36 protein-coding genes (1 of these 36 only partly in view) are annotated in these 57,671 nt (G+C 75.4%); 27 read left to right on the top strand and 9 right to left on the bottom strand.

Translation table 11 applies throughout. The annotated features are described in order from the left end of the window. The 12 genes from ACF1AG_RS33045 to ACF1AG_RS32990 all read left to right on the top strand — a co-directional run. Window positions 1-5,118, top strand: the 3' end of a protein-coding gene (locus tag ACF1AG_RS33045; protein ID WP_391810918.1) for an amino acid adenylation domain-containing protein. The gene continues 9,867 nt to the left of window position 1, outside the view; 5,118 of the gene's 14,985 nt are visible here — the last part of the coding sequence; the start codon falls outside the window, past its left edge; it ends in the stop codon at window positions 5,116-5,118. Then, window positions 5,115-12,314: a beta-ketoacyl synthase N-terminal-like domain-containing protein gene (locus tag ACF1AG_RS33040; protein ID WP_391810917.1), complete on the top strand. Its 7,200-nt coding sequence runs from the start codon at window positions 5,115-5,117 to the stop codon at window positions 12,312-12,314. The genes ACF1AG_RS33045 and ACF1AG_RS33040 overlap by 4 nt, the downstream gene beginning before the upstream one ends. Window positions 12,315-12,387: 73 nt before the next feature. Further along, the gene (locus tag ACF1AG_RS33035; protein WP_359605075.1) at window positions 12,388-12,639 is read left to right on the top strand and encodes a phosphopantetheine-binding protein; all 252 of its coding nucleotides are present in this window, start codon (window positions 12,388-12,390) and stop codon (window positions 12,637-12,639) included. Then, window positions 12,636-13,934, top strand: a complete 1,299-nt coding sequence (locus ACF1AG_RS33030) for a beta-ketoacyl synthase N-terminal-like domain-containing protein (protein WP_359605077.1) — start codon at window positions 12,636-12,638, stop codon at window positions 13,932-13,934. The genes ACF1AG_RS33035 and ACF1AG_RS33030 overlap by 4 nt, the downstream gene beginning before the upstream one ends. A gap of 26 nt (window positions 13,935-13,960) precedes the next feature. Beyond that, complete coding sequence (locus ACF1AG_RS33025; protein ID WP_359605079.1) at window positions 13,961-15,214, top strand: hydroxymethylglutaryl-CoA synthase; 1,254 nt, start codon at window positions 13,961-13,963, stop codon at window positions 15,212-15,214. Then, window positions 15,211-15,972 carry an enoyl-CoA hydratase/isomerase family protein gene (locus ACF1AG_RS33020; protein ID WP_387798850.1) on the top strand — a complete coding sequence of 254 codons (762 nt, stop codon included), beginning with the start codon at window positions 15,211-15,213 and terminating at the stop codon, window positions 15,970-15,972. Before ACF1AG_RS33025 ends, ACF1AG_RS33020 begins: the two co-directional genes overlap by 4 nt. Continuing rightward, window positions 15,969-16,745 carry a polyketide synthase gene (locus tag ACF1AG_RS33015; RefSeq protein WP_359605083.1) on the top strand — a complete coding sequence of 259 codons (777 nt, stop codon included), beginning with the start codon at window positions 15,969-15,971 and terminating at the stop codon, window positions 16,743-16,745. Before ACF1AG_RS33020 ends, ACF1AG_RS33015 begins: the two co-directional genes overlap by 4 nt. 40 nt (window positions 16,746-16,785) lie before the next feature. Then, window positions 16,786-22,734: an SDR family NAD(P)-dependent oxidoreductase gene (locus tag ACF1AG_RS33010; protein WP_391810916.1), complete on the top strand. Its 5,949-nt coding sequence runs from the start codon at window positions 16,786-16,788 to the stop codon at window positions 22,732-22,734. Between the two features lie 21 nt (window positions 22,735-22,755). Continuing rightward, window positions 22,756-30,837, top strand: coding sequence for an amino acid adenylation domain-containing protein (locus tag ACF1AG_RS33005; protein WP_391810915.1), 8,082 nt, complete (start codon window positions 22,756-22,758; stop codon window positions 30,835-30,837). 15 nt (window positions 30,838-30,852) lie between these two features. Beyond that, the gene (gene fabD / locus ACF1AG_RS33000) at window positions 30,853-31,743 is read left to right on the top strand and encodes an ACP S-malonyltransferase (protein ID WP_359607221.1); all 891 of its coding nucleotides are present in this window, start codon (window positions 30,853-30,855) and stop codon (window positions 31,741-31,743) included. Further along, a complete protein-coding gene (locus ACF1AG_RS32995; RefSeq protein ID WP_359752747.1) occupies window positions 31,740-32,588 on the top strand; it encodes a 4'-phosphopantetheinyl transferase superfamily protein in 849 nt (282 codons plus the stop codon). The genes fabD and ACF1AG_RS32995 overlap by 4 nt, the downstream gene beginning before the upstream one ends. A 22-nt stretch (window positions 32,589-32,610) precedes the next feature. After that, window positions 32,611-33,162 carry a flavin reductase family protein gene (locus ACF1AG_RS32990; RefSeq protein WP_387798858.1) on the top strand — a complete coding sequence of 184 codons (552 nt, stop codon included), beginning with the start codon at window positions 32,611-32,613 and terminating at the stop codon, window positions 33,160-33,162. Window positions 33,163-33,180: 18 nt separating this feature from the next. On the opposite strand, the gene ACF1AG_RS32985 is transcribed toward ACF1AG_RS32990, so the two are convergent. The 5 genes from ACF1AG_RS32985 to ACF1AG_RS32965 all read right to left on the bottom strand — a co-directional run bounded on the left by ACF1AG_RS32985 (window position 33,181) and on the right by ACF1AG_RS32965 (window position 37,649). Next, window positions 33,181-34,173 (bottom strand): AfsR/SARP family transcriptional regulator, encoded by a 993-nt coding sequence (locus tag ACF1AG_RS32985; protein ID WP_359607214.1) that lies wholly within the window; start codon window positions 34,171-34,173, stop codon window positions 33,181-33,183. Window positions 34,174-34,191: 18 nt separating this feature from the next. Then, on the bottom strand, window positions 34,192-35,346 hold the full coding sequence (gene solA / locus ACF1AG_RS32980; RefSeq protein WP_359607212.1) for an N-methyl-L-tryptophan oxidase: 1,155 nt from the start codon (window positions 35,344-35,346) through the stop codon (window positions 34,192-34,194). Then, the gene (locus tag ACF1AG_RS32975; RefSeq protein ID WP_359607210.1) at window positions 35,343-36,098 is read right to left on the bottom strand and encodes a thioesterase domain-containing protein; all 756 of its coding nucleotides are present in this window, start codon (window positions 36,096-36,098) and stop codon (window positions 35,343-35,345) included. The genes solA and ACF1AG_RS32975 overlap by 4 nt, the downstream gene beginning before the upstream one ends. Window positions 36,099-36,123: 25 nt before the next feature. Continuing rightward, a complete protein-coding gene (locus ACF1AG_RS32970) occupies window positions 36,124-37,200 on the bottom strand; it encodes an LLM class flavin-dependent oxidoreductase (RefSeq protein ID WP_359607208.1) in 1,077 nt (358 codons plus the stop codon). Window positions 37,201-37,346: 146 nt separating this feature from the next. Further along, on the bottom strand, window positions 37,347-37,649 hold the full coding sequence (locus tag ACF1AG_RS32965; protein ID WP_359607206.1) for a phosphopantetheine-binding protein: 303 nt from the start codon (window positions 37,647-37,649) through the stop codon (window positions 37,347-37,349). Window positions 37,650-37,952: 303 nt separating this feature from the next. Between ACF1AG_RS32965 and ACF1AG_RS32960 the strand changes: the two genes are divergently transcribed. From ACF1AG_RS32960 to ACF1AG_RS32945, 4 genes are all read left to right on the top strand, one after another. Further along, window positions 37,953-38,774 carry an AfsR/SARP family transcriptional regulator gene (locus tag ACF1AG_RS32960; RefSeq protein ID WP_359607204.1) on the top strand — a complete coding sequence of 274 codons (822 nt, stop codon included), beginning with the start codon at window positions 37,953-37,955 and terminating at the stop codon, window positions 38,772-38,774. A 128-nt stretch (window positions 38,775-38,902) separates the two neighbouring features. Beyond that, complete coding sequence (locus ACF1AG_RS32955) at window positions 38,903-39,169, top strand: acyl carrier protein (protein ID WP_359607202.1); 267 nt, start codon at window positions 38,903-38,905, stop codon at window positions 39,167-39,169. A 52-nt stretch (window positions 39,170-39,221) separates the two neighbouring features. After that, the gene (locus ACF1AG_RS32950) at window positions 39,222-40,475 is read left to right on the top strand and encodes an FAD-dependent monooxygenase (RefSeq protein ID WP_391810914.1); all 1,254 of its coding nucleotides are present in this window, start codon (window positions 39,222-39,224) and stop codon (window positions 40,473-40,475) included. Between the two features lie 137 nt (window positions 40,476-40,612). Further along, window positions 40,613-41,560, top strand: coding sequence for an MBL fold metallo-hydrolase (locus ACF1AG_RS32945; RefSeq protein WP_387798863.1), 948 nt, complete (start codon window positions 40,613-40,615; stop codon window positions 41,558-41,560). A gap of 91 nt (window positions 41,561-41,651) precedes the next feature. On the opposite strand, the gene ACF1AG_RS32940 is transcribed toward ACF1AG_RS32945, so the two are convergent. Next, on the bottom strand, window positions 41,652-42,110 hold the full coding sequence (locus ACF1AG_RS32940; protein ID WP_359605837.1) for a nuclear transport factor 2 family protein: 459 nt from the start codon (window positions 42,108-42,110) through the stop codon (window positions 41,652-41,654). A 101-nt stretch (window positions 42,111-42,211) separates the two neighbouring features. Further along, window positions 42,212-43,003, bottom strand: coding sequence for an SDR family NAD(P)-dependent oxidoreductase (locus tag ACF1AG_RS32935; protein ID WP_359605839.1), 792 nt, complete (start codon window positions 43,001-43,003; stop codon window positions 42,212-42,214). A gap of 178 nt (window positions 43,004-43,181) precedes the next feature. Between ACF1AG_RS32935 and ACF1AG_RS32930 the strand changes: the two genes are divergently transcribed. Next, window positions 43,182-44,249, top strand: coding sequence for a glucose-1-phosphate thymidylyltransferase (locus ACF1AG_RS32930; RefSeq protein WP_359605841.1), 1,068 nt, complete (start codon window positions 43,182-43,184; stop codon window positions 44,247-44,249). A gap of 15 nt (window positions 44,250-44,264) precedes the next feature. Then, window positions 44,265-44,924, top strand: coding sequence for a dTDP-4-dehydrorhamnose 3,5-epimerase (locus ACF1AG_RS32925; RefSeq protein ID WP_359605843.1), 660 nt, complete (start codon window positions 44,265-44,267; stop codon window positions 44,922-44,924). Between the two features lie 19 nt (window positions 44,925-44,943). Here the strand turns inward: ACF1AG_RS32925 and ACF1AG_RS32920 are convergent, their stop codons facing one another. Beyond that, a complete protein-coding gene (locus ACF1AG_RS32920; protein ID WP_359605845.1) occupies window positions 44,944-46,347 on the bottom strand; it encodes an NDP-hexose 2,3-dehydratase family protein in 1,404 nt (467 codons plus the stop codon). Window positions 46,348-46,631: 284 nt separating this feature from the next. On the opposite strand from ACF1AG_RS32920, the gene ACF1AG_RS32915 reads away from it, so the two are divergent. Next, window positions 46,632-47,678: a Gfo/Idh/MocA family protein gene (locus tag ACF1AG_RS32915; protein ID WP_387798889.1), complete on the top strand. Its 1,047-nt coding sequence runs from the start codon at window positions 46,632-46,634 to the stop codon at window positions 47,676-47,678. Here ACF1AG_RS32915 and rfbB read toward each other — a convergent pair. Beyond that, entirely contained in the window at window positions 47,570-48,559 is a 990-nt protein-coding gene (gene rfbB / locus ACF1AG_RS32910; RefSeq protein WP_359605849.1) for a dTDP-glucose 4,6-dehydratase, read from the bottom strand. The genes ACF1AG_RS32915 and rfbB overlap by 109 nt on opposite strands. A gap of 274 nt (window positions 48,560-48,833) precedes the next feature. Between rfbB and ACF1AG_RS32905 the strand changes: the two genes are divergently transcribed. From ACF1AG_RS32905 to ACF1AG_RS32870, 8 genes are all read left to right on the top strand, one after another. After that, window positions 48,834-51,824, top strand: a complete 2,991-nt coding sequence (locus ACF1AG_RS32905) for a DEAD/DEAH box helicase (RefSeq protein ID WP_391810913.1) — start codon at window positions 48,834-48,836, stop codon at window positions 51,822-51,824. After that, complete coding sequence (locus ACF1AG_RS32900) at window positions 51,821-53,116, top strand: hypothetical protein (protein WP_391810912.1); 1,296 nt, start codon at window positions 51,821-51,823, stop codon at window positions 53,114-53,116. The genes ACF1AG_RS32905 and ACF1AG_RS32900 overlap by 4 nt, the downstream gene beginning before the upstream one ends. 217 nt (window positions 53,117-53,333) lie before the next feature. Next, the gene (locus ACF1AG_RS32895) at window positions 53,334-53,597 is read left to right on the top strand and encodes an acyl carrier protein (RefSeq protein ID WP_359605855.1); all 264 of its coding nucleotides are present in this window, start codon (window positions 53,334-53,336) and stop codon (window positions 53,595-53,597) included. Window positions 53,598-53,599: 2 nt separating this feature from the next. Beyond that, on the top strand, window positions 53,600-54,628 hold the full coding sequence (locus tag ACF1AG_RS32890; RefSeq protein WP_391810911.1) for an anthranilate phosphoribosyltransferase: 1,029 nt from the start codon (window positions 53,600-53,602) through the stop codon (window positions 54,626-54,628). 56 nt (window positions 54,629-54,684) lie between these two features. Further along, a complete protein-coding gene (locus ACF1AG_RS32885; RefSeq protein ID WP_359605859.1) occupies window positions 54,685-55,059 on the top strand; it encodes an ectoine synthase in 375 nt (124 codons plus the stop codon). A gap of 141 nt (window positions 55,060-55,200) precedes the next feature. Further along, a complete protein-coding gene (locus ACF1AG_RS32880; RefSeq protein ID WP_359605861.1) occupies window positions 55,201-56,064 on the top strand; it encodes an NAD(P)H-binding protein in 864 nt (287 codons plus the stop codon). After that, a complete protein-coding gene (locus ACF1AG_RS32875) occupies window positions 56,061-57,107 on the top strand; it encodes a zinc-binding dehydrogenase (RefSeq protein WP_359752922.1) in 1,047 nt (348 codons plus the stop codon). The genes ACF1AG_RS32880 and ACF1AG_RS32875 overlap by 4 nt, the downstream gene beginning before the upstream one ends. Window positions 57,108-57,123: 16 nt before the next feature. Beyond that, window positions 57,124-57,573 carry an ester cyclase gene (locus ACF1AG_RS32870; RefSeq protein ID WP_387798874.1) on the top strand — a complete coding sequence of 150 codons (450 nt, stop codon included), beginning with the start codon at window positions 57,124-57,126 and terminating at the stop codon, window positions 57,571-57,573. Window positions 57,574-57,671: the final 98 nt, after the last annotated feature.

Genomic DNA, 57,671 nt, shown 5'->3' with positions numbered 1-57,671 from the left:
CTCGCGCACGGACCGCACGGACCGCACGACGTGCCGAAGGACACGGGAGTCCCCGTGCGCGGATACCGGCTGGACTGGCGGCCGGCCCCCGTCGGCGACCCCGAGCCCGGCCCGCCGCGCGGACCCCTGTGGGTGATCGGGGACAGCGCGTTCACCGCCCGCCTGCGGACGGACGCGGACGCGGTCCTCCCGCCCGACCGGGCCGCCGACGAGACCGCGCTCGCCGACACCGCCCGCGCCCACGGCGCCCCCGCGGCCGTCCTCGTCGACCTGACCGGCATCGGGCCGGCCCTCGGCGCGGACCCGCTGACCCTGCAGGAGACGGCGCGACGGTGGACGCCGTTCGCCGAGGACACCCTCGGCACGGTGTTCGGCGTGCTGCGGGCGCTCGTCCGCAGCCGTGCGCTGGACGGCGCCCGGGTGCTGCTGGTCACCGCCTGGCCCGCGGACGATCCCGATCCCGCGCCCACCGCCCACGCGCTGCACAGCCTGGTCCGCACCGTCACGGGCGAGACCGGCCGCTTCTCGGTGCGCCTCGCCGGCGTGGACACCGGCCGGGTCACCGCCGGTGAACTGCTCGCCGAGGCCGGCCGGGACGACGCGCACTGGGTGCGGCTCACCCCCCGCGGCCGGCACGCCGCGGTGCTGTACGCCGAACCGGCGGACGACGGCGGCGACGCGGGCCCCGCGCTCGACGGCGGCGGCAGCTACCTCGTCACCGGCGGACTGGGCGGGCTCGGCCGCCGCATCGCCGCCGACCTCCTCCGCCGCAGCCCGACGGCGGACGTGGTCCTGGTCGGTCGTTCGCCCGCCGACGAGGACGCCCTGCGGGAACTGCGCCGCGTCGCACCATCCGGCGCGACCGTGCACTACCGGCGCTGCGACGTCGCCGACGCCGCGCAGGTCGCCGCGCTCGCCGACTGGCTGGACGACGCCGGCATCCGGCTGGGCGGCGTCGTCCACACCGCGGGCGTGCTGCGCGACGGATTCCTGCGCGGCAAGAGCCTGCGGACCGTGGAGGAGGTGTGCCGGGGCAAGATGCTCGGTGCGCTCCACCTCGACGCCGCGCTCGCCGGGCACCCGCTGGACTTCTTCCTGCTGTGCTCCTCGCTGGCCGCTCTGGTCGGCAACCAGGGGCAGTCCGACTACGCCTTCGCCAACGGCTTCCTGGACGGCTTCGCCCGCAGGCGCGCCCGCTGGGCCGCTCTCGGACAGCGCCCCGGTCGCACCCTGTCGGCCGGCTGGCCGGTGCTGGCCGACGCCGGCATGACCCTCGAGGCCCACGCCCTGGACTACCTCGCCCAGACCTACGGTCTGCGTCCCGTCGCCACCCGTGACGCGGTGCGGGCCCTGTGGCCGCGCCTGGCCGCGGCCAGAAGCCCGGAGACGGCCTGCACCGCGCTCGTCGCGGGGGACACGGGCGTCTGGGAGCGGGCCACCGGCTCACCCGGGGCACGGCCTCCCGCCCTCCCGGGCCGGCCGGACGCCTCCCCGCCGCACGCCCCGGAGGAAGCAGACGGGGCGGACGCCGTGCGGTGGGTGGCGCAAAAGGTCGAGGAGACCACCGGAGTGCCCGCCGGGACGATCGACCCGGACGCCCCGCTCGACACGTACGGCATCGACTCGATCGCCTCGATGCGGCTGAGCCGGATCCTGGAGGACGACCTGGGCCGGGTGCCCCTGTCGGTTCTGCTCGACAGCAACAGCGTGCGGGACCTGACCCGCCGTCTGCGGCACGACCACGGCCCACGGCTCACGGCACTGGCCGGCGCCATGCCCGAGCCGTCCGTGTCCGAGCCGTCCGTGCCCGAGCCGTCCGTGCCCCGTGCCGCGGACGCGGCGCCCGGCCGGGTGCACGCCCCGGCGCCGTCCGGGGCCGCAGGCCCCGCGCCCGGCGCGGACGCCTCCCCGGCCGGATGCGTGCTGCCCGAGCGGCTCGTCGGGATGTGGGCCGCCGACCAGGCCGCGGCGCCCGAGGCGCCGTACAACGTGTCCCTGGCCTGGCGGCTGCCCGCCGGCACCGACCGCACCGCCCTGACGGCGGCGGTCGACGCCCTGGTGCGACGGCACCCCGTGCTCGGCTGCCGGGTGCGCCCGCTCGACGGCCGTCCCGCACTGGAGCCCGCGCCCGAGCCTCCCGCACTCGTCACCCGGACCGTGACGGACGCCGCCCTCGACGACGCGGTCCGCGACGAGGGGGACCGCAGGCTGCGCACCTCGGCCGAGCCGCTGCTGCGGGCGGTGTTGTGGGAGCCCGACAACGGCGGCGCCCCCGTACTCCAGCTGACCACGCACCACATGGTGGTCGACGGCAGGTCCGCGGACCTGCTCGGCCGTGACCTCGCGGCCCTGACCACGGGCGGGGAACTGCCGCCGGCCGTACCGTTCGCCACCGCCGTGCGCCGGGAACTGAGCCGCGCCGAGGACGACGCGCCCGAACGGGCCGAGGCCGAGCGGCGCTTCGCCGGACGGCTGGCCGACGGGCGGGCCACCGGCGTGCTGTTCCCGGGCGGCGGCGAACGCGCGGGCGCCGCCGGAGGCCACCGCGAGTACCGGCTGCCCGCGGCCCTCGCCGGCACCCTCGCCGGGCTCGCCGATGACGCGGGCGTGCCGGAATTCACCGCGCTGCTCGGCGCCTTCGCCGCCGCACTGTCCCGGACCAGCGGCCACCGGTCCTTCCTGGTCGCGGTCCCCGTCTACGGACGCGGCGGCGGCCGGGAGGACCACAGCGTCGGATGCTTCGTCACCACCGTGCCGCTCCGCGTCGACCTCGACCCCGGCCGGACGGTCCGCGACTGGCTGCGGGAGCTGAACCAGGAGGTCCGTGCCGCGCTCGGCCGGTCCGTCGTGCCCTACCCGCGGCTGGCCGAGCTGTGCCGGGAGGCAGGCGGTCCGGACGCCGTTCCCACCGTCACCCTCGCCTACCAGAACTGGGAGCGGGACGGGAGCGGGACGGCCGCCGGCTGGGAGCAGGTGTACCGGCGCGGGCAGCGCGGCCACTTCGACCTGGGCCTGGAGGTCACCGACACCGGACACGGACTGGACGTCCTCGCCAACCACCGCACCGCCGTGCTCGGGGCGCACGAGGTCGACGCCTTCGTGGAGGAACTGCACCGGTCGGCCGCCGAACTCGCCCACGGGACGGGCGGCACGCTCGCAGACCTCCTCGACCCGGCCGCAGGGACCCTCACCGCCCGGATCACCGCGACCGTGCGCCGACGGCCGGACGCCGTCGCCGTCGAGGACCGCGACACCCGTCTCAGCTACGCCGAACTCCAGGAGATCTCCGACGAGATCGCCCGCCGTGTGCACCACGCCGCCCGGCCCGGCGAGCCGGTCGCCGTCCTGATGCACCGCTCCGCCCGGCTTCCCGCGGTGCTCCTCGGCATCCTCAGGAGCGGGCGTCCCTACGTCCCCCTCGACGAGTCCTACCCCAGCGAGCGGCTCGCGCTCGTCGTCGAACGGGCCGGCTGCCGCGTCGCCGTCGCCGACCGTGAACTGACCTGGCTGCTGCCGCAGCACGTGCAGGTCCTGGACCCGCGCACGCCGGCCGGTCCGGACGTCCCGCACGGCCCGCCCCCCGCGCCGCCGACGCCGGACAGCCCGGCGTACCTGATGTTCACTTCGGGCAGCACCGGGCAGCCCAAGGGCGTCGCCGTCACCCACGGCAACGTGGTGCACACCCTGGAGGCGCTCGCCGCCGCCGTCGGCGTCGACGAGCGCGCCCCCGCACGGCTGCTCGCCGTCACCACCGTGTGCTTCGACATCTCGGTCCTGGAGCTGTTCCTGCCGCTGCTGACCGGAGGCACCGTCGTCGTCGCCGAGCGCGCCGACGTCACCGACGCCCGGCGCCTGGCCCGGCTGCTCACCGAACGGGACATCGGCCTGATGCAGGCCACGCCCGCCGGCTGGCAGCTCCTCGTCGAGGGCGGCTGGACGGGACGCGGGAGCCTGACCGCGCTGTGCGGCGGCGAGGCGCTGCCGCCGAACCTGGCCACCGCGCTCGCCGAGCGCACCGCCGCGCTGTGGAACGTCTACGGACCGACGGAAGCGACGATCTGGTCGACGATCGCCCCGGTCACCGCGGACGGGCCCGTCCACCTCGGCGACCCGATCGGCGCGACCCGGCTGCTGCTCACCGAGGTCGACGGCCGCCGCCCGCCCGCGCCGGGCGAACCCGGCGAACTGTGGATCGGCGGCCCCGGCGTCGCCCAGGGGTACTGGCGGCAACCCGAGCTGACGGCACAGCGGTTCACGGGACATCCGCTGTCCCCGGAGGGCGGCGGACGCTGGTTCCGCACCGGCGACCTGGTGCGCCGTGACGAGGAGGGGCGGCTGCTCTTCCTCGGCCGCGCCGACAGCCAGGTCAAGGTGCGCGGCCACCGCATGGAGCTCGGCGAGATAGAAGAGGTGCTCGGCCGCCACCCGGCGATCGCCCGGGTCGTCGTCGCGGTCCGCGGCGAGGGACCCTCGGCCAGGCTCACGGCCGTCGCCGTGCCCCGGCCCGGCGCCGGCCTGCCCGCCCTGCGGTCACTGCGCGAGCACGCCGCCTCCGTCCTGCCGCCGTGGATGCTCCCGGACCGGGTGGCCGCCGTACCCGAACTGCCGCTCACGCCCAACGGCAAGGTCGACCGCAAGGCCGCCGTCGCCCTCGCCGACGCCGCCCGCCCCGGGACCGCAGAAGCGGCGCCGCCGGCCCGGTCCTCCGCGCCCCCCGCACCCGCGGAAGGCACGGCGGCGCCGCACGGCTCCACCGGCAGTCAGGCGGAACGCGGGACGGTGACCTACGAGCGGCTCGTACGGGAGGTCACCACGATGTGGCGGGAACTGCTGGAACTCGACGACATACCCACCGACCAGCGTTTCTTCGACCTCGGTGGCAACTCGCTGCTGCTCGGGCAGCTCTTCGCGCGGCTCGAGGAGACCTACCCCGGCACCGGCCTCGAACTCGCCGACCTCTTCGCCCGGCCCACCGTCGCCGACCTCGCCGGACTCCTCACCGGCCGGCTGGGCGCCCGGCCCGCCTCCGCGCCGGCCGCTCCCACGCCGGCCGCCCCCGCCCGGCCCTCCCGCCGTGAGCTGCGGCGCGCGTTCCGACTCGGAGACGACCAACGATGAACGAACTGCCCCCCGACCTCGACCCCAACGCCGTCGCCGTCGTCGGCATGGCCTGCAAGTTCGGGCCCGCCACCTCCGCCGACAGGCTCTGGGAACTGCTGCGCGAGGGCCGTACCGGCATCCGCCGCCACACCCCGGCCGAACTCGTCGCCCTCGGCCACGACCCCGTGACCGTGCGCCGGGACAACTTCGTGCCCGCGGGAGTGGTGCTCGAGGACGCCGACGCCTTCGACGCCGAGTTCTTCGGCTACAGCGCCCAGCACGCCGAATGGCTCGACCCCCAGCAGCGGCTGCTGCTGGAGACCGCCTGGCACGCGCTGGAGGACGCCGGCTTCGCACCCGACCGCACCGGGCTGCGCACCGCCGCCTACGTCTCCGTCGGACAGCCCACCCTCCCGCCGGTCGGCATCACCGAGCTGGACGCGGCCGGGATGATCCGCTTCTCCTCCGCGGACAAGGACTTCGCCGCCACCCGGGTCTCGTACAAGCTGGGCCTGACCGGGCCGAGCATGACCGTGCAGACCGCCTGCTCGAGCGCGCTCGTCGCCCTCCATCTGGCCGCGGAGGCACTGCTGGGGGAGGAGTGCGAACTGGCGGTCGTCGCCGCCGCCTCGCTGCACTTCCCGCAGGCCGGCTACCTCGCCGCCCCCGGGATGATCCTCTCGCCCAGCGGCACCTGCCGTCCCTTCGACGACCGGGCCGACGGCACCCTCTTCGGCAACGGCGGCGGCGCCCTGGTGCTGCGCCGGCTGGCCGACGCCCTCGCCGACGGGGACCCGGTGCGCGCCGTGCTGCGCGGCAGCGCCGTCAACAACGACGGCGCCCGCAAGATGGACTACCACGCGCCGTCCCCCGAGGGGCAGGAGGCGGTGCTCCGCGAGGCCCTCGCCGTCGCCGGCGTCGACCCGCACTCGGTCGGCTTGCTCGAGACCCACGGCACCGGCACACACCTCGGCGACCCCGTCGAGTTCACCGCACTGGAACGCGTCTACGGCGGCGACCGTCCGCACCCCGCAGCCGTCGGCTCCGTCAAGTCCGTGGTCGGCCACCTCAACACGGCCGCAGGCATCGCCGGCGTCGTCAAGGCCGTACTCGCCCTGGAACACGGCACGGTGCCCCGCCAGGTCCCCTTCGACACCCCCAACCGCGCGCTCGGCGGGGCGGGCGGCCTGCGCGTCGCCGACGCCTCCGTCGCCGAGGCGGGCTGGCCGGTGCCCGGAGGACCACGGCGCGCCGCCGTCAGCTCCTTCGGCATCGGCGGTACCAACGCGCACGTCGTCCTGGAACAGGCGCCCGCGCCGGCCGGCCCGGCGGAAGCGGCCGGCGACGCCCCGGACCGCGCACCGCGCTGGGCCGTGCTGTCCGCGCACACCGACACCGCCCTGCGCGAGCTGGCCGGCACGCTCGCCGACGCGCTGGAGCCGCTGTCCCTGCCGGATGTCGTGCACACCCTGCGCGAGGGCCGCAGCCACCGGCGTACCCGGATCGTCGTCGGCGCCACCACGACGGGCGAACTACGCGACAAGCTGCGCAAGTTCGCGGCCGACGGCCGGTTCGACGCCGCGCGCGTCCCGGACGCGTACCGGGCCTGGGCGGCCGGCGAAGGCCCACTGCCCGCACCCGAGGACGAACCGCGCACCCCGCGCCGCGTCCGGCTGCCCGGCTACCCCTTCGCCCGCGTCCACCGGCCCCGGCCGGGCGCCGCGCTGGTACGTAGCGTGCGCCCCGACGAACCGCTCGCCGCCGACCACGTGGTGGCCGGCCGTCCTGTGCTGCCCGCGGCGGCCCAGCTCGACCTCGCCCTGACCGCCGTCCGGCGCGCCGGGACGGACACCGCCCGCCTCACCGACATCGCCTTCCACCGGCCGGTGGAGGTCACCGGCACCGTCACCCTGAGCGCCGCCGTCGCCGACGGCGCCGTCACCGTGGCCTCCGACGTCACGCACACCGAGGCCCGCATCACCGCCGCCGGGCCCGCCACGGCCGGCCGGATCGACCTCGCCGCACTGCGCGCGGCCCACCCCGACCGGGCCGAACCCGCGGACCTGTACCGCTGGTTCGCCGATCACGGCGTCTCCTACGGCCCCGCCTTCCAGGTGCTGCGCGAACTGTGCCACGGCCAGGACGGCGCCCTGGCCCGGGTCGAGGCCCCGCAGACCCCCGCCGACGGCGACACCGTGTCCCCGTACGTCCTCGACGGCGCCCTGCAGACCGTCATCGGCTGTGTGCTGCGGGAGGACCTCGCAGGCGAGACCTTCATCCCGTTCGCCGTGGACGCGCTCACCCTGCACGCCGGTCTCCCGCAGGAGGTGTGGGTCCACATCAGGCCGCTGCCGCTGGCCGGACGCGGCCGCCGGGTGCGCAAGTACGACGTGACGGTCGCGGACCCCGAGGGGCACGTGGTGCTGACCCTGACCGGCCTCGCCCTGCGCCCGGTCCCGCGCCCGGACGGCGTCGCCCCCCGCGAACTCCCCCCTGACGTGCATCTGTTCGCACCGGCCACGGCGCCCTTCACCGCGGCGGACGGCGGGACCTCCGGGCGGACCGGGAAACCGGCCGGGACCGACGAGGCGCCCCCCGGGCCCGTCGTCGTCATCGGGGACGCGCCGGTCGACGACCCGGCCCTGGTCCTCGACGACCCGCCGGACCCCGAGGCGGCCACCGCCACCGGGGCCGAACTGGTCCGGCGGCTCGGCGAGGGCACGGCCCCGCCCGTGGTGGTGTGGCCGATCACCGCCTCGGCGCGCGGCACCGCGGACGCCGGGCTGCGCATGCTGGCCCTGCTGCGGGCCCTGCTGCGCCCGCTCGCCCGCCGCGGCGCCAGAGTGATCGTGCCGTACCCCGACAACCCCCTCGACGACGCGGCCGCCGTCACCGGCGCCGGGATCGCCGCGCTGGGACGCTCCCTGGCGGGGGAGAACCCCCGCTTCGAGCTGACCGCGCTCGCCCTGGACATCGGCGCCGGCCCCGCCGCCCTCGCCCGGGCCGTCCGGCGGCCCGCGCCCGCCTCGCGGCGGCTGGCCGTGGGGGACGACGGCACGGCGAGCACGACCGCGCTGCGCCCGCTGCCCGTCCCGGCGGCGCACCGCGAGCCGTTCCGGCGCGGCGGACGCTACTGGATCAACGGCATGGGCGCCCTCGCCGCCCTGCTCGCCGACCACCTCCTCGACCGGTACGCCGCCCACGTCGTGCTGACCGGCCGCTCCGCCGCCGACGGCGAGCGCGCCGCCGAACTGGCCCGGCTCACCGCACGCGCCGAGCGCAGCGGCGGCTCGGTCCGCTACCACCGCCTCGACGCCACCGACGCCGAGGCGGTACGCGACCGTGCCGGCCGTCTTCGGGCCGAGGGCCCCGTCCACGGCGTGCTGCACTGCGCGGGAGTCCTGCGCGACGCGTACGTCCTGCGCAAGGAGACCGCCGACGCCGCCGACGTGATCGCCGCCAAGCTGACCGCGGCCGTGGCACTCGACGAGGCCACCGCCCACTGGCCGCTGGACAGCTTCGTCGTCTACTCGTCGGTCTCCGGGGCACTGGGCAGTCCGGGCCAGGCCGACTACGCCTACGCCAACGCCGCGGCCGACGCCCTCGTCGCCCTGCGCGCCCGCCGGGCGCGGGCCGGACTGCGCCACGGACGGTCCCTGTCGGTCGGCTGGCCCTACTGGGCCGACGGCGGCATGCGCACCGGCGGCGACGCCGAACAGGTCCTCGGCACCTGGGGCATGCGGCCGATGCCCGGTGCGACGGGACTGGCCGTCCTGGAGACGCTGCTCGCGGCGGACGACGACGCAGGACACCCGGCGCCCGTCGTGCTGCACGGGGACCGGCAGCGGCTGCTGGAGTCGTTCCCGCTGCTGAGTGAGGACCCGGCCGCGCCGCTCCCGGCCGCCGCCGGGCCCGCGCCCGCCGCCCCTTCGCCGGCGCCCCCGGCCCCCGCCCCCGCCCCCGGTCCCGGCCCGGCGGCCCCACCCCCCGCGCCCGGGACCCGGGACGGCGCCGCGGTGCTCGCCGAGCGGCTGCGGGCCGTCGTCTCCGAAGCGACCCGCACCCCGCTGAAGGACGTCACCGAGGAACGCCCCTTCGACGACCTCGGCATCGACTCGCTGCTCGCCGTCCGCGTCGTGGAGATGCTGGAGGCCGACTTCGGCCGCCTGTCCAAGACGCTGCTCTTCGAATGCCGCACGGTCGCCGAACTCGCCGAGCACCTCACGGAGGAGTTCCCCGAGCGGTGCGCGGCGCTCACCGGGAGCGGCCGCCCCGCCGGCCCGGAACCCGCGCCCGCTCCCCAGCCGCCGGCCTCGGCGACGGCGCCGCTGCCGGCCGCCCAGGCCCTCCGGGAGCCCCCGGCCCGGCCGCCGTCGCCGGCCGGTGAGGCGGACCCGCGCGCCGTCGCCGTCATCGGCGTCGCCGGACGCTTCCCGCAGGCCGACGGACTCGACCAGCTGTGGAGCAATCTCCTGGCCGGCCGCGACAGCATCACCGAGGTGCCGCGCGACCGCTGGGACGCCGACGCCCTGTACGACCCGGACAAGAGCCGCGTCGGCCGCACGTACACCAAGTGGGGCGGATTCGTCGACGGCGTCGAGACGTTCGACGCGCCGCTCTTCAGCATCTCGCCGCGCGAGGCCGGCACCGTCGACCCGCAGGCGCGGCTCTTCCTGGAGGCCTGCTGGGCCGCCGTCGAGAACGCCGGCTACACCCCCGACCGCCTGGTGACCGGCGGCGACGCGGTGCACCGCAAGGACGTCGGCGTGTTCGTGGGCGCCATGTACGGCGAGTACCAGCTGCACGAGGCCGAGGAACGGCTGCGCGGCAACCCGGTACTGGCCAACAGCGCCTACTGGTCGATCGCCAACCGGGTGTCGTACTTCTTCGACTTCCAGGGACCCAGCACGGCCGTCGACACGGCCTGCTCCTCCGCGCTGACCGCGCTGCACCTGGCGGTGGAGTCGCTGCGCGCCGGAAGCTCGAAGGTGGCGATCGCGGGCGGGGTCAACGTCCTCATCCACCCCAACAAGTACTTCATGCTGGGCCAGGGCAGGTTCGCCTCCAGCGACGGCCGCTGCCGCAGCTTCGGCGCGGGCGGCGACGGCTACGTCCCAGGAGAGGGCGTGGGCGCGTTCGTGCTCAAGCCGCTTCCCGACGCCCTCCGCGACGGCGACCACATCCACGCCGTGATCCGCGGCACGGCCGCCAACCACGGGGGGCGGACCAACGGCTACACGGTGCCCAACCCGCGGGCCCAGGCCGACCTGGTCACCAAGGCGCTGCGGGACGCGGGACTGACGGCGGCCGACCTCGACTACGTCGAGACGCACGGCACCGGCACCGCACTCGGCGACCCCATCGAGATTCGCGGGCTGACCACCGCGTTCGCCCGCGACGGTGTCAAGGGACCCGGTGAGCTGCCCATCGGCTCGGTGAAGTCCAACGTCGGCCACCTGGAGTCCGCCGCCGGCGCGGTGGCGCTGGCCAAGGTGCTGCTCCAGCTGCGCCACCGGACCCTGGTCCCGTCGCTGCACGCCACCCCCGCCAACCCCGAGATCGACTTCGGCCGGGTGCCCTTCACCGTGCAGAGGGACGTGACGCCGTGGGCGACCCGCGACGGGACGGAGCGCCCGCTGCGCGCGGGTATCAGCTCCTTCGGCGCGGGCGGCGGCAACGCGCACGTCGTGGTGGAGGGCCCGCCCCCGGCTCCGCCCCGGCCCGCTCCACGGCCGCGTCCGGTGGTGGTGTTCCTGTCCGCGCGCTCGCCCGCCGCGCTCGCCGCCACCGCACGCGATCTTCGGGCCTTCCTGCTGGCTGCCCGCGAGCGGGGCGAGGAGCCCGCGCTCACCGACGTCGCCTTCACCCTGGCCGCCGGACGCGTCGATCTGGCACACCGCGCGGCCGTGGCCGCCGGCTCGCCGGACGCGCTGCTCGACGGGCTCGCCGCCGTGGCGGAAGGACGTCCGCGGCCCCGTACCGGGGCGGCGGCCGACGACCCCGTCCGGCAGTGGCTGGAGGGCGGGCGCGTCGACCGTGTCGCGGTGTGCGGGGCCGGCCCGGACGCGCGCCGGGTGCCGCTGCCGCACTACCCGTTCGAGCGGGTCCGCTGCTGGTACGACCTCCAGATCGGGCACCTGCACCGCCAAGGCCTGGGCAGCGCCTCGCACGAGCCCCGGCTCTCCCGCCCCCACCTGCGCGACTTCGGCCGCCCGCAGCGCGGTCCCGGAACCACCGGAACGCGCGGCACGGCCCCCCAGCGCGATGCCGCCCCGGCCGCCGGACCGGCCCCGGCGTCCCCACCGAAGGCAGAACCCCAGGAGAGGCCCTCCATGACCCCTGACCGCAAGATTTCGCTGAGGCCGCTGGCCACGGCGGCGCCGGCGCCGGCACAGGCGCCGTCACCGACGGCCGGCGCCACCGTTCCCGCCGCCCCGGCGCCCTCCACCGTGCCCCCTGCCGTGCCCCCGCCCGCCCGGGCCGACGACGTCCTCGCCGTCCAGGTCGCGGACGGGGTGCGGGAGGTGCTCGCCGGAGTCCTCTACACCGAGCCGGGCGAGCTGGACACCGGGCAGACCTTCCAGACGCTGGGCGTCGACTCCATCCTCAGCGTGGAGTTCGTGGCGCTGGTCAACGCCCGGTACGGCACCGACGTCAAGGCCACCGAGCTGTACGACCACCCGACGCCGGACGCCTTCGCGCGGCACGTCGCGGCGCAGCTGAGCGGCGGGGCCCCGCAGAGGCCGCTGTCGGAGCAGGCGGTGCCCTCCCCGGCGCCGGTCCCCGCCCAGGCTCCCGCCCCGGCCGCCGCCCCGGCTCCCGTCCCGGTCCCGGCCGGCGGCGACCGCGTCGAGGCCGTTCTCGACGCCCTGCGCGAACAGCTCGCCGAGACGCTGTACTGCGACATCCACGACGTGGACCCCGGCGCCAGCTTCAGCAGCCTGGGGCTGGACTCCATCCTGGGCGCCGAGTTCGTGGCCTTCGTCAACAACGCCTACGGCCTGAAGGAGAAGGCCGGCGTGCTCTACGACCACCCCAGCCCCCGGGCCCTGGCCGCCCACATCGCCGCCCGCACCGCGCCCGCCGCCCCGCCCCCGCCGGCCTCCGCCGCCCCGGGCGTCGCCGCCGCCGAACTCGACGCGCTGCTCGCGGCCGTGCGGGACAACCGCCTCACCGTCGAGCAGGCCCTGCAACTGCTGCCGCAGCACAGCTGACGGCGCGCCCACAGCGAGAAAAAGCCGAGAAGAACCGAGAAACCGAGAAAAACCGAGGAAAGAGGCACTCACCGTGACCGACGAAGAGATCTTCGCCGTCCTGCACGCGCAGATCGTCGACGTGCTCCCCGAGGCCGCCGACGTGGCGATCACACTCGACCACAGCATGCGCGACCTGGGAGCGAACTCCATCGACCGCATGGACGTCGTCATCGCCGCCCAGGAGGAACTCGGCGTCAAGGTCCCCAACAGCGAACTGACCGGCGCCGGTGACCTGCGCTCGCTCGTCGCCGTGTTCCGCGAGTCCCTCAGCGCCCGCGCATGACCCCGCCGGTCCCCGGCGCCGTGGCCGTGACCGCCGCCGCCGTCCTCAGCCCGCTCGCCGACGACCTGGACGGCTTCACCGCCGCCCTGCTCGACGGGCGCAGCGCGGTGACGCTCCCGGACGACTCACCGGAGGCCTTGCCCGTCGCCGCGCTCGACGGGTTCACCCTCGGCGGCTGGGCCGGCCGGCACCTCGCCGACGCCCCGGACACCGCGGCGCGGCTGCGCAGGACCGCCGGCCGGGCCGCGCTGCCCGCCCGCAGTGCCGCCTGCGTGGCGCTGCGCGCGGTGCGGGACGCCGGTCTGACGGACGACCAGCTCGCGGACGGCACCGCCCTGCTCGTCGCGGGCGGCAACCTGTCCCTCGCCCACCAGGCCGACACCGTTCTCGGCCACCACCGTGCGCCGGGCAGGCTGCGCGCCTCCTACGCGCTCACCCACCTGGACGCCGACGTCATCGGCACCGTGAGCGAGCTGACCGGCATCCGGGGGGAGGGCTGGCTCGTCGGAGGGGCGTCCGCGGCGGGCGCCCTCGCCCTGATCCAGGGGGCCCGCACCGTCGCGGCCGGCTGGGCCGAACGGGTCCTCGTCGTCGCCCCGGCGGCCGAGCTGTCACCGGTGGAGGCCGAGGCGTTCCGCCGTGCCGGGGCGCTGGCCCACGAACGGTTCCGGGACCGGCCCGCCCGCATGTGCCGCCCCTTCGACCGCGACCGGCAGGGCTTCGTCCGGGGCGAGGGCGCCGCCGCCGTGCTGCTGGAGCGGCCGGACTCCGCCCGGGAGCGGGGCGCGCCGGTGCTCGCCGAGCTCGTCGGCTGCGGCCAGCGGCTGGACGCCCGGCGAGGCACCGAGCCGGACGCCGAGGGCCAGGCGGCGGCGATGCGCGCCGCGCTCGACGCGGCCGGCCTCGCACCCGACGACGTCGACTACGTCAACGCCCACGGCACCGGCTCCGTCCTCGGTGACGAGACCGAGGCAACCTCCCTGCGGAAGGTGTTCGGCGACCGCGGCACCCTCCGCGTCAACTCCACCAAGCCCCTCACCGGCCACTGCCTGTCCGCCGCCGGACTGATGGAGGCCGTCGCGGTCGTCGCCCAGCTGCGGGCCGGCGCCGTGCACCCCAACCCCCACCTGGAACACCCGTGCGCCGACCTGCCGCTGGCGGGACGCACGAGCGAACCGCTGCCGCTGCGCACGGCGCTGAGCAACAGCTTCGCCTTCGGCGGCATCAACGCCTGCGTCGTCCTGCGTCTGCCGTGCGACGGCCGCCCCGCCTCCCCCTCGGCTCCCGCCCCGTAGTTGCCCTGTAGTTAACGGAGAAGACCATGAAGCAGGTCGGCATCGAAGCCATCAACGCGTACTGCGGCGAAACCTATGTCGACGTCCCCACGCTGTTCGCGGCACGCGGTCTCGACGACAGCCGGATCGGCAACCTGATGATGGCGCGCAAGAGCGTGGCGCTGCACTGCGAGGACGCGGTGTCCTTCGCCGTCAACGCGGCCAAGCCGATCGTGGACGCCCTCACCGAGGAGGAGCGCTCCTCCATCGAACTGCTGATCGTCGGCACCGAGTCGGGCGTGGACTTCGGCAAGTCGCTGGCCACCTACGTCCACGACCACCTCGGACTGCCGCGCAGCTGCCGCCTGTTCGAGACCAAACAAGCCTGCTACAGCGGCACCGCCGCCCTGCAGATGGCCGCGGCCGTCGTCGCCGCCAGCCCCTTCGAGGGGACCAAGGCGCTGGTCATCAGCAGCGACGTGGCCCGCCCCGTGCCGCACACCTACGTCGAGCCCAGCCAGGGCGCGGGCGCGATGGCCATGCTGGTCTCCGACCGCCCCGTGGTCGCCGCCTTCGACCACGGGGCCAACGGCTTGCACAGCTACGAGGTGATGGACACCTGCCGCCCCGACCCCGAGCGGGAGGCCGGCGACACCGACCTGTCCCTGCTGACGTACATCGACTGCCTCAAGGGCGCCTTCGCCGACTACGCGCGCAAGGTGGAGGGCGCCGACTTCGTCGACACCTTCGACCTGCTCGCCATGCACACACCGTTCCCCGGCATGGTCAAGGGCGCCCACCGCGCCGCGCTGCGCAAACTGCGCCGCGGGATCTCGCCGCAGGCCGTCGAGGACGACTTCACCGCCCGTCTCGGAGCCGCCGTCCAGTACCCGCAGCAGGTGGGCAACATCTACGCCGGCACCGTCTTCCTCGCCCTGGCCTCCACGCTCGACAACGCGGTCGTCGACCGGGAGCGGCGCGTCGGTGTCTTCTCCTACGGATCCGGCTGTGCGTCGGAGTTCTACAGCGTCGTCGTCACCCCCGACTCCCAGCGTGCCGTGCGCGCCATGGGCATCCGTGAGGCGCTGGACGCGCGCTACCGGCTGAGCATGCCGGAGTACGACGAACTGCTCGCCGCCACGGCCGAACTGAAGTTCGGCGAGCGGAACTTCACCTTCGACCTCGACCGGTTCCCCCGGATCACCAAGGAACGCTTCACCGGCGGACGCCGCCTGGTCCTCGAGGCCGTACGCGACTATCACCGCGAGTACGTGTGGCTCGACGGAGGTGCCGCGCGATGAGCGCCGCCCCGGCCGCCCCGGTGACGCTGAGCCGCTCACGGGGGGTGCTGCACGCCCTGCTGGACGCGCCCGAGCGGCGCAACGCCGTCACACCGCAGCTGCTGGACGCCCTGCACGCGGCCGTCGCGGCAGCCGAGGCCGACCCCGCCTGCCGCGTCCTGGTGCTGTCCGCCCGCGGCGAGCACTTCTGCGCCGGCACCGATCTGACCGCCCCGGCCCCCCGGCCGGCGGCCGGCCCGGAGGGCGAACTGCCGTACTGGACTCTGCTCGACCGGCTCACGCGCACCCCCGTCGTCACCGTCGCACTGGTCGAGGGCCGGGCCACCGCGGGCGGCGTGGGGCTGGCCGCCGCCTGCGACCTGGTGCTCGCGGGCCCCGGCGCCCGGTTCCGGCTGACCGAGGCGCTCGTCGGACTGGTGCCCGCCATGGCGCTGCCCTTCGTCACCCGCAGAACGGGCGAGCAGCGGGCGTTCACCGCCACCCTGCTCGCCGAGGACCTCGACGCCGCGGCGGCGGTCGCCGCGGGACTCGCCGACCTGCTCGCCGACGAGCCGGAACAGGCGCTGCGCCGCACCCTGGTGGCCCTCAGCCGGGTGGACCGGTCCACCGCCGGCGCGCTCAAGACGTACCGGTCCCGGCTCTTCCCCCGCGACGCCCGTCTGGGGCAGGACGCCGGCCGCACCTTCCTCGACCGCCTCACCGACCCCGCGGTCCAGCCGCTGCTGGACCGGATCCCCACCCCGGAGCGTGCCGAATGACCGCACCCGTCGCCGAGTCCGTCGTCCGCCTCTCCTGGGAGGGAGCCGTGGCCGTCGTCACCATGGACGACCCCGGCGGACGCAACACGTTCTCCTCCGCTCTGACCTCGGGACTGGTCGACTCCGTCGAGTCGGCCGTCGCCGACCCGCGCACCCGGGCCGTCCTCGTCGAAGGGCGCCCGGAGCTGTTCTGCGCCGGCGGGACACGTCGGGAACTGATCAACTTCGCCCAGGGAAACGGAAGTTTCGACACCGACGACTTCTTCCGGGTGTTCGCCCGCTGCCCGCTCCCGGTGATCGCCTCCGTGCAGGGGCACGCCATCGGCGGCGGACTGGTGCTCGCGCTGTACGCGGACTTCGCGGTCTTCAGCGAACGCTCCCTGTACGCCGCCAACTTCATGCGGTACGGCTTCACACCCGGGATGGGCGCCACGCATCTGTTCCCCACGCGCTTCGGCCGCGAACTCGGCACCGAGATGCTGTTCTCGGCCCGCAACTACCGGGGCGCCGAACTGCGGGAGCGCGGAGCTCCGGTACGGGTCGTGCGGCACGCCGACGTGCCCGCCGCCGCGCGGGAACTGGCCCGGTCCGTCAGCGGCGCCCCCCGGGCCTCGCTGGAACTGCTCAAGCGGGAACTGGCAGCGCCGCTGCTCGCCGAAACAAGAGCCGCGGTGGCCCGCGAAGCCGCCCTGCACCGCACCTCGTTCCGGCTGCCCGAGGTCCTGGAGCGCATCGTCGCCGACTACGGCGAGCCCCGTGGCCTGACCTCCTGACGCCGCCCGCCGCCCGCCCGCCCGAGGACCGATGGAACCCATGGACGCCAAAGAGATCCTGACCCGCGTGAAGAACGGCACCCTGGACGCCGCGTCCGCCGCCGCCCTGCTCCGGGCCGCCGCCTCCGGGAGCCGGGAGACCCCGGCCGCCTCCCTGACGGCCCCGGCGGACACGGTGTCGCCGGAGCGCGCCGCGGAGCTGCTGCGGGCGGCCGCGCCCCGGCCGGACGTACCCGAGCCCGTGGCCGTCGTCGGATACAGCGCCCGTTTCCCCGAAGCAGCGGACGCCGACACCTTCTGGCAGCGGCTGCTGGACGGCGACGACCTCGTGACGGAGGTCCCCGCCGACCGGTGGCGGATCGCCGAGCACTACGACCCCGACCCCGGCGCCGAGGGGAAGTCGGTCAGCAAGTGGGGCGCCTTCGTGGAAGGGGCCGACCGCTTCGACGCCGAGTTCTTCCACATGCCCCCGCGCGAGGCCGAACTGATGGACCCGCAGGCCCGGCTGTTCCTTCAGGAGGCCTGGCGCGCCCTGGAACACGCCGGGCAGCGCACCTCGGCCCTCGCCGGAACGCGCTGCGGCGTCTACGCGGGCGTCATGATGAACGACTACCAGGACCTCATCGAACGGGAGAGCGAGCACGCCCGGATCGCCCAGGTGATGCAGGGCAACTCCAACTCCCTGCTCGCCGCGCGCATCGCCTACCACCTCGACCTCAAGGGCCCCGCCGTCACCGTCGACACCGCATGCTCGTCCTCGCTGGTCGCGCTGCACCAGGCCTGCCAGGCCCTGTGGCTCGGCGAGGCCGACATGATGCTCGTCGGCGGCGTCACCCTGTACCTCACCGAACTGCCGCACGTGTTCATGAGCCGGGCCGGCATGCTCTCCCCGACCGGCCGCTGCCGCCCCTTCGACGCCGCCGCCGACGGCATCGTCCCCGGCGAGGGCTGCGCCGTCGTCGTCCTCAAGCAGCTGACAAGGGCCCTGGCCGACGGGGACCCCGTGCACGCGGTGCTGCGCGCCTCCGGCATCGGACAGGACGGCCGCACCAACGGCATCACCGCCCCCAGCGCCGCCTCCCAGGCCCGGCTCGTCACCGCCACCCTGGACCGTTTCGGCCTCGACCCGTCCGGCATCGACTACGTCGAGTGCCACGGCACCGGCACCCCACTCGGCGACCCCATCGAGGTCACCGCGCTCAACGAGGCCTTCGCCCCGGCCGCCCGTCCCGCCGGCAGCGTCCCCGTCGGCTCGGTCAAGGGCAACGTCGGCCACACCTCGGCCGCCGCCGGACTTGCCGGACTGCTCAAGGCCGTCGGAGTGGTGCGCACCGGCCAGGTGCCGCCGTCGCTGCACTGCACCGAGCCCAACCCCCGCATCCCCTTCGACGAGGGCCCGTTCACCGTGGCCACCACGGCCGTCCGTCTGCCCGCCACCGGCGGACGGCCCCGCCGTGCCTCGGTCAGCTCCTTCGGGTTCAGCGGCACCAACGCCTACGTCGTCGTGGAGGAAGCGCCTGCACGCCCGGCCCCGCCGGCGCCGGACACCGCGGCGCCGGTGCTCGTCCCGCTGTCCGGACGGCGGCCCGAGGCCGTCACCGGCCGGGCCGCCGAACTGGCGCGCTGGCTCCGCTCGCCCGCCGGTGCGCAGACGGCCCTGCCCGACCTCGCCCACACCCTCGCCTGCGCCCGCGACCACCACCGCCACCGGGCGGCGGTCCTGGCCGCCGGCCGTGCCGAACTCCTCGCCTCGCTGGACACGCTGGCGTCCGCAGCGCCCGACGAGCGCACCGTCACCGGGCCGGACGGTCCCGTCCCGGCCGGCGGCCCGGACGCCCCCGCTCCCGACCGCGTCGAGGAGAGGGCCGGCGACGGAGATCCGGACGCGCTGCGCGAAGTGGCCAGGCGCTACGCGGCGGGCCGTCCCGTCGACTGGTCCCGGATCTGCCCGCCCGCACGACACCGCCGCGTCCCCGCCCCCGGGTACGCCTTCGTCCCCGACCGGCACCACGTCGTCCCGGCGCCGGACACCGTCGCCGGGATTGCAGACACCGCCGGGCTCACCGCCGCCGCCGCCGACGAGCCGGCCGCCGCCGGCCCCCGGGCCGGCCGCGACCCGCTCGACGGACTGGTGCTGTACACCCCCGGCTGGCAGGAGTGCCCGCTGCCGCGGCGTGCGCCCCGCCCCGGCACCGCGCTGTACGTGCACGACGAGCACGGCGACCTCGCCGCCGTGCTCGGCGGCTCCCCGCCGGACCGGGCGGCCGCCGCACCCCAGCCGGACGCCGCCGCGCTGGTGCTCCGGCTGACCGGCGACGACGTCGCGGCCCTCGAGGCCGCGCGGCAGGTCCTCGCCGCCCACCGCACCCAGCCGCTCACCCTGATCGCCGTCACCGCCGATCCGCGGCGGGCCGACGCCGCCCGCGCCCTGGTCCAGACCCTGCGGCAGGAGAACCCGCGCCTGACCGGCCGGGCCCTGCTCGTCACCGACGACGGCCCGGCCGCGACGGCGCACATCCAAGCGGAACTGGCCGCGCCCGAGGCCGAGTTCGGGCACCTCGCCGATCTGCGCGGCCCCCGGCGCACCCGCAGGGTGCTGCGCTCCGCCGACGTGCCCGCCACCGGGTTCGCACCCCGGCCGGACGGCGTCTACCTGGTCACCGGAGGCATGGGCGGCATCGGACTCGCCCTGGTCCGGGACCTGCTGCGGCACCCCGGTGTCCGCGTCGTCGCCTGCGGCCGCACCCCGGCCGGGGACCTCGCCCCCGCCTCGCGTCCCCCGGCGGACGGTTCCGGCCGTCTGCGTTACGTGCGCGCCGACGTGGCGGCGCCGGGCGGGGCCGACGCCCTCGTCGCCGACGTCCTCGCCGCCGAGGGAGCCCTGCACGGCGTCTTCCACGCGGCCGGGACGGTCGAGGACGCCTATCTGCTGCGCAAGACCGCGGACCGTATGGCCGGCGTGCTCGCCCCCAAGATCACCGGAACCGCCGCCCTGGACGAGGCCACCGCCGCGCTCCCGCTCGACGTCTTCGTGCTCTTCTCCTCGGTCGCCGCCGTCACCGGCAACATCGGCCAGTGCGACTACGCCTACGCCAACGGCGCGCTCGACGGGTTCGCCGCGCACCGCGCCGCCCGCGTGGCGGCGGGGGAGCGGCACGGGCGCACCCTGTCGGTGCAGTGGCCGCTGTGGGACGTGCCGGGCATGACCATCCCCGAGCCGGTCCGTCAGGTCGTCGAGGACCACGTCGGCATGGTCCCCCTGCCCGCCGGGCCCGGACTCGCCGCGCTGCACCGGCTGCTGGGTCCCGGCGGACCCGATGTCGTCTCCGTCTTCCACGGACGGGCCGACGCCTGGCGGCAGCACCTCTCAGGACTCGGCCTGCTGCCCGCGCGGGACCCGGAGCCGGCCACCGGGACGCTCACGTCCGCGGACGGCGGTGAAGGGCTGCTCGGCCTGGTCTGCCGCACGGTCGCCGAGACCCTCGGGCACGACCGGTCCGCCGTGGGGCCCGGCACGTCTCTGGAGGCCCTGGGGCTGGACTCGGTGATGATCCGCACCCTCGCCGCGAGACTGAGCACCCGGATCGCGCCCATCGGCCCCGAGATGCTCTACGGCCTGCGCGACCTCGCAGAACTCGCCGCCCACCTGGGCCGGCTCACACCGTCCCGGCCCGCCCCCGACGGCGGCGCCTCCGACGGCGCGGCCACGGAGCGCGACGCCCCGCCCGCGCCGCCCGTCCGGCCCGCACCGCCCGCACCGTCCGGACCGTCCGCGTCCGTGCACCCGGACAGGGGCCCGGGCCCGGACCCGGACTCGGGCCCGGACCCGGACTCGGACTCGGACGACGATGTGTTCGCTGTCGTCGGAGTCGCCGGACGCTATCCGGGCGCGGACGGCCTCGACGCCTTCTGGGACAACCTGCTGGTCGGCAAGGACACCGTCGGCGACCTGCCCGCCGACCGGTGGGGGGACAGCCGCGGCGTCGTCGCCAAGGGGCACTTCCTGGACCGCGTGGACGCCTTCGACCCCGCGTTCTTCGGCCTGTCCGCCCACGAGGCCGCGTACGTCGACCCGCAGGAGCGGCTCTTCCTCGAGGTCGCCTGGGAGGCCCTGGAGGACGCCGGTCTGACCGGCTCACGGCTCGACGCGCTCACCGCGGCCGACGGCGAGGCCCGCAGCGTCGGGGTGTTCGCCGGGATCACCTCCGCCGACTACCCGCTGCTCGGCGCGGAGCGCTGGGCGGCCGGACAGCGGGACATGCCGTCCGGCCACCACTGGTCCCCGCCCAACCGCCTGTCGTACCTGCTCGACCTGCGCGGCCCGAGCCAGCCCGTCGACACCGCCTGCTCGTCCTCCCTGGTCGCACTGCACCTGGCCGTGGAGTCGCTGCGCCGCGGCGAGTGCGCCGCCGCACTGGCCGGCGGCGTCAACCTGTACCTGCACCCGTCCCGGTTCCGCATGCTGCGCCGCTCCGGCTTCCTCGCCGAGGACGGCAGGTGCAGGAGCTTCGGCGCCGGAGGCGCCGGGTTCGGACCGGGCGAAGGCGCGGGGGCACTGGTGGTCAAGCGGTTCTCGAGGGCCCTCGCCGACGGTGACACCGTGCACGCCCTCATCCGCGCAACCGCCGTCGCCCACGGCGGCCGTACCAACGGATTCACCGCCCCCAGCCCCCGCGCCCAGGCCCGTGTGCTGCGACAGGCCCTGCGACGCGGCGGTGTGGACCCGGCCACCGTCAACGTCGTCGAGGCCCACGGAACCGGTACGGAACTGGGCGACCCCGTGGAGGTCGCCGCCCTGAACGAGACCTACGGCCAGGGGGCCGCCGCCGAGGTCCCGTGCTCGCTCGGGTCGGTGAAGTCCGCCATCGGACACGGGGAGTCGGCCGCGGGCGTCGCGGCCCTCACCAAGGTCCTGCTGCAGATGCGCCACGGCACCCTCGCGCCGACCCTGCACGCCGAGCCCTGCAACCCCGGGCTCGACCTGGCCGGCTCCCGCTTCCGGCTGCAGCACGAGGCAGCGCCCTGGCCCCGGCTGCGCGACGCCTCCGGACGCGAACTGCCCCGGCGGGCAGGCGTCAGCTCCTTCGGCGCGGGCGGCGTCAACGCCCACGTCGTCCTGGAGGAGTACCGTCCCGGCGGGTCCGGCGTGGCGGAACCGGCAGGCCGCCCCGGCGCACGGCAGCTCGTCCTGCTGTCCGCGCCCACCTCCGCTCACCTCACGGCGTTCGCCGGGCGTCTGGCCCAGTGGCTCACCGGGCCGGGCCGGCAGGCCCCCCTCCACGCCGTCGCCCGCACCCTGCGCACCGGGCGGGCCACGGGCCCCGCACGGCTCGCCGCGGTGGTCGCGGGGACGGACGAACTCGCCACCGTGCTCGGCCGCTTCGCCGACGGCGGCACCGCCTCCGGCCTGCGCGCGGGCACGGTCGAGGCCGGGCGGGAACAGGCGCCCGAGACCGGCGGCCTCCTGGACACCCTGTGGCGCGCGGGCCGCCTGGAGCAGCTGGCCGACCTGTGGGTGACCGGCTGGCAGGTGGACCGCCACGCCCCCGACACCGGTGCCGCGCTGGTGCCGTTGCCGGCCACCCCGTTCCTGCGCACCCGGCACTGGCTGCCGGAGAGCGACGAGGCCGGCGCCGCCGCACCGGCCGTCACCGCGGCCCGCATCCAGCAGCCCGCGGCCGAGCCCGGCCCCGCGCCGTCACCCGCGCCCGCCGCGTCGACGCCGGCACCCGGGCAGGCTGCCGCCCCGGGGGACGAACGGGTGCGGCGGCTCGTGGAGTTCGTCGGCGAACTGGCCGCCGGACCCGGCGCCGGCGGCGCCGTCGACACCGGCCGCACCCTCGTCGAGCTGGGCGTGGACTCCATCGGCGCGATGAACCTCCGGTTCGAGATCACCGAGCGCTTCGGCGAGACCCTGCCGCTCCAGCAGCTCAGCGAGTCCACCGTCGACGAACTCGTCGCCCACCTGTCCGCGCTGCCCACCCTGTAGAGGGAACCGGAGAACCCAGCCATGCCGCAGACCGACCCCGCCGCCCGGTACGAGCCGTTCGCGCTCACCGAAGTACAGGAATCGTTCTACGTCGGCCGCACGCTCGGGGGCGGCACCGGCGCGGGAACGCAGATCCACCTCGAGTTCGACGCCGAGGGACTGGACACCGACAGGGCCGAGGCCGCCTGGAACGAGGTCGTCGCCGTCACCGACATGCTGCGGGCCCGCCTGCTGCCCGACGGCCGTCAGGCGGTCCTGCGGGACGTGCCGCACTACGCCGTCCGGCGCGCCGACCTGACGGACGCCGCACCGGACGAGGCGGAGGCCGCGCTCGCCCGGCTGCGGCAGGAGGCGCTGAGCGGATTCGACCCGCACCGCTGGCCCTTGTTCGCGGTACGCGTGGCGCAGCTTCCCCGCGGAAGGGCCCGGGTGCTGTTCACCGTGGACGAGCTGATCGCCGACGGACCCAGCGTGTCGCTGCTGCTCCAGCAGTGGTACGCCGCCTACGCGCACGGCACGGCCCCCCGCCCGCCCGGCATCACCTTCCGGGAGTACGCCGAAGCCACCGCCGTCACCGAACCGCCCGAGGAGTCCCTGGCCCACTGGCGGGACCAACTGGCCGGCGTCGACCTGGACCGCCCTCTGCCGCTGGCCACGGACCCTGCGGGCGCCGCTCCGGACGCTCCCGCGCACCGGCGGCTGACGCTGAGCCTGGAACCGGAGCGCTGGGACCGGGTCCAGGCGGTGGCCAGACAAGCCCGGGCCACCCCGACCGCGCTGCTCCTCGCCCTGTGCAGCGCCGCCGTGCAGGGTGCCGGCCGCGACCCCCTGCCGGTGGTCCTCACGACGTACAACCGGCGTCCTGTGCACCCCGACGTGGCTCGCCTGGCCGGGCCGTTCCTCTCCACGTCGGTGTTCGTCGCACCGCCGACGGGCGGCACCCTGCGCGCCCGCCTCGACCAGGTGCGCACCCGGCTGTGGCAGGACCTGGAGCATGCGGCGGTCAGCGGGGTGCGCGCCCTGCGCGAGCACACCAGGGCCACCGGCGGACAGCGGGGACGCGCCGTGCCCGTCGTCTTCACCAGCCTCCTGGGCAGCCTCGCCGCGCTCGACGATGCCCCCGACGACCCGGCCAACTGGGCCGCCCACGTCGACCTGTCCGCCTCGGCCACCCTCACCTCGGGCGTCCACCTGGAGGCCTGCGTCCAGGAACGGGCAGGCGCGCTCCTGCTGTCCTGGGACTACGCGCCGACCGCGCTCGACGCCACCCGCACCGAGGCGGCCTTCGCGGCGCTGCGGGAGTCGCTGGAGCAGCTCGCGCGGGACGGCGCCGACGCCCTCGACCGCCCCCCCGGCCCGCCCGCGCCCGACGACGGGCCCGTGCCCCTCACCGAGGTGCAGTCCGCCTACCTCGTCGGCCGCATGGGCGCACTCGGCGGTGCCGCCGAGACCCGCGTCTACCAGGAGTTCCTGCTGGAGCGGCACGACCTCGACCGCCTGGAGCGGTGCTGGAACCGGCTCGTGGCGCACCACCCGATGCTGCGGGCGGCCGTGCACGAGGACGGCACCCTCGCCGTCGCCCCGCGGGCGGACACCCCGGCCTACCGCATCGCCCGGCACGACCTGACCGCGTCCCCCGACCCCGAGGCGGACCTCGCCGCGGTCGCCGAGCGGCTGCGCGCGGGCACCTTCCCGCTCGGCAGCCGCCCGATGTACGCCCTCGAGGCGAGCACCCTGCCCGACGGCACCGCCGTGCTGCACGTCGTGCTCGACGCCCTCCTCGCCGACGCCCGCAGCTTCGCCCTGCTGTTCGGCCAGCTCTTCACCCTGCACGACGGCGACGACTCGGTGCTCACCGAACCCGCCGACCCCGTGCCCCACCTGCGCGCCCTCGCCGAGCGGCGGGCCCACGGAAGCGAGGAGCACACGCGGGCCCGCGCCGAATGGCGGCGCAAGTTCGTGACGCTCCCCCCGGGGCCCGGGCTTCCCGAACCGGCCCCCGACGCGGCGCGCAGGCACCGTGCGGCCCCGCTCGGCTCCTGGCGGCGGCTGACCGAGCGCGCCGCCGCACTCGGCGTCCCCGCCGATCTCGTGCTGCTCACCGCCTACACCGACGCACTGCGCGCCGAGTTCGGCCACCGGGGCCCCTTCACCGTGACGGTCGTGTCCTGGGACCGGCCCGGCACGCTCCCGGGCGCCGCCGGCATGGTCGCCGACTTCACCCGCCTGGCCTGGGTCGTCGTCGACGACACCCTCCCGGCGTCCTTCGCCGACCGCGCCCGCGAACTGTGGTCCCGGGTCCGCGCCGACCTCGAACGCCACGAACGCTGCCCCGGACTCGGCGAACTGCGCACCCGGGTGTTCCGTTCCGGCGGGGCACTGCGGCTGCCCGTGGTGTTCACCCGCGTCCCCGAGATCGACCCGGCGCTGCACCCGCGGGGCGTGCGCCTGCGCACCAGCCAGTCACAGACCGCGCAGGTCGCCCTGGACCATGTGCCGCTGCTGACCGGGGACGACCTGATCGGCCAGTGGGACGCGGCCGACGGCGCGCTCGACCCCGACCGCCTGAAGGCGATGTTCGACCGCTACGCGCACCGCGTGCGCCGCTTCGTGGACGGGGACGAACCGTCACCCGCGCCGGCCGCGGTGATCGACGCGGCCGCACTCGCCGACGGCCATGCCGACGCCGAGGACGCCGGAACCGGCGACACGGCCCCGGCCCCCCTCGCCGCACCCGTGGACACCTGCGCTCCCGTGACCCTGGTGGAGCTCGTCGAGGCCGGGCTCACCGGACGGGACGACCGGGTCGCCGTACGGTTCGGCGGACACACCGTCACCTACGGCGAACTCGCCGGGCGCACCGCCCGGCTCGCCCGCCACCTGCACGCCCTCGGCGTCCGGCCCGGTGACCACGTCGCCGTGCACATGGACCGCTCCGAGGACCTGGTCGCCGCGCTCGTCGCGATCGTGCGGGCCGGCGCCGTGTACGTGCCGGTGGACCCCGCGAACCCGCCCGAGCGGGTACGCCACCTCCTCCGGGACAGCGGCGCCCGGGTCGTCGTCGCCGACGAGGCCCTGGCCGCCGTACCCGCCGGGACGGGTGCGGTCGTGGTGTGCCCCGGCCGGGAGGAGGACCGGCGCGCGCTCGCGGAGCACCCCGCGGCCCCGCCCGCCGTGGCACTCGGCCCCGACGACCCCGCCTACACCATCTACACCTCCGGCACCACAGGGACGCCCAAGGGCTGCCGCAACACCCAGCAGGGCGTGGCGAACCGCCTGCTGTGGATGCAGGAACGCTTCCCTCTCGGCCCTGCCGACCGGGTCGTGCAGAAGACGCCCTACGGGTTCGACGTCTCGGTGTGGGAGTTCTTCTGGCCGATCGTGGCCGGCGCCTCGATCGTCGTGGCCCGGCCGGGCGGCCACACCGACCCCGCCTATCTGGCGCGCCTGCTGCACGAGGAGTCGGTGACGGTCACGCACTTCGTGCCGTCCGTCCTCGGCATGTTCCTGCGCCACCCGCGGGCCGCCGCCTGCGGCACGCTGCGGTACGTCTTCGCCAGCGGCGAGGCCCTGCCCGTCGCGACCATGCGGCAGTTCTACGAGGTGTACGGCACCGGCGCGGACGCACCCGAACTGCACAATCTCTACGGGCCGACCGAGGCCGCCGTCGACGTCACGCACTGGGCGTGCCGCCCCGACTGGGACGAGCCGACGGTGCCGATCGGACGGCCCGTCGCCCATACCCGCATCCACCTCGTCGACGAGCGGCTGCGGCCGGTGCCGCCGGGCACGCCCGGGGAGATCCTCATCGGCGGCAGGCAGGTGGCCCTCGGCTACCACCGCCGCCCGGAACTGACGGCCGAACGGTTCGTCCCCTCGCCCTTCCCCGAACAGGATCCCTCCCCGCGGCTGTACCGCACGGGCGACCTCGGCCTGCTCGGCGACGACGGCGAGATCCGCTACCTCGGGCGCATCGACGGGCAGTTCAAACTGCGCGGACTGCGCATCGAGCCCGAGGAGATCGAGGCCGCGCTCACCGGGCTGCCCGCCGTCGCCGAGGCGCGGGTGCTCCCGGTGCGTGAGGAGGCGTCGGGCGAACAGGTGCTGGCCGCGGTCTGTGTGGCGCGCACGCCCGGCCGGGCGCCGGGCGTCGGAGAACTGCGCCGGGCCCTCTCGCAGGTGCTGCCGCCGTATCTGGTCCCGAGCCGCTTCCTCTTCGTGGACCGGCTGCCGCTGACGGCCAACGGCAAGCTGGACCGCGAGGCCGCCGGACGGCTCCTCGACGCGGCCCCGGAGCCCGGCCCGCGCGCGCTGCCGGGGGCGGACGCCGCCCCTGGCACGGGAGCCGCGGACGACGGCCGGGCCGCACGGATCCGCGCGGCCGTCGCCGAGGTGCTCGGGGTGGCCGAGGCGGAGGGGATCGACGCGGACGCCGACCTGTTCGACCTGGGCGCGACCTCGTTCAGCATGATCCGCCTCGCCCAGGAGATCGAACGGATCACCGGGACCTCGCTGCCGGTCGACGCGCTGATCAGCGGGCCGACGCTCGCCGCGCTGACCGCCGCCGCCCTGCCGGCCGCCCCCGGTACCGGTCCGGCCCGGGCAACGGCCCCGGCCGGGCTCACCGCCGAGGACGTGGCCCGGACGGCCGCCGCCGTGCTGAACCTGCCCGCCGTCGATCCCGACGCCGACCTGTTCGACCTGGGCGCGACCTCGTTCAGCATGATCCGCATCGCCCAGGAGATCGAATCCGCCACGGGCCGGACGGCCCCCGTCGACGTGCTGATCCGCACGCCCACGGCACGCGCCGTCGCGGACGGCCTCGCGCCTGCCGCGGCGGGCCGGGACGGCACCGCACCGGCGGCCGCCACGGGGACGGACGTGCGGATCGCCCTCGACCCGCAGGCCAAGGCGGCCTTCAAACAGGCGCGGATCGCCGAACGGCGGCTGCCGGCCTCGCTGCCCCGGCTGCCCGTGCCCGCACCGGGCCCCGCCGAGACGCTGGCCCTGTTCGACGCGTCGTCCTTCCGGGACTTCGCCGCCGGGCCGGTGCCCGCGGACGACCTGCTCGATCTGCTCGCCACCGTCACCTGGGGCGACCTCGACGGGCGGGCCAAGCGGCGCTACCCCTCCGGCGGCGGCTTCTACCCGGTGCAGGTCTATGTGTACCTGGCGCCCGGCGCCGTGGCCGGCGCCGACCCGGGCCTGTACTACCTGCATCCCGCCGAGCGGGCTCTGATCGCCCTCGCTCCCGACGCCCGCTACGGCACCGACCTGCACGTCTTCCACAACCGTGCCCTGGTGGAGGGCTCCGCCTTCGGCATCTTCCTGCTCTCCACCCCGGCGGCCATCGCACCGGCCTACGGCGAGCGCAACGCCGCCCGGTTCTCCACCGTCGAAGCCGGGCACATCGCCCAGCTGTTGCTCACCGGCGCACCCGGGCGGGGACTCGGGCTGTGCGCGGTCGGCGAGATGGACTTCGACGCCGTCCGCGCCGACTTCGGCGCGGACGACGACCAGGAGCTGCTGCTGTCGCTGTGGGGCGGCGCGCTCACCGCTGACGTGCGGGCCCGCCGGGACGCCCTCCGGGCCGACGCCGCAGCAGCCCCTCACGCCGAGGCGGCCCCTCATGCCGAGGCGGCCCTTCACGCCGCGGCGGCCCCTCATGCCGAGGCGGCCCTTCACGCCGAGGCGGCCCTTCACGCCGCGGCAGCTCCTCATGCCGAGGCGGCCCCTCATGCCGAGGCGGCCCCTCATGCCGAGGCGGCCCTTCACGCCGCGGCAGCTCCTCATGCCGAGGCGGCCCCTCATGCCGAGGCGGCCCCTCATGCCGAGGCGGCCCCTCATGCCGAGGCGGCCCCTCATGCCGCGGCAGCTCCTCATGCCGAGGCGGCCCCTCATGCCGAGGCGGCCCCTCATGCCGAGGCGGCCCTTCACGCCGAGGCGGCTCCTCACGCCGCGGACGACGGCGCCGCGGACGGCCGCACGGCGGTCGCCGTCGTCGGGTTCGCCGCCGAGCTGCCCGGCGCACGCACCCTGGACGAGCTCGACGTGCTGCTGGCGGACGGGGGCACCGCCATCGGGCCCGTGCCCGGACACCGCTGGGCGCCGCTGACCTCCGGCGCCCGGCGTGCCGGCGCCGCCGTCGGCGGCTACCTCGAGGACGTCCTGGCCGCCGAGGCCGAGGAGTTCGGGATGGACCCCGACGAGGGTCCGGCCGTCGACCCGCAGGAACGGCTGCTGCTGTCCGTGGCCCGCCGCTGCTTCGAGGACGCCGCCGTCCTCCCGGCACGGCTGGCCGAGCAGGGACCGGTCGGAGTGTTCGCCGGGTCCATGTGGCACGACCACGCGCTCCACGGCGTCACCGCCCGGGCCGCCGGACGCCCCGACGAGGGCACCCACGCCACCCGCGGCGGCCTCGCCCACCGCACCTCGCACGCGTTCGGGCTGACCGGGCCGAGCGTGCTGCTCGACACCGGCTGCGTGTCCGGGCTCGCCGCCGTGGAAGCCGCCTACCGGGCCGTCGCCGACGGCCGCTGCCCCGCCGCCCTGGCCGCCGGGGCCAACCTCGTGCTGCACCCCGACCACCTCGACGTCCTGTCCGGGATGGGGCTGATCGCCGAGGACCCCGACTCCTGCGCCTTCACCGACCGGGCGAGCGGCTGGCTGGTCGGCGAAGGCGTCGGCGCCGTGCTGCTCAAGCCGCTGGAACAGGCACTCGCCGACGGCGACCCGGTGCACGCCGTCCTGCGCGGCGGGGCGCTCCAGCACTCCGGCACCACACGCCAGTTCGGCGTGCCCGACCCGCAGCGGCAGGAGGAGACGATGCGCTCCGCTCTCGCCGACGCCCGCCTCGCACCCGCCGACATCGGCTACGTGGAGGCCGCCGCGGCCGGCGCCGCTCTCGCCGACGCCCTGGAGTTCACCGCCCTGAGCCGGCTTTTCACCGCCGACGCCGGGACGGGGGAGACGGTGCCGGTGGGCACCGTCAAACCGAACACCGGGCATCTGGAGGCCGCCTCGGTCTTCGCCCAGCTGGGCAAGGTCATCACGCAGTTCCGCCGCACCGAGGTGTACCCGACGGTCCGGTCCGCGGACGTGAACCCGGCCGTCGCCCGCGCCACGGGGCCGGTGGCCCTGGCGGGGCCGGGGACGGACCGCTGGCGTACCGCGCCGGGCCGCCCTCGGCGCGTCCTGGTCAACGGCTTCGCCGGCGGCGGCTCGTACGGCAGCCTTGTCGTCGAGGAGCCGCCGGCCGGCGCGCCGAGCGCCGACGACGGCACGGTGCGCGCCCTGCCGCTGTCGGCCGACACGCCGGAGAACCTGGCCCTCCTCGCCGACCGCCTGGCCGACGCCTGGGAACGCGACCCCGGCCTCACCGTGGCGTCGGTGGCCCGCACCCTGCGCGAAGGCCGTACCGACCGCCCCGCCCGAGCCGTCCTGGTGACCGGCCGCGCGACCGCGCCGGCCGGACTGCGCGCGCTGGCGCGGCGCGTCCGGCAGGGGGGAGCGGGCATCGCCGAACTGGCGGCCTCCGCGCCGGCGGACGAACTGGCGCCCACCGGAGGGTGGCTCGCGGGCGAGCGGGTGGCCTGGCCGCCCGTCGACGCGCCCCGGGCCGCCCTGCCGGCCACACCGCTGAACCAGGTCTCCTTCCCGTTGCCGACGACAGGTGCGGCGAGCCGGGCCGACGGGCTCTCGGCACGGCTGGGCCGCATGTGGGGACTCGGCCCGGCCGAGGAGCCGGCCCCGGCGCCCGGCACAGTCCGCCCACCGGGAACCGGCCCCGCGCCGGAGGAGGACTCCTGTGGTCCCGGCGTCGGCCCGGCCGGCGGCGCCGGAGCGGGCAGGGACCTCGCGGCCGGCGGGTTCGAGCGGCTGGCGCGGATCGTCGCCGCCGAGACCGGTGTGCCGGCCGAGCGGCTCACCCCCGGCCGTGACCTGTTCGAACTCGGGGCCACCAGCCGCCAGTTGCTGCGGATCGCCGCGCGGATCGCCGCAGACGGCGGCCGGGAGCCGTCCCTGGAGGACCTCTTCACCGCGGCCGATCTGGGCGCGCTCGCCGAGGCCGCCTACCCCGCCCACCCGCCCGCCACCGTCTGACAGGCAGTGATCACCATGACCCGGATCTTCATGTTCCCCGGCCAGGGCGCCCAGCGCGTCGGCATGGGCCGGGAGCTGTTCGACCGCTTCCCCGCACTGGAGGAGCAGGCCAGTGACGTGCTCGGCTACAGCCTGCGCACGCTGTGCCTGGAGGACCCCGACGGCCGGCTCGGCGACACCCGCTACACCCAGCCCGCCATGTTCGCCGTCAACGCCCTCGCGCTGCAGGCCCACCTGGAGGACACGGGGGAGCGGCCCGACCTCGCCGTCGGCCACAGCCTCGGCGAGTACAACGCCCTCCAGGCCGCGGGCGCGTTCGGCTTCACCGACGGACTGCGCCTGGTCGCCGCCCGCGCCGAGGCGATGGCACGGACCGGCGGCGGCGGAATGAGCGCGGTGATCGGCCTGCCCGAGACCCGGCTGCGTTTCCTGCTGCTGCGCGCCGGATTCGGCTCCCTCGACCTCGCCAACCTCAACACGCCCGGCCAGATCGTGCTGGCCGGGCCGGTGGAGGACCTGGAGGAGGCCGGGCCGATCCTGGAGGACGCGGGAGCCCGCGCGGTGCGGCGCCTCGCCGTCAGCGGCCCTTTCCACTCCCGGTACATGGCCCCCGCGGCCGAGCGGCTCTACCCGGTCGTCGCGGCCACCCGCTTCGCGCCGCTCACCGTCCCGGTCCTGGCCAACGCCACCGCCCGCCCCTACGAGCAGGAGCGGATCGGCGACCTGCTGCTCCAGCAGATCCATCAGCCCGTGCGCTGGTGCCGGACCATGGAGTCGATCCTCGACGGGGAGTACGGACCCGAGCCGGAGTTCACCGAGATGGGCACCGGCACCGTGCTGACCGGCATGCTGCGGCAGATCCGGCGCGAGCGCGGGGCGGCGGTCGGCGCGGCGGGCCCTCGGTGAGCGGGTTCGCGGCCGGGCCGGACCCGGGCAGCGTGCACCTGTGGTTCTGCCCCAACGAGACGTTGGAGGAGCCCCTGGCGGAGACGCTCGCCGAACACTGGCTGGACGAGCACGAACACGACGTGGCCCGGCGTTTCATGTTCCCGCGCGACCGGCGTCAGTACCTCGTCGCCCATGTGCTGGTGCGCCGCGTGCTCAGCCTGGTCACCGGGGTGCCGGAGGCCGAGGCGGCGATCTGGCGCTCCTCGCGCGGCCGTCCGTTCCTGCGGTCCGCGTTCGGCGACGGCCCGGGCCGGCCCGTACCGGACTTCAACCTGTCGCACGCGCACGGACACAACGTCGTCGCCGTGGGCCACGGACGCCGCGTCGGCGTCGACGTCGAGCGCACCGACCGGGCCGCCGAACGCGGCCTGGACTGGATCGTCCAGAGCTACTCCTGCGAGGAACGCGCGCGGCTCGCCGAACTGCCGCCCGGCCGTCAGCGGGACCGCGCCACGCTGCGGCTGTGGACGCTGAAGGAGGCGTACGCGAAGGCGCGCGGACTGGGGCTCGGGCTCCCCTTCGACTCCTTCGCCTTCGAACTCGCCGACGACCGCGGTGTGCTGCGCTTCCGGCCGCCCGACGACGACACCGCCGAGCGCTGGACGTTCGTCGAACTCCAGCCCCGGCCCGAGGTGCTGGTGTCGCTCGCTGTGGAACGCGGCAGGGAGAACTCCGGTCCCGCACGGCGGCTGTTCGTCCACGACGGGTTCCCCTGGGGCCGGCCCACCCCGCGCGAGCTGCCGCTGCCCGTGCCGCACCGGAGCCCCCCGGCCCCGGCGGGCCTGGCCGGCCGATCCGACTGACGTAGGACCCGAGGAGACGACCGTGAGGACACACCCCCCGACGGAGGACCGGGCCGCCGGCACCTCCCACACCACCGCACAGGCCTTCCGCGAGGCGATGGCGCACCTGGCCGCGCCGGTCAGCGTCGTCGCCGTGCTCGATCCTGCGGGCCGGCGCCGCGGTTTCACCGCCACTTCGGTGACCTCCGTGTCGCTGGACCCGCCGATGGTGCTCGTGGGCGTGGACCACCGCTCCAGCTGCCACGAAGCGCTGACCGGCGCGCCGGAGTTCACCGTGAACGTCCTGGTCGCCCACCACGGCGAACTGGCCCGCCGGTTCGCCACCCACGGCGTCGACCGGTTCGCCGGCGCGGGCTTCGCCGGCTGGCCCGGCACCGGCACGCCCTACCTGCCCGACGCCGGGGTCCTGCTGCGCTGCCGCACCGCCGACGTGGTCAGGGCCGGCGACCACGACCTGGTCCTCGGCGCAGTGACCGACGCCCGCACCGCCGAGTCCGCCCCGGACCCCCTGCTGTGGTACCGCAGGGCCTTCCACACCCCCGTCCCCGCCCTGCCCGCGGCCGCAGCGGCCTAGCCGCCCGGGCTTGCGCCGTCAGCGGGCCCGGGCCGGCGCCTGGGACGAGAGCAGGTCGAAACGGCGGATCAGGGCCTCCTGCTCCAGGGTGAGGCGCTCCACACGGCGCCGCAGACGGGCGATCTCGTCGGTGAGCGTCACCACCGTGGCCTCGTGCCCGGAGCCCGGTACGTCCTCGCCGCCCGCCGGGCGGGGCAGGGAACGGACCGAGGCCCGGGGCGGGCCGGCCGGGCCGGGCACGGCGAGCGACGGGTCGTGATGGAGGATCGCCTCCATACGGCCGCGCAGCACCGGCCCGGGCTCCACGCCCAGCTCGTGCGCCAGACGCGTGCGCGCGCGGTCGTAGACGCCGAGCGCCTCGGCCTGGCGGCCACAGCGGTACAGGGCCACCATCAGCAGGTCGTAGAAGCGCTCCCGCATCGGGTGGTCGGCGGTCAGCTCCTCCAGTTCGCCGGTGATCTCGTCGTGCCGGGCGGCCCGGAGACAGGCGTCGTACAACGCCTCCAGGGCGGTCAGCCGGTTCTCCTCCAGCTGAGCCGCCTCGGCCGCGCAGATGTCTCCGCGCACACTGCCCTCCAGCGCCGGCCCCCGCCACAGCGCGAGCGCCTGGCGCAGCAGTTCGGCGGCGTGCCCCGGGTCGGAGACGGCGGCCGCCCGGCCCTCGGCGGCCAGGCGGTTGAACCGCTCGGCGTCGGTGGTGGCACACCCCAGGCGCAGCACGTAGCCGAGGGAGCGGGTGACGATCCACTCGTGGTGGGCCTCGCCCGACCCGGCGGACGGCACCGGCAGCAGCCGGCGCAGCCGGGCCACATGGGCCTGGAGGGCGTTGGTGGCGTTCGCCGGCGGATGCTCGCCCCACAGTTCGTCGATGAGCCGGTGCACGGACACGATCTGCCCCGACTTCACCACGAGCGCCCCCAGCAGGGCGCGCTGCTTGGCGCCCGTGGGCAGGATCCTGAGCCCGGTGCGCTCGTCGTGGACCTCAACGGGACCGAGAATGCGGAACTGCATCTCTTCCTCGCATGTCACTCAGAAGCGGTCGGGGTCGGTGAAGTGCAGCGGCACGGACGGCTCCTTGCCCTGCACGAGGTCGGCCACCACCTCGCCGATGCCCAGGGAATGCTTGAAACCGTGGCTGGAGCATCCGCCGGCCACCACGATCCGCGCGTCACGCCCCGGCCGCCCGATGACGAACTGGCCGTCCGGAGTGCGGGCGTAGATGCCGGCCAGCGCGCGCGAGGGCGCCCGGCCCGCGCCCGGCACCGCCCACCGCAGGTGGTCCGCCAGCACCTCCCAGTCGGCCGGCGCGACCGACCGGTCCATGGTGTCGGGGTCGACGACGCGGAAGTGCTTCCCGCCGTCCTCCAGGCCGAGCTTCAGTTCGCTGCGGCCGGGCAGCGTGCCGTGCCCCCACAGCACGTCCCCGCCGTCGATCTCCCGCATGAACACCGGCAGCCGGTTCAGCGCGAACCGCTCGTGCGGCTCGTCGGGCGTGAACCAGGTCGTCGGCATCCGCACGACCTCCAGCGGCAGCCCGGGGACCAGCCGGCCCAGCCACGGGCCGGGCGTGAGCACGGCCTGCGCGGCGCGCAGCACCCGTCCGGCGGCGGTGTGCACGGCGACACCGTCACCCGCGTGCTCCACGGCCGTCACCCGGGTGTCCGTGAGCACCCGCGCCCCGGCCGCGCGGGCCGCCCCGGCCGCGGCCTGGATGGTCCGTTCGGGCAGGGTCAGCCCGCCCTGCGGCTCCACGACGGCGACGTCACCGGCCGCCAGCCCCTGGTGGGCCGGGCAGCGCCTTTGCACCGTGTCACGGTCCAGGACCCGCACCTCCAGGCCGTGCTCCCGGGCGGCGCGCAGGGCACCGCCGGCGATCCGGCCGTCGGGCGGGCCGATCAGCATCGCCCCGGTGGGATCCAGCAGATGGGCGCCGGTCTCGGTCTCCAGCTGCCGCCACAGCTCCCGGGAGCGCTGGGCGAGCGGCACCAGACCGGGGTGCTCCAGGCAGGCCGTGCGGAACATCCGGCTCTCCCCGTACGAGGAGCCACTGGTGTTGGCCAGCCCGTGGCGCTCCACCCCGATCGCGCGCAGACCGCGCCGGGCCAGCTGCCACAGTGCCGCGGCGCCCCACGCGCCGAGCCCGACCACGACGACGTCGGCGTCCGCCTCCCGCCGGCCGGTCATGACGGCCTCACCGCCGCCGGCGCCCGCAGCGCGGCCGTGGCGTGCCGCGTGACCAGCCGGAGCAGCGGCCCCGGGTCGTCCTGGAAGTAGAAATGGCCGCCGTCGAACAGGTGCAGTCCCTGGAAGTGCGCGGCGTGCTCCTCCCAGCCGGCCAGGCGGCCGGGGGAGACGACCACGTCGGCCCGTCCTCCGTACACCGCGAGGGGCACGGTCAGCGGGGCGGTGCCGGGGCGCGGCCGCCAGCTCTCCACCAGACGCAGGTCGTTGCGGATGGCCGGGCCGAACATCGCCCACAGGTCGGGGTCGTGCAGCACCTCGGCGGGGGTGCCGCCCATGGCCGCGAGGTGGACGCGCAGTTCGTCGTCCGGCAGCTCGTGCCGCCGGGTTCCGTCGCCCAGCGGACGGGGAGCCCCCCGCGCCGACAGGCCCAGCCAGACGGGCAGTTCGCGTCCCTCCTCCTCGAGCAGCCGGGTCAGCTCGTAGGCGACCAGTGCGCCCATGCTGTGCCCGAAGAACGCGAACGGGCCGGTCAGGTCCGCGCCCAGGCGGCGCAGGAAGAAGCCCGCCAGCCGGCGCGCGTCGTCCAGCGGCGGCTCGTCGGCCAGCCGCCCCCTGCCGGGCGCGTCCGGCAGGCGCACGTCCCAGCGTTCGGGCAGCAGGCCCGGCCAGGTGCGGTAGAGCAGGTGGGAGCCGCCCGCGTGATGGAAGACGAACAGGCGGAGCTCCTCGGACGGTCCGGATATGCCGTACATCGCCTCTCCTGAAGGTCGGGCCGGGTCACGCCGCTGCGGCGAGGCCGCCGGTGAACGCCGGGGCCACCTCGCGGGCGAACAGCTCCACGGCCCGCTCGGCACGGTCGAACGGCAGGTGGCCGGGGTTGAACTGCAGACTCAGGCACAGGTCGTCGCCGTACCAGCCGCGGATGGTCTCGATCTGCGCGGCCACCTCGTCCGGGGTGCCGGCCAGCACCTTGTGGTCGGCCAGGGACCTGTCGAAGTCGTAGGCCCGGACCTTCTCCACGAACGCCTCGTAGCCCGGATACTGCTCCGAGCGCGCCTCGGCCCAGGAGGCCACCGCCCCGGCCATCGTCCGCACGTAGTTCTCCTCGCCGGCGCGCGCGTCGGCGAGTGCGGTGGCCCGGTCCTCGCCCAGGTAGCAGGTGTACTTGATCTGGATGCGGCCCGGGCCCTCGTGGCCGGCGGCCGCGCGGGCCCCTCGGTAGGCCGCGGTCATCGCGGTGAGCTGCTCGCGGCTGGTGACGGACGGGACCACCTGGAGGTGGTGGCCGCGCTCACCGGCCAGCGCACAGGACGCGGCGCTGGTCGCCGACGCCACGAACACCGGGGGGTGCGGGCGCTGGTAGGGGCGGGGGAAGCCGGTGACCGGCCCGAAGCGGTGCACCTCGCCCTCGAAGCGCACCTCGCGTCCGCTCCACAGAGCTACGCAGGCGTCGACGACCTCGTCGAAGCGGGTGCGGCTCTCGGCCATGTCCACGCCGAACAGGTCGAACTCGTCGGGCAGGAAGCCCCGTCCGAACCCGGCGTCCAGCCGCCCGTGGGACAGGTTGTCGAGCTGTGCCAGGCGGGCGGCGATCTGCACCGGGTGCGCGAACGCCGCGATGACCGCGCCGGTCACCAGCCGTATCCGGCTGGTCCGCGCGGCCACGGCGGTCAGGAAGACCACCGGGTCGGGGCTGTAGCCGCCGTACGGGGAGCCGTAATGCTCCACCGTCTGCACATGCTCGAACCCCAGGGCCTCGGCGAGCGCGGCCAGCCGGAGACTCTCGTCGTAGTACGTGCTCGCGGATTTGCGTTCCGGGTCGACGACCGGAAAGAAGTTCACGCCGAATTCCATGGATGGCTCCGTCTGGTGATCCGATTCCGGCTGGCCGGAAAGGGCGGCTTTGATTCCTCCGCTGTCGGACCATAGACGGTCACGGTCACTCCGGGGACGGGCGCGAGCGTGCCTCCAGCGTTTTTCCGGACCCCTTCGAGTTCACGTCATGCGGCGTTCGCGGACTTCCGGCGGGAAATGAGCAGCCACCAGTCGCCGAGCGTGGGACGCGCCATCAGCTCGGGGAATCCGACCTCGATGCCGCGCCGGTGCCAGGCGGAGATCAGCGACATGGCGGTGATCGAATCCAGGCCGTGGTCCACGAGATCCTCGTCGTCGCCGGGCAGTTCCGTCTCGGGCAGCTGCATGCCGCGGGCTACCATCTGGCGCAGCAGATTGCGCGTCAGCGGGTCCGCGCCCTCGGGCACCGCCCGGCCGTCGTCCCGTCCGGCGCTTTCGGTGGTCTCCATGCCGCGAAAAGCTAACAGCGGCCGTACCCGGAAGGAAGACGGCTCCCGACGCTCTTTCCCCCCGGTCAGCCAGACGTCAGAGAGGCGTCAGACCCGGCCCGGGAAGCGACACCGGAAAACCACTCGACGACTCCTCGAGAATTCACGACGGACAGGTTGCGGCGGGATACGGTGCGGCTCGTGTTCATGTCGTGGGGAAAGGACAGCAGATCCCCGCGCGGCGCAAAATCGACGAGCCTCGGGCACCGATTCGCACACCGGCTCGGCAGCCGAGTACAGCCGTCGAGGTACGGGGAGGAAACCATGAAGATACGTGTTCTGGGTCCACTGAGTGCCGACGTCAACGGGATGTCGATCGTTCCCACGGCCGGGAAGCCACGGCAGATCCTGGCCCTGCTCGCCCTCTACCCGGGGCGGGTCATGCCCGTGCCCACCCTCATGGAGGAGATCTGGGGCACCGAACTGCCGCAGAGCGCCCTGACCACCCTGCAGACGTACATCCTTCAGCTGCGCCGCCGGCTCGGCACCGCCATGGGACCGGGCGCCCCCGGCGCCGCCAAGGGCGTGCTGGCCACCCGGCACGGGGGCTACCTGCTGCAGATACCGCCCGAGGCGGTGGACGTCCACGAGTACGAGTGCCTGGTCGCCGAGGCCCAGCAGTGCTTCGAGGACGGCGAGGACGAGCGGGCCGCCCGCAGCTACCGCAGGGCGCTCGACCTGTGGCAGGGGCCGGCCCTGGTCGACGTGCGCGTCGGCCCCATCCTGGAGATCGAGGCGATGCGTCTGGAGGAGAGCAGGCTGGTCACCCGGGAACGCCGTATCGACGCCGACCTCCGGCTCGGCAGGCATGCCGAGGTCACCGCCGAGCTGATGGACCTGATCGCCCGGCACCCCGAGCACGAGGGGCTGCACTCGCAGGCGATGGTCGCCCTGTACCGCTCCGGCCGGCAGGCCGCGGCGCTCGAGGTCTACCACCGGCTCCGCCGCCGCCTCGTCGGCGAGCTGGGCGTGGAGCCCTCACCGCAGCTGCAGCGCCTGCACCAGGCGATGCTGGCCGTCGATCCCCAGCTGGACGTGGTGTCCGGGCCGCGCCGCTCCTCGACCTTCGACCTGTACGCGGCCTGAGCGCGGGCGGGCGTCGCCGGCCGGCCCGGCGGCACCCGGACGATTCGAGTGTTTCTCCAGTCCTCTGACCGACTCTCGAGCCGTTACCACACAGCCGGCCGCTCGGGCGTAAGAGACGGAGAGCACCCATGCGACAGTTCGAACTGGACGATCTGAAGGCCCTGCTGCGCGAGTGCGCGGGCGAGGAGGAGGGCGTCGACCTGGACGGCGACGTCGTGGACGTGCCGTTCTTCGAGCTCGGCTACGACTCCCTGGCCATCCTGCAGACCACCGGGCGCATCGAGCGCGACTTCGACATCGCCCTCGACGAGGAGGCCCTGGACGAGGCGGACACCCCGCGCGCCTACCTGGACCTGGTCAACCGTGCCCTGGCCGCCGTCCGCGCCGCGGCCTGACCGCCGCGCGGGGGGCACCGCCGGCGCCGACACCGCCGACACCGCGGACACCGTGGACACGGATGTCGCCGTCGTCGGGGCCGGCCCCGCGGGGCTGGCGCTCAGCCTGATGCTGCTGCGCTCCGGCGTACGCGTCGCGCTGGTCGAGAAATCCGCCGGGGACCTGGCCGCCGCGAGGCGCGACTTCCACGGGGAGGTCCTCCAGCCCGGCGGCCAGCGGGTGCTCGACCAGCTCGGCGTGCTGGCGCCCGCTCGGACGCGCGGGGCCCGGCGCCTGACCGGATTCCGGCTGCTGGAGCGCGGGCGGGTCCTGCTGGACGTCGACTACGGCCGGCTGCCCGGCCCCCACGACCACCTGCTCGCGCTGCCGCAGCGGCACCTGCTCGCCGAACTCCTCGCCGCCTGCCGCGCCTTGCCCGGTTTCCGTCACCTTCCGGGCCACCGCGTGTCCGCGCTGACCGAAGGACACGGGCGGTGCACCGGCGTGGTGGCGACCGGTCCCGGCGGGCGCCGCGTCACCGTGCGGGCCCGCGTCGTGGCGGGCGCCGACGGCCGGTACTCCAGGACGCGGGCCCTCGCCGGCATCGGGGCCGGGCGCACCGAGGCCTTCGACCAGGACGTCGTATGGTTCTCGCTGCCCGCCCCCGGCCGGGCGACCGGCACGGTCGCCGTGCACCGGGCGCCCGGCAGCGCCGTCCTCGTGCATGACACCCATCCCGACCGGCTCCGCATCGGCTGGACGCTGCCGCACCGCGGCTGGCCCGCCGTCGCCGCCCGCGGCGTCGAGGCCGTCCGCGCCGAACTGGCCGCCGCGCTGCCGCAGTACGCCGACCTGGTCCGGGACCATGTGCGTGCCCTGGACGACCTGCGGCTGCTCGACGTGTTCGCCGCCCACGCCGACACCTGGGTGCGCGACGGGCTGGTGCTGCTCGGCGACGCCGCCCACACCCACGGCCCGCTCGGCGCCCAGGGCGTCAACCTCGCCCTCCAGGACGCCGCTGCCCTGCACCCGGTCCTGGTGGACGCCCTCGCCGCGGGCGACTGCTCCCGCGCCCGGCTCGGTGCCTTCGCCCGCCGGCGGGGACCCGCCGCCGAGGCGGTGACCCGGATGCAGAAAGTCCAGGCGAAGGCGCTGCTCGGAGCGGGAGGACCGGCGGCGGACGCGCTGCGCTCCCATGCGGCCCGACTGGTCGGCCGCACCCCGCTGGGCACGCGCATCACCCGGCGCATCGCCTACGGCCGCACACCGCCCGAGGTGCGGACGGACCTGTTCACGGTGCGGACGTCCTCCCCGCAGCCCGCCTGACCGGACCGGCCGTCCCCGCGGGGGGCGGCCGTCCCCGCGCGGGGACGGAGGCGGTGTCCGGCACGGCGGCGCTTCGACCGGGGCGCTAGGCCGCCCGGTGAGACTCGGGACAACCGACACCCGGGAGGAGAACGGCCGTGCCGTCCAGCCCCACCGTCCCCACCACAGCGCCCGCGCCCTTCGCCGAGACCACGGAGATCGCCGACGGCGTCCACGCCTACGTCCAGGCTCCGGGCGGGTGGTGTCTCAACAACGCCGGCGTCATCGTCTCCGGCGGCGAGAGCGCCCTCGTCGACACCGCGGCCACCGAGGCCCGCGCCCGCCACCTGCGCCGCACCGCGCTGCGCCTCAATCCCCAGGCCGCGCCGCGGACCGTGGTCAACACCCATTTCCACGGTGACCACGTCTTCGGCAACCACCTGTTCCCCGAGGCCGTGCTCGTCGGCCACGAACGCACCAGGACGGAGATGATCGCCTCCGGCCTGCACCTGACCGGGCTGTGGCCGGACGTGGAGTGGGGCTCCGTCGAACTGGCCCCGCCCACCCTCACCTACGCCGACGCCCTCACCCTGCACATCGGTTCGCTGCGCGCCGAGCTCGAACACGTCGGACCGGCCCACACCTCCAACGACACCGTGGTGTGGCTGCCCCGGCAACGGGTGCTGTTCACCGGCGACCTGGTCATGAACGCAGTGACCCCGTTCTGTCTCATGGGCTCGATAGCCGGGTCGCTGCGTGCCCTGGACCGGCTGCGGGCCTACGGTGCGCGGACCGTCGTCCCCGGTCACGGGCCGGTGTGCGGGCCCGAGGTGTTCGACGCCGTCGAGGGCTATCTGCGGCTGGTGCTGCGCGTCGCCGAGGACGGCAGGCGCGCCGGCCGCACACCGCTGGAGGCCGCCGGCGCCGCGTCCCTCGGCCCGTACGCCGCGCTGCTGGACCCCGAGCGGCTGGTGCCCAACCTGCACCGGGCGTACGCCGAACTGGACGGCGTCCCCGCGGACGATCCCCTGCCCGGCGAGGTGATGCGGACGGCGCTGGCCGAGATGATCGAGCACCACGGGGGGCTGCCCTGCTGTCTCGCCTGACGACGGCGCGGACACGACGACGCCCGGGGCGGGACCCGTCACACGACGGGCCCCGCCCCGGGCGGATGGTGCGTTCGGGGCCGTGGCCGCTTCAGACCAGGTGGTCCTGGCGGACCCGGCGGAACGTGGTCAGCAGGCCGCCGTCCTCCCCGACCGTCAGCACGTCGGTGACGAAGCAGCTCGGACCGGTCTGCGGCTCCGGGGTGCCGGGCCGGGTGTGCAGCACCAGCGCGTAGTACTCCGTGCGCACGGTGCCGTCGTCCTGCGGGAAGACCTGGAGCATGTTGAACCAGTGGCGGCGCTGCACCGGGTCGGCGGCGTGCTTGGTCCGCTGGTAGCCGCTCACCGCCGCGGCGATCGCCTGCCGTCCCACCAGCGGGTCGGTGCCGGGGCGGTGGTCGAAGACACCGTCCTCGGTGAACGTCGCGGCGAACTCCTCGGCCCGGAAGGCGTCGAGGTGGCGCACCTGCCCGGCGTAGAACTGCTGGATGCGAGGGTAGAGCTCGGTGAGGACGGGCGTCGCTGCGCTCACCTCGGCGGGGCTGGTCACGGTGCCTCCCGGGATTCGTGGCGGGGATCTACGGCGCCCCACCCTGCCCCGCACGGGTGGAAGGGGGGTCGAGCGCCACTGGGCCGTGGGGACGGGCCCTGTCAGTAGTTGCCGAGACCGCCGCACACGTTCAGCGCCTGCGCGGTGACGGCCTGCGCGTCGTCGCCCACGAGGTACTCGACCATCGCCGCCACCTCACGGACGGTCACGTAACGGCCCATCGGCACGCGGGTGGTGATGCGGTCGAAGGCCTCCTGCTCCGTGACGCCCCAGGCGGCGGCGTACCCCTCGCGCACGCGCTGTGCCATGGGCGTCTCCACGAAACCGGGGCAGACGGCGTTGACCGTGATGCCGGTCTTCGCCAGCTCCAGTCCGAGCGCCTTGGAGAAGCCCACCACGCCGTGCTTCGAGGCCGAGTAGGGAGCGGCGAGCACCACGCCCTGCTTGCCGCCGGTCGAGGCGATGTTGACGATCCGCCCGTGACCCGCCTCACGCATGCCGCCGGTGGTGAGGACCTCCTTGGTCACCCGGAAGACACTGGTCAGGTTGGTCTCGATGACGTCCGTCCACAGCTCGTCGTCCAGCTCCGCGGTGACTCCACCGCCGCTGCGGCCCGCGTTGTTCACCAGGATCCGCACCGGGCCGTGCTCCTCGGCCACCGTGCGCACCAGGTCCCGTATCTGCGCCGGGTCGCGGACGTCGCACACCGAGCCGGTGACCGGCAGGCCCTCGTCGGCCAGTTCCTTCACCGTGGCGTTCACCGTCTCCTCGTGCCTGCCGCACAGATGCACCGGCGTACCGGCGCCGGCCAGCCGCCGCACGATCTCCAGGCCGATGCCGCTCGTTCCGCCCGTCACGAGCGCGATCCGCTGGTTGCCGTCCCTCTCGGTCATGCCTTCTCCTCACGTCGTGCCCACGAGCAGGCGGCGGGTCCTCCTGCCCGCCGAGGTGTGACTGTGCCACCGCCGCCGAGGCCGCGGGCCGTGCGTGGACCCGCCCTGGACGGCACGTCCGCCCCGGCGCGATCCGGTCCCCAGCCGTATTTGAGCGTCCCTGCCTACCGTTCGGGCCATGAAGGCACTGGTCCTGTCCGGGGGAGCGGGCACCCGCCTGCGCCCCTTCACCCACACCTCGCCCAAGCAGCTGGTGCCGGTGGCGAACAAACCCGTTCTCTACTACGTCCTGGAGGCGGTCGCCGAGGCCGGGATCACCGAGGTCGGCGTGGTGGTGGGGGACACCGCCGAGGAGATCTGCGCCGCGGTCGGCGACGGCTCGCGGTTCGGCCTCGACGTGACCTACCTGCCTCAGCACGCGCCCCTGGGGCTCTCGCACGCCGTGCTCATCGCCCGGGACTTCCTCGGCGACGACGACTTCGTGATGTATCTCGGCGACAACTTCCTGGTGGGCGGCATCGCCCCGCTCGTGGAGCAGTTCACCGCCGAGCGCCCCGACGCGCAGATCCTGCTCACCCGGGTCTCGGACCCGACCGCGTTCGGCGTCGCCGAACTCGACGCCCACGGGCGGGTGGTGGGGCTGGAGGAGAAGCCGGCCAAGCCCAAGAGCGACCTCGCGCTGGTCGGCGTCTACCTGTTCTCGCCCGCCGTCCACGAGGCCGTGCGGGCCATCCGTCCCTCCGCCCGCGGCGAGCTGGAGATCACCGACGCCATCCAGTGGCTCATCGACACCCGGCACGACGTCCGCTCGACCACCGTCAGCGGCTACTGGAAGGACACCGGGAACGTCGCCGACATGCTCGAGGCCAACCGCTCGGTGCTGGACGGCATCGGTGCGGGCGTCGAGGGCTCCGTCGACGCCGCCAGCGAACTCGTCGGCCGGGTCCGCGTCGAGGCCGGCGCCGAAGTGCGCGGCTCACGCATCGTCGGGCCCGCCGTGATCGGCGCCGGCAGCGTGATCAGCGGCTCCTACGTCGGCCCCTACACCTCCATCGCCGAGAACTGCCGCATCGAGGACAGCGAGATCGAGTTCTCCATCGTGCTGCAGGACTCCCGGCTGGACGGAGTGCGCCGCGTGCAGGCCTCGCTCATCGGCCGGAACGTCACGGTGACCCCCGCGCCGCACACCCCGAGGGCCCACCGGCTCATCCTCGGCGACCACAGCAAGGTGCAGATCTTCTCCTGACCCCGGAGGTTCCCGATGAAGAAGCCGACGTCCCTGCCGGGCACACCGATACCCCGGACGTTCTCCACCCCCACCGCGACCGTGCGGGAGCTGGCGGTCTCCGGCGCCTACGTGTTCACCCCGCGGGTGCACCGCGACCGCCGGGGCGTGTTCGTCTCCCCGCTGCAGGAGGAGGCGTTCACGGCGGCCGTGGGCCACGGCCCGACAGTGGTGCAGACGAACCACACCCGATCCGCCCGGGGGGTGCTGCGCGGAGTGCACTTCACCACCGCCCCGCCCGGCCAGGCCAAGTTCGTGCACTGCGCCCACGGCCGCGCCCGCGACGTGGTGGTGGACCTGCGGGTCGGGTCCCCGACGTTCGGCCGGTGGGACACCGTGGAGCTGGACACGCAGTCGTTCCGTTCGGTGTACCTGCCGGAGGGGGTGGGACACGCGTTCCTCGCCCTCGAGGACGACACCGTGATGTCGTACCTGGTGTCGACGCCGTACCGGGCCGAGCTGGAGCAGGCGCTGCACCCCCTCGACCCGGTGCTCGGGCTGCCGTGGCCGCCCGGAGCCGACTTCACCCTCTCGGACCGGGACGCCGCCGCCCCGACCCTCGCCGAGGCCCGGACGGCCGGGCTGCTGCCCCGCTACGAGGACTGCCCCGGCCTCGTCGCGGCGGCGCACGCGTGACCTGCCGGGCCGGCCCGTCTCAGGCCGCCGAGGCCGGCAGCGGCGCACGCGCGGCGGCGGGGCGGGCCGGCAGGAATCCCAGCAGCGTCAGCAGGCTGCGGGCCTCCACGTTCAGCTGGCTGCCGTGCCGGACGAAGTCGATCAGCTGACGCAGCGTCATCCACGTGTAGTCGGGCGGCACGTCCAGCGGGAAGTCCTCGTCCACCTCGACGATCATGTAGCGGCTGCGGGCGTGGTGGAAACGTCCGCCCTCCTCGGACTGCAGCGCGTCGTACCGGACGCGTTCCGGTGCCGCGCCCAGCACCTCGTCCAGGAACGGCGGCCGGGGACCGGGCAGCGGCGCGCCGAGCACGCCCGGGGTGTAGTCGGCGGGCTGGCACTGCACGGTGGGCGCCATCTCGATGCGGTCCAGCGCGCCGGTCTCGATGCGGGCCTGCACCAGCAGATGCAGCACGCCGTCCACCCGGCGGGCGAGGAAGGCGATCACCCCGCGGCTGCTGGGCGCGAACATCGGCTGGGACCAGCCGGTGACCTCGCGGTTGGACGCCTCCACCCGCACGCCCAGGACGGTGAAGTGCCGCCCGTCGTCGTGGGCGATCACACCGTCACGCAGCGACCAGCGCGCCGTGGCGGCCAGCGGGATCAGCCGGCGCTCCAGGGTGCAGCGGTCCTTCGCATCCGTGAACCAGCTCAGCAGCTCCGCGGTGTCGTGCAGGGCCCGCCCGCCGGGCTGCCAGGAGGCGGCGAGCGCGGCCGGGAAGGCGTCCCCGTCCGGCGCGGGCGGACGGCGCAGCCCCGCCGCGCCGGACAGCACGGTCCGGGTGTCCATGTTCACCAGGTCGTCCGTCTGCAGCAGCTCGGCGATCTGGTCGAAGCTCAGCCAGCAGAAGTCCTCGTGGACCGGCACGTCCTCCTGGGTCCGCACGATCATGTTGCGGTTGCGCTTGGCGAAGAACCAGGACGCCTGCTCCGACTGGAGGGCGTCGAACAGCACCCGGCCGCCGCGCGGCGCCACGAAGTGCTCCAGGTACGGCACCGGCCGGCCGCCGTGCACCCGTGTGTAGTTGCTCTTGGTGGCCTGCACGGTCGGCGACAGCTGCACCAGGTTGACGTTGCCCGGCTCCATCTTGGCCTGGAGCAGACAGTGCGGGACGCCGCCGAACTCCTTGACCAGGATGCCCAGCACGCCGTGCTCGGGCTGCACGATGATGGGCTGCTGCCAGGCGTCCACACCGCGGCCCGCCCGGCGGACGTCGAGGCCCCGCACGGAGAAGAAGCGTCCGGTGCGGTGCACCAGATCCCCCGTCCCCTCCTGCAGCGACCAGCCGTCCAGCCGGTCCAGGGGTGTTCGGGTGACCTTGTACGCGTGTGCCTGGCGCCGCTGGGCGAACCACCGGTGGAACTCCGCTGTGTCGGAGAACATGGCTCGGACTCCTGCCGGTCGGGACGAGGGCGGGGGAGGGGCGCGCGTGCCGGGCCGGGGACACGGCCGCGCACCGGGCAATCTCGCCGAGCCCTCTCGATCCCTCCTCGACTGGGGGTCGAGACGGCCCCACCAGGCTCGAAGCCCCCGCAGCAGACTGGAGGCGCCATGGGTGCGCGACACACCGCGGTACGGTCCGGCCCCGCGTCCCGGAGGCGCCGGTGAGCGCCGCGCGGCCGCTGCGCTTCGGGGTGCTCGGCTGCGCGGGCATCGCGCGCCGGCGGATGATCCCCGCCATGGCCGCCGCCCGCGACGTCGAACTCGTCGCCGTGGCCTCCCGGTCGGGCGCGCGCGCCGCCGACACCGCCGCCCGCCACGGCGCCCGCCCGGTGACCGGGTACGCGGCGCTGTTGAGGGACCCCTCGGTCGACGCCGTCTACGTCCCGCTGCCCGCCGCGCTGCACGCCGAGTGGGTGGCGGCCGCCCTGGCCGCCGGCAAGCACGTGCTGGCCGAGAAGCCGCTGACCTGCGATCCGGCGCAGACGCGTGCGCTGCTCGCCGGGGCGCGGCGCCGGGGGCTGGTGCTGCGCGAGAACGTGATGTTCGTCCACCACGGGCAGCACGCCGTGGTGCGCAAGCTGATCGCCGACGGGGAGATCGGCGAACTGCGCTCGCTGCGGGCCCAGTTCGGTGTCCCGGCGCTTCCCGCGGACGACATCCGTCACGATCCGGAGCTGGGCGGCGGGGCGCTGGCCGACATCGGCCTGTACCCGGTGCGGGCGGCGGTGCACCTGCTGGGCACCGGCCTGGCCGTGGCCGGCGCGGTGCTCTCCCGCGGCGCGGGGCACCGGGTGGAGACCGCGGGCGCCGCGCTGCTGCGGCGTGCCGACGGCGTCACGGCGCAGCTGACCTTCGGCATGGACCACGGTTACCGGTCGTGCTACGAGGTGTGGGGCAGCCGGGGCCGCGTCACCGTCGACCGGGCCTTCACCCCGCCCGCCGACCACCGCCCCGCGCTCGTCGTGGAGGGCGAACGGGGCAACCGCACGTTCCGGCTGCCCGCCGAGGACCAGGTGGCGGCGGTGCTGAGCGACTTCGCCCGGGCGGTGCGCTCGGGGGAGACGACCGCGCCCGACGAGGCCGCCACGCTCGCCCAGGCGGACCTGCTGCACGCGATCCGAGCGACCGCGCAGGACGGCCGGGCGCGGGCCTCGGACGCCGGTCAGGCCGCGGACGGCCGTGCCGTCGACGGTTCCCACCAGCGGCGGTTGTCCCGGTACCAGGCCACCGTCCCGGCCAGCCCGGCCGCGAAGTCCGTCCGCGGCCGGTAGCCCAGCTGCTCGGTGATCTTGCGGCAGTCCACCGAGTAACGCCGGTCGTGGCCCTTGCGGTCCGCGACGTGGTCCACCCGCGACCAGTCCGCGCCGCAGGCGTCCAGCAGCAGCGCGGTCAGCTCCCGGTTGGTCAGTTCGGTGCCGCCGCCGATGTTGTAGATCTCACCGGGCCTGCCGTGGGCGCGGACCAGTTCGATGCCGCGGACGTGGTCGTCCACGTGCAGCCAGTCGCGGACGTTGCCGCCGTCGCCGTAGAGCGGCACCCGGCCGCCGTCCAGCAGCCGGGTGACGAACAGCGGGATGAGCTTCTCGGGGAACTGGTAGGGCCCGTAGTTGTTGGAGCAGCGCGTCACCCGGACGTCCAGGCCGTGGGTGCGGTGATGGGCGAGCGCGATCAGGTCGCCGGCCGCCTTGGACGCCGAGTACGGGGAGTTCGGGGCGAGCGGGTGGGTCTCCGGCCAGGATCCCGACTCGATCGAGCCGTACACCTCGTCGGTGGAGATGTGCACGAACGTGATCGGCGCGTGCCGTACCGCCGCGTCCAGCAGCGTCTGGGTGCCGCCGGCGTTGGTGCGCACGAAGTCGCCGGCCCGGTGGATGGAGCGGTCCACGTGCGACTCGGCGGCGAAGTGCACGATCTGGTCGTGCCGTGCCACCAGACGGTCGACCAGCGGGGCGTCGCAGATGTCCCCGTGCACGAAGGCGAACCGGGCGTCGTCGCGCACCGGTTCGAGGTTGGCCGGGTTGCCCGCGTAGGTCAGCTTGTCCAGGACGGTCACGGTCACGTCCGGGTCGCCGCCGGGGCCGAGCAGGGTGCGCACGTAGTGGGAGCCGATGAAGCCGGCCCCGCCGGTCACCAGGATGCGGGTGGTCGTCATGCGTTCTCCAGGCAGGGGCGGCGTCGGGACGTCCCGGGCGGCGCCGGGGGTCCGGGCCGTCCGGCAGCCGCGATTGTGCTGAAGCCGGCTCGAGGAACGGTCGACGGCGCGGGGTTCCGGCGCGGGTTCTCGAGCGATCCTCGAGCGAGGTCCCGGCACGCCGTGCCGGGCATGGGGGATCATCGGCGGGGGTGTACCCGCATCCGCCGACGCCGCGCCGCCTCGCGACGCGCGGCCGGCGGTCCGGAACCATGGGGAGAGAGAGTCCGAACGCATGGAGTGGATGACACCGCGGCAGGCCGCGCGACTGGCGTGCTGCGCGGCCGTGTTCGAACCGGGGGACCCGGCCCGCACGGGCCGGATCGCCTTCTGGGACCCCGACGGCGGCACCCCGCCCGCTGCGCCGGGCGGCGAGCCCGGTGAGGCCGACCTCGTGGTCCCCGACGGCGACGGCTTCACCGTCCGGACCGTGCCCGTCCTGCGCCTGACCCCGGCCGGCGCCCTGCCCGCCCTCCTCCATGCCCGCCGCGCGACCGTCACCACGGCCGCCGGGCCGACCGCGCCCACCGGGCCGACCGCGCCCACCGGGCCGACCGCGTCCGCAGCACCGGCCGCCACCGCTGTCGCCGCGCCGACCACGGCCGGCACCCAGCCCGCCGGATCGCCCACGCACGCCACGGCCGCCACCGCCGACGCCCCCGACCCCGCAGCCGCCCCCCACCCCGCCGCCGCCTTCTGGGGCGCCGTCACCGCCCTCGCCCTGCACCTGACCGCCCGCGAGCGCCTCCTGCCCGGCGTCTCCCCGGCCGGCTACGACACCTGGCGGGCGGGCCCGTTCGACGCCGACGACATCGCCCGCGTCCGCGCGCTCGCCGACGCCGCCCCCGGCGAGGCCGTCGCCGTCCCCGGCACCGACCCGGCCACGCTCGTACGCGCCTTCCTGGACGCCGTCGCCGACACCCTCCCGCGCACCCCCGCCGCCGAACTCGCCACCGGACGCGCGGCGTTCGCCGCGAGCGCCCCCCAGCACGTGCCCCGACTGCGCGCCTGGGCCGAGGAGATCTCCGCCGGACTCGACTCCGGCGTGAGGATGTCCCTGCGCGTCGAACTCACCGACGCCACCGGGGCGGACACCCGGCCGCCCCGCCCGCGCCTGGTACCCCGCGCCCACAGCCTCGCCGACCCCACCCTGGCCCTGGACGCCGACGACCTGTTCGCCCGCGCCGACCACGGCCTCGGTCCGCGCGCCCAGGCCGACATGGTCCTCGCCGTCCGCCGCGCCCAGGCCGTGTGGCAGCCGCTGGAGCGCCTGCTGCCCGTGCCCACCGCCCTGGACCTGACCGACGAGGAACTGCGCGACCTGCTCGGCGGCGCGGCGGGCCGGCTGGCGGGGCACGGCATCGACGTCACCTGGCCGGAGACGTCCACCGGTGCGCTCACCGCCCGCGCGGTGGCCGGCGCCGACCGGACCCCGCCCGCCGACCTGCGCTCCTTCTTCGGCGGCGACGGCACCGTCGACCTGAGCTGGCGCCTCGAACTGGACGGCGAACCCCTCACCGACGACGAGGCGGCCACCCTCGCCGACGGCGGTGCCGTCGTCCGGCTGCGCGGCCGCTGGATCCTCGTCGACGCCGGCATCGCCCGCAAGGCCCGCGACCGCCGGCTGCCGCCGCTCACCGCGATCGAAGGGCTGGCCGTCGCCCTCACCGGCCACACCGACATCGCCGGCGAACGGGTACGGGTGGCGCCCAGCGCCTGGCTGGACGCCCTGCGCCGCGCCCTCGCCGACCCCGACGGCGGCGACCGGCCGGTGGACCAGCCCGCCCGCCTGACCGCCACCCTGCGCGACTACCAGCTGCGCGGACTGCGCTGGATGGACCGCATGACCTCCCTCGGCCTCGGCGGCTGCCTCGCCGACGACATGGGCCTGGGCAAGACGATCCAGCTGATCTCGCTGCACCTGCTGCGCCAGGAACGCCCCGAGGACCGCGGCCCCACCCTCGTGGTCTGCCCCGCCTCCCTGCTGGGCAACTGGGAACGCGAGGTGGGCCGCTTCGCCCCGGGCACCCCGGTGCGCCGCTACCACGGCCCCGGCCGCACCCTGGACGGCGCCGGCGAGGGCTTCGTCCTCACCACCTACGGCACCATGCGCCTGGACGCCGCCCGGCTCGGCGCGCACCCCTGGGGCCTGGTCGTCGCCGACGAGGCCCAGCACGTGAAGAACCCCCACTCCTCCACCGCCAAGGCCCTGCGGCAGATCGGCGCCCGCGCCCGCATCGCCCTCACCGGCACCCCGGTGGAGAACAACCTCTCCGAACTCTGGGCGATCCTCGACTGGACCACGCCCGGACTCCTGGGCACGCACGGCGCGTTCCGCAAACGCTGGATCGCTCCCGTCGAGGCCGAACGCGTCCTCGCCGCCAACGGTGACGGCGAACAGCACACCGCCCGCCTCCTGTCGGAGCTGGTACGGCCCTTCCTGCTGCGCCGCCGCAAGACCGACCCGGGCATCGCACCCGAACTGCCGCCCAAGACCGAGACGGACCGGCCGGTCGCGCTCACCACCGAACAGGAGACCCTCTACCGCAAGCAGGTGGAGACGGTGATGGGCGAGATCCGCGCCGGCGCGGGCGGCATCGCCCGCAGCGGCCTGGTGCTGAAGCTGCTCACCGGCCTGAAGCAGATCTGCAACCACCCTGCCCAGTTCCTCAAGGAGGACCAGACCCCGCTCACCGGACGTTCCGGGAAACTCGAACTGCTCGACGAACTCCTCGCCACCATCACCGCCGAGGGCGGCGCCGCCCTGGTCTTCACCCAGTACGTCACCATGGCCCGCCTCCTCGAACGCCACCTGCGCGACCGCGGCACCCCCGCCGCCCTCCTGCACGGCGGCACCCCGGTGGCCAAGCGGGAGGAACTCGTACGGCGTTTCCAGGACGGCGAGTTCCCCGTCTTCCTGCTGTCGCTGAAGGCGGCCGGCACCGGTCTGAACCTCACCCGCGCCGACCACGTCGTGCACTACGACCGCTGGTGGAACCCGGCGGTCGAGGCGCAGGCCACCGACCGCGCCCACCGCATCGGCCAGACCCGGCCCGTCCAGGTGCACCGGCTGATCGCCGAGGGCACCGTCGAGGACCGCATCGCGGCCCTGCTGGAGGCGAAGAAGGAACTGGCCGACGCCGTCCTCGGCTCCGGCGAGCAGGCCCTGACCGAGCTGAACAACGACGAGCTGGCCAACCTGGTGGAACTGAGGAGCATGGCATGAGCGAGGCACAGGGCAGCGGCGCACGGGGCTTCCCCGCCTTCCCGGCACGCCGGGGCGGCAGGGCCCGCGGCCAGTCCTTCTGGGCCGCGCAGTGGGCCGAGGCCGTGGAGGACGTCTGGCCGGAGGAGGGCCCCCTGAAGAAGGGGCGCTCCTTCGCCCGCACCGGCCGCATCGGCCCGATCACGGTCAGCCCCGGCCGGGTGGCCGCGGAGGTGTACGGGGGAGAGGAGACGTGCACGACGCGGCTGACGCTGACCGTGCTGGACGACGACGAGTGGGACCTGCTCTGGGAGAAGACCGCCGACCGCCCGGCCGAGACCGAGGCGCTGCTGGCCGGCGACCTCCCCGAGGACCTGCTGGAGGCCGTCGAGGACGCCCGGGTGCGCATGCTGCCCGGCTACGGCGACCTCGACGCCGACTGCGACTGCGACGCCCTCGACCACCCCTGCCCGCACGCCACCGCCCTCGCCTACCAGCTGTCCTGGCTGCTGGACTCCGACCCCTGGCTGCTGCTCCTGATCCGCGGCCGCGCCGCCGAGGAGGCGGTGGAGGAGCTCAAGTCGGCGCTGCTGCTGCGGGCGTTGGCCGGCGACGAGGAGGAGGACGAGACGTACGAGGAGGAGACTGGGGACGAGACCGCGGCCGGGACGGCGGAGGAGCCCGACGACAGCCTCCAGCGCGCCGCCTACTCCCGCCCCGCCGCCCCCCTGCCCGCCCTGCCGCCGCTGCCCGAACCGCCCGCCGCACCCGAGGAGCCGCTGACCGGCATCGAGGCCGACCCGCTGGACCGCCTCGCCGCGGACGCGGCCCTGCGCGCCCGCGAACTCCTCGTCCACGCCCACGGGTTCGGCGCCGCGCCGCCGGAACCGCTGGACGTCTGGCAGGACACGGTCCGTCTGGCGGCCACCCACCCCGACCCGCGCGTGGCGGAGCGGCTCCGCACCGGCTGCGGCCGCCCCGGCGAGGACCTCGACCGTGCCGCCGCCGCATGGCGCACCGGCGGCCGGGCCGCCCTGGACGTCCTGGAACACCCCTGGACCCCGCCCGAGCAGCAGACCGCCCGCGCCCGCACCGCGCTGGCCACGGCCTGGGAGGCGGAGGAACTCCCCCCGGTCACCGTCGACGGCAACCACTGGACGCTCACCGGCCGGGACCTCCAGCTCCGCCTCGGCCGCGACGGCCGCTGGTACCCCTACCGCCGCCGCGACGGCCTGTGGTGGCCGGCCGGCCCCCCGTCCACCGACCCGGCCGAGGCCCTCGCCGACCTGACCGGCCTGGCGGGCGACATGTGAGGCGACCCGCCCGGCCCGGGCCCGGTACGGCACGCACCGCGCGTGCCGCACCGGGCCCGTCGTCGTACAAGGACGGGTGCACTGCCGCTCCAACCGGGCTCCAGCCCGGCCCTTCACCCTCGGAGGCCAGGAGGGCACAGGCACGAGCGGACCGCCCTCACGCCGGCCGCCCGGCCGCGACCGCGGCGTGCACGACCGCCTACCAAGGAGAACCGACATGCCCAACGCCCAGGCCATCAAGGCGTTCCTCGTCGAGGAGTTCCTGCCGGACGTGCCCGCGGCGCAGCTCGACGACCACTACGACCTGCTGGAGAACGGAGTCATCGACAGCCTCGGGCTGCTGAAGGTGATCGCCTGGCTGGAGGACCGGTACGGCATCAACACCGACGAGGTCGACCTCGCGCCGGAGTCGTTCCGGTCGGTCGCCGCCATCGAGGAGTTCGCCGCGGCCGCCTCCGGCACCACGGCCGAGGCCGCGTAGCGATGCACAACGCCGTCAGCGCGCTGATCGCCCGTGACCGGCCCGTGGAGCGGGAGGCGTTCCACTCCCTGTGGGACGCCCTCCGCGACGGCCGGCTGCGCCGGGGCGAGAGCGCGGCGCTCCTGGCATCGCTGTCCACCCGGACGCCCGACCGCGCGACGCTGACCGCCCTGCTGGAGTCGCTCGCGGAACGCCGGCCTCCGGCGGGCGGGGCGTTCACCGGCGCCGTGAACATCGTCGGCACCGGAGGCGGGCCTCCCACCCTCAATCTGTCCACCGCCGCGGCCTTCGTCGCCGCCGCGGCGGGCACCCCGGTGGTCAAGAGCGGCTCGCGCGCACACACCTCCCGGATGGGCTCCGTCGACCTGCTGCAGCAGCTCGGTGTCGCACCGACCTCGTCCCACGAGGAGACGCACGAGACACTGGGACGCTTCGGCCTGGCGTTCACCGGCCCCCACGTCTACCCGGCCGAGATCGCGCTGCTGGCCCGCAGCGTGCTGCCGCTGGACTTCCGGCCGCTGGGCCGGTTCGTCAACACCTTCGGGCCGTTCCTCGCCGACGTGCCGGCCGACGCGCAGCTCACCGGTGTCTCCGACGCCCGGCTGGTCACCGGGGTGCGGCAGGCGGCCGAGCACGTCTCGCGCCGCACCGGCCGCACGGTGTGGCTGTGCACCAACGACCCCGGGGCCGACGAACTGCTCGGCTTCACGCCCAACCTCGTGCGCACCTACGTGGACGGCGCCGAGGACGACTTCGTCCTCGAGCCCGCCCGTTTCGGCTGTCGCCCGGGCGCCCTCGCCGACCTGGCCCCCGGCGCCGACCCCGTCGCCGGGTTCCGGGAGCTGCTGGCGGGCGAGGGCCACCCCGCCGCACAGGACACCGTGTGCCTCAACGCCGCCGCCCTGTCGGTCGCCGCCCGGGTCACCGGTGACTGGCACGAGGCCGTCCGTGCCGCCCGCGCCGCCATCGGCGACGGATCCGCCCTGGCCCTGGTGGACCGCCTGCGCAGTCGCGCCGCGGTCGCCCTCTGAGCCCCTCTTCCGCTCACGCGCCCCCGCCGGCATCACCGTATGGAAGGAGACGAAGCATGATCGTCCGCAAGCTGGAAGACGTCACCTGTGTCGAGTGGGGCAACGGCCTCAGCCGCCGTTTCCTCACCGAGGCCGACGGCGTCGGCTACACCGTCACGGACACCACCGTGCGGGCGGGCACCAAGTCCCGCCTGGAGTACCGCAACCACCTGGAGAGCTGCTACTGCATCGAGGGCAGTGGCGAAGTCGTCGACGGTGACGGCCTCTCCCACCCGATCACCCCCGGCACGCTCTACGCCCTCGACCGGCACGACGCCCACTGGCTGGTGGCCTCCCCGCACGAGGACCTGCGCCTGGTGTGCGTGTTCACCCCGGCGCTGCGCGGTGACGAGATCCACGACCTCGACTCCGCCGAGTACTCGCACTACTGACCGGGCCGCACCCCGCCGGAGGGCACGCCGTCCAGCGGCTCTCGACGTGCCCTCCAGCGGACACCCACAGCCTGGCAAGCACTCAAGTGACTTCGACTGCCCCTCGGCGACCGCCGGGGATCCGACACAAGTGGAGCAGGCATGACAGTTCTCGTGACAGGAGCGACCGGAGCCGTCGGCCGCCATGTGGTCGACGGACTCGTGGCCGCCGGCGCCCGGGTGCGGGCGCTGACCCGCGACCCGGCCGCCGCCGGGCTCCCGCCGGGGGTGGAGGTGTTCCAGGGCGACCTCGAGCAGCCGCAGACCCTGACGGCGGCCCTGGAGGGAGCGGAGAAGCTGTACCTCTTCCCGGTGCCCGGCACGGCCCGCGAGGTCGTCGCGCTGGCGAAGGAGGCCGGCGTGCGCCGCATCGTCGTGCTCTCCTCCTCGTCGGTGCTGGACACCTCAGGGACCAACCACAGCGGTGAGCACCACCGCGCCGTGGAGCGGGCCGTGGAGGAGTCCGGCATCGAGCACACGTTCGTGCGCCCGGACGAGTTCGCCACCAACGTGCTGTGGAAGTGGGGACACTCGATCCGTACGGAGGACCTCGTCCGCGCCCCCTACGGCAACGCCCCGCGCGTGTTGATCCACGAGGCGGACGTCGCCGCCGTGGCCGTGACCGCGCTGCTCGAGGACGGGCACGCCGGACAGGCGTACGTGCTGACCGGGCCCGAGGCCGTCACCCAGGCCGACCAGGTCCGGGCCATCGCCGAAGCGGTCGGCCGTCCGGTCGTCTTCGAGGAGATCACCCCGGACCAGGCCCGTGAACAGATGGGCCACGTCATGCCGCCGCCGGTCGTCGAGATGGTCCTGGGCTATCTCGCCGACGCGGTCGACCACCCGCCCGTCCCGGTCGACACCGTCGAGAAGGTCACCGGGCGCCCCGCGCGGACCTTCGCCCGCTGGGCCGCCGACCACGCCGCGGACTTCGCCCGCACGAGCGAGGCTGTGGCTGCCGTATGACCGTCCACTCCGAAGCCTCCCTCGTCAACGCGCGGGTCACCATGACCGGAAGCGGCGAGCCCGAGCAGAACCTCGTCGCCGTCCGGGACGCCCGGCCGTCGGCCGGCCCCGGCAAGGTCGTGGTCCGCGTCGAGGCCGCCGGCGTCTCCTACGCCGAGGTGCAGATGCTCCAGCACCTGCACCCCTTCCCGCCCAAGTTCCCCTTCGTGCCGGGCTACGACCTCGTCGGACGGGTCGTCGAGACCGGCCCCGGCGTCACCGGCCTGAGCCCCGGGGACCGCGTCGCCGCCATGCCCCGCCAGGGCGCCTGGCAGGAGTACGTCGAACTGCCCGCGAAACACCTCGCCGCGGCGCCCGAGCACCTCGACCCCGCCGTCGCCGTCTCACTGATCACCAACGGGGTCACCGCCCACCAGATGCTGCACCGCCTCGCCTCGCTCCAGCCGGGCGACACCGTGCTGGTGCACGGTGCGAGCGGCGGCGTGGGAACGCTGCTCACCCAGCTCGCCGTCCACCACGGGCTGCGGGTCATCGGCACCGCCTCGCCCGCCAAGCACCCGGCGGTCCGGGCCCTCGGCGCCGAACCCGTCGACTACCGTCTGCCCGACTTCGCCGGCGCGGTGCGGGAGCTGGCCCCGCAGGGCGTGCAGGCCGTCTTCGACCACATCGGCGGGCGCGGCCTCGACGTCGGCTGGGACCTCCTCGCCGACGGCGGCACGCTGGTCTCGTTCGACTCCTCCGTCGCCGGACACCGGCCCGGCCAGTGGTTCCGCCCGCACGTGCCGGCCCTGCGCCGCACGGTCGCCCGCTGGTTCGCCCGCAAGCTCGGACTCACCCGCGGCCGCCGCCAGACCATGTACTACGTCAAACCCGGCGCGAAGTTCCGGGCCGACCTGACAGCCCTCTACCGGCTGGTCGACGAGGGCGTGCTGCGCCCGGAGATCGCGGGCCGCCACCGTCTGGACGAGGCTCCCGCAGCCCTCCGCGCCCTGCTGGACGGCGCCACCGTCGGCAAGCACGTCCTGATCCCCTCGCACCGGTAAGGAAGAGATCCCCGCCATGACCGCAACGCTCACCGGCACCACCGTGCAGGAACGCAACAAGCAGATCGCGCTCGACTGCGCCGCCGCCTGGAACCGCTGGGACGTGGACGGCGTCATCGCGCACTGGTCCCCGGACGTCCGGCACTTCTCCGAGGACCGCCAGGTCGACACCGAGCAGATGATCGCCGCCATGCGCGGCGGGCTCGCCGCCTTCCCCGACCTCCACCTGGACGTCAGGAGCGCCGTCGCCGAGGGCGACCGGGTCATCCTGCGCATCTCCGTGACGGCCACGCACCTGGGCGACTTCTTCGGCAAGGCCCCGACCGGCAAGAAGGTCCGCTGGTTCATGCTCGAGGAACTGCGCTTCGACGACGCCGGCCGCATCACCGAGCACTACGACGTCTTCAACTACCTCCCGATGCTCAAGGAGCTGGGCTTCGTCGACCGCGGCGTGCTCGGGGGCTGACCACGCCTGCCGGGGCGGCCGGGCGGGGGGCGGGGGCCCCCCCCGGGGGGGCCCGCCCCCCGCCCGGCGCCCCCGCCGGCCCGGCACCAACCGGGGCC

The sequence above is a fragment of the Streptomyces sp. NPDC014764 genome, from assembly GCF_043082785.1.
Classification (GTDB): Bacteria; Actinomycetota; Actinomycetes; order Streptomycetales; family Streptomycetaceae; genus Streptomyces; species Streptomyces althioticus.
Note: the sequence above shows the minus strand (reverse complement) of the source record. Positions and strands in the feature narration are given on the sequence as shown.

Excerpts from the sequence above, each read along its gene's own strand:
- ACF1AG_RS32955 (WP_359607202.1), top strand. The coding sequence starts at position 38,903 with ATGCGACAGTTCGAACTGGACGATCTGAAGGCCCTGCTGCGCGAGTGC.
- ACF1AG_RS32900 (WP_391810912.1), top strand. The coding sequence starts at position 51,821 with ATGAGCGAGGCACAGGGCAGCGGCGCACGGGGCTTCCCCGCCTTCCCG.
- fabD (WP_359607221.1), top strand. The coding sequence starts at position 30,853 with ATGACCCGGATCTTCATGTTCCCCGGCCAGGGCGCCCAGCGCGTCGGC.
- ACF1AG_RS32905 (WP_391810913.1), top strand. The coding sequence starts at position 48,834 with ATGGAGTGGATGACACCGCGGCAGGCCGCGCGACTGGCGTGCTGCGCG.
- ACF1AG_RS32965 (WP_359607206.1), bottom strand. The coding sequence starts at position 37,649 with ATGGAGACCACCGAAAGCGCCGGACGGGACGACGGCCGGGCGGTGCCC.
- ACF1AG_RS32880 (WP_359605861.1), top strand. The coding sequence starts at position 55,201 with ATGACAGTTCTCGTGACAGGAGCGACCGGAGCCGTCGGCCGCCATGTG.
- ACF1AG_RS32885 (WP_359605859.1), top strand. The coding sequence starts at position 54,685 with ATGATCGTCCGCAAGCTGGAAGACGTCACCTGTGTCGAGTGGGGCAAC.
- ACF1AG_RS32935 (WP_359605839.1), bottom strand. The coding sequence starts at position 43,003 with ATGACCGAGAGGGACGGCAACCAGCGGATCGCGCTCGTGACGGGCGGA.
- ACF1AG_RS32930 (WP_359605841.1), top strand. The coding sequence starts at position 43,182 with ATGAAGGCACTGGTCCTGTCCGGGGGAGCGGGCACCCGCCTGCGCCCC.
- ACF1AG_RS32970 (WP_359607208.1), bottom strand. The coding sequence starts at position 37,200 with ATGGAATTCGGCGTGAACTTCTTTCCGGTCGTCGACCCGGAACGCAAA.
- rfbB (WP_359605849.1), bottom strand. The coding sequence starts at position 48,559 with ATGACGACCACCCGCATCCTGGTGACCGGCGGGGCCGGCTTCATCGGC.
- ACF1AG_RS32915 (WP_387798889.1), top strand. The coding sequence starts at position 46,632 with ATGATCCCCGCCATGGCCGCCGCCCGCGACGTCGAACTCGTCGCCGTG.
- ACF1AG_RS33025 (WP_359605079.1), top strand. The coding sequence starts at position 13,961 with ATGAAGCAGGTCGGCATCGAAGCCATCAACGCGTACTGCGGCGAAACC.
- ACF1AG_RS32895 (WP_359605855.1), top strand. The coding sequence starts at position 53,334 with ATGCCCAACGCCCAGGCCATCAAGGCGTTCCTCGTCGAGGAGTTCCTG.
- ACF1AG_RS32870 (WP_387798874.1), top strand. The coding sequence starts at position 57,124 with ATGACCGCAACGCTCACCGGCACCACCGTGCAGGAACGCAACAAGCAG.
- ACF1AG_RS32925 (WP_359605843.1), top strand. The coding sequence starts at position 44,265 with ATGAAGAAGCCGACGTCCCTGCCGGGCACACCGATACCCCGGACGTTC.
- solA (WP_359607212.1), bottom strand. The coding sequence starts at position 35,346 with ATGACCGGCCGGCGGGAGGCGGACGCCGACGTCGTCGTGGTCGGGCTC.
- ACF1AG_RS32985 (WP_359607214.1), bottom strand. The coding sequence starts at position 34,173 with ATGCAGTTCCGCATTCTCGGTCCCGTTGAGGTCCACGACGAGCGCACC.
- ACF1AG_RS32960 (WP_359607204.1), top strand. The coding sequence starts at position 37,953 with ATGAAGATACGTGTTCTGGGTCCACTGAGTGCCGACGTCAACGGGATG.
- ACF1AG_RS33040 (WP_391810917.1), top strand. The coding sequence starts at position 5,115 with ATGAACGAACTGCCCCCCGACCTCGACCCCAACGCCGTCGCCGTCGTC.
- ACF1AG_RS32890 (WP_391810911.1), top strand. The coding sequence starts at position 53,600 with ATGCACAACGCCGTCAGCGCGCTGATCGCCCGTGACCGGCCCGTGGAG.
- ACF1AG_RS33020 (WP_387798850.1), top strand. The coding sequence starts at position 15,211 with ATGAGCGCCGCCCCGGCCGCCCCGGTGACGCTGAGCCGCTCACGGGGG.
- ACF1AG_RS32875 (WP_359752922.1), top strand. The coding sequence starts at position 56,061 with ATGACCGTCCACTCCGAAGCCTCCCTCGTCAACGCGCGGGTCACCATG.
- ACF1AG_RS32920 (WP_359605845.1), bottom strand. The coding sequence starts at position 46,347 with ATGTTCTCCGACACAGCGGAGTTCCACCGGTGGTTCGCCCAGCGGCGC.
- ACF1AG_RS33015 (WP_359605083.1), top strand. The coding sequence starts at position 15,969 with ATGACCGCACCCGTCGCCGAGTCCGTCGTCCGCCTCTCCTGGGAGGGA.
- ACF1AG_RS33010 (WP_391810916.1), top strand. The coding sequence starts at position 16,786 with ATGGACGCCAAAGAGATCCTGACCCGCGTGAAGAACGGCACCCTGGAC.
- ACF1AG_RS33005 (WP_391810915.1), top strand. The coding sequence starts at position 22,756 with ATGCCGCAGACCGACCCCGCCGCCCGGTACGAGCCGTTCGCGCTCACC.
- ACF1AG_RS32975 (WP_359607210.1), bottom strand. The coding sequence starts at position 36,098 with ATGTACGGCATATCCGGACCGTCCGAGGAGCTCCGCCTGTTCGTCTTC.
- ACF1AG_RS33030 (WP_359605077.1), top strand. The coding sequence starts at position 12,636 with ATGACCCCGCCGGTCCCCGGCGCCGTGGCCGTGACCGCCGCCGCCGTC.